Origin of the sequence: Streptomyces sp. NPDC005574 (assembly GCF_040605435.1) — a bacterium.
GTDB lineage: Bacteria > Actinomycetota > Actinomycetes > Streptomycetales > Streptomycetaceae > Streptomyces.
In genome coordinates this window covers 57672-112270 of sequence record NZ_JBEXCW010000001.1, presented here as the reverse complement: position 1 = coordinate 112270, position 54599 = coordinate 57672, and the positions used below count along the sequence as shown (strand labels likewise).

55 protein-coding genes, 4 tRNA genes and 1 pseudogene (1 of these 60 only partly in view) are annotated in these 54599 nt (G+C 72.9%); 28 read left to right on the top strand and 32 right to left on the bottom strand.

Annotation, left to right across the window (positions count from 1 at the left end):
* Window positions 1–187: 187 nt before the first annotated feature.
* Window positions 188–883 (top strand): bifunctional DNA primase/polymerase, encoded by a 696-nt coding sequence (locus ABZT03_RS00585; protein WP_356031510.1) that lies wholly within the window; start codon window positions 188–190, stop codon window positions 881–883.
* A 56-nt stretch (window positions 884–939) separates the two neighbouring features.
* Window positions 940–1509: a hypothetical protein gene (locus ABZT03_RS00580; RefSeq protein ID WP_356031507.1), complete on the top strand. Its 570-nt coding sequence runs from the start codon at window positions 940–942 to the stop codon at window positions 1507–1509.
* 256 nt (window positions 1510–1765) lie between these two features.
* On the opposite strand, the gene ABZT03_RS00575 is transcribed toward ABZT03_RS00580, so the two are convergent.
* The 3 genes from ABZT03_RS00575 to ABZT03_RS00565 all read right to left on the bottom strand — a co-directional run bounded on the left by ABZT03_RS00575 (window position 1766) and on the right by ABZT03_RS00565 (window position 4570).
* The gene (locus ABZT03_RS00575; RefSeq protein ID WP_356031505.1) at window positions 1766–2755 is read right to left on the bottom strand and encodes a DUF5926 family protein; all 990 of its coding nucleotides are present in this window, start codon (window positions 2753–2755) and stop codon (window positions 1766–1768) included.
* Window positions 2756–2972: 217 nt separating this feature from the next.
* The gene (locus ABZT03_RS00570; protein ID WP_356031502.1) at window positions 2973–3608 is read right to left on the bottom strand and encodes an ATP-binding protein; all 636 of its coding nucleotides are present in this window, start codon (window positions 3606–3608) and stop codon (window positions 2973–2975) included.
* Window positions 3609–3745: 137 nt separating this feature from the next.
* Complete coding sequence (locus ABZT03_RS00565; protein WP_356031499.1) at window positions 3746–4570, bottom strand: glycerophosphodiester phosphodiesterase; 825 nt, start codon at window positions 4568–4570, stop codon at window positions 3746–3748.
* Window positions 4571–4838: 268 nt separating this feature from the next.
* Here ABZT03_RS00565 and ABZT03_RS00560 point away from each other — a divergent pair, with 268 nt between their 5' ends.
* Together ABZT03_RS00560 and ABZT03_RS00555 are read left to right on the top strand one after the other, a co-directional pair.
* A complete protein-coding gene (locus ABZT03_RS00560) occupies window positions 4839–6308 on the top strand; it encodes a trypsin-like peptidase domain-containing protein (RefSeq protein ID WP_356031496.1) in 1470 nt (489 codons plus the stop codon).
* Between the two features lie 117 nt (window positions 6309–6425).
* Window positions 6426–6512 (top strand) — tRNA-Ser (locus ABZT03_RS00555).
* Between the two features lie 154 nt (window positions 6513–6666).
* Here the strand turns inward: ABZT03_RS00555 and ABZT03_RS00550 are convergent.
* From ABZT03_RS00550 to ABZT03_RS00540, 3 genes are all read right to left on the bottom strand, one after another.
* A complete protein-coding gene (locus ABZT03_RS00550) occupies window positions 6667–7515 on the bottom strand; it encodes a hypothetical protein (protein ID WP_356031494.1) in 849 nt (282 codons plus the stop codon).
* Between the two features lie 297 nt (window positions 7516–7812).
* Complete coding sequence (locus ABZT03_RS00545) at window positions 7813–8244, bottom strand: hypothetical protein (RefSeq protein WP_356031491.1); 432 nt, start codon at window positions 8242–8244, stop codon at window positions 7813–7815.
* Between the two features lie 43 nt (window positions 8245–8287).
* On the bottom strand, window positions 8288–9154 hold the full coding sequence (locus tag ABZT03_RS00540) for a bifunctional DNA primase/polymerase (protein ID WP_356031489.1): 867 nt from the start codon (window positions 9152–9154) through the stop codon (window positions 8288–8290).
* A 419-nt stretch (window positions 9155–9573) separates the two neighbouring features.
* Between ABZT03_RS00540 and ABZT03_RS00535 the strand changes: the two genes are divergently transcribed.
* The 5 genes from ABZT03_RS00535 to ABZT03_RS00515 all read left to right on the top strand — a co-directional run bounded on the left by ABZT03_RS00535 (window position 9574) and on the right by ABZT03_RS00515 (window position 14846).
* The gene (locus ABZT03_RS00535) at window positions 9574–10518 is read left to right on the top strand and encodes an OB-fold domain-containing protein (RefSeq protein WP_356031486.1); all 945 of its coding nucleotides are present in this window, start codon (window positions 9574–9576) and stop codon (window positions 10516–10518) included.
* Window positions 10515–10910, top strand: a complete 396-nt coding sequence (locus ABZT03_RS00530; RefSeq protein ID WP_356031484.1) for a MaoC/PaaZ C-terminal domain-containing protein — start codon at window positions 10515–10517, stop codon at window positions 10908–10910. The genes ABZT03_RS00535 and ABZT03_RS00530 overlap by 4 nt, the downstream gene beginning before the upstream one ends.
* Complete coding sequence (locus tag ABZT03_RS00525; RefSeq protein ID WP_356031481.1) at window positions 10907–12073, top strand: lipid-transfer protein; 1167 nt, start codon at window positions 10907–10909, stop codon at window positions 12071–12073. Before ABZT03_RS00530 ends, ABZT03_RS00525 begins: the two co-directional genes overlap by 4 nt.
* A gap of 233 nt (window positions 12074–12306) precedes the next feature.
* A complete protein-coding gene (locus ABZT03_RS00520; protein WP_356031479.1) occupies window positions 12307–12876 on the top strand; it encodes a SigE family RNA polymerase sigma factor in 570 nt (189 codons plus the stop codon).
* A gap of 326 nt (window positions 12877–13202) precedes the next feature.
* Window positions 13203–14846 carry a long-chain fatty acid--CoA ligase gene (locus ABZT03_RS00515; RefSeq protein WP_356031947.1) on the top strand — a complete coding sequence of 548 codons (1644 nt, stop codon included), beginning with the start codon at window positions 13203–13205 and terminating at the stop codon, window positions 14844–14846.
* 125 nt (window positions 14847–14971) lie between these two features.
* On the opposite strand, the gene ABZT03_RS00510 is transcribed toward ABZT03_RS00515, so the two are convergent.
* Window positions 14972–16171 carry an MFS transporter gene (locus ABZT03_RS00510; RefSeq protein ID WP_356031476.1) on the bottom strand — a complete coding sequence of 400 codons (1200 nt, stop codon included), beginning with the start codon at window positions 16169–16171 and terminating at the stop codon, window positions 14972–14974.
* A 147-nt stretch (window positions 16172–16318) separates the two neighbouring features.
* Here ABZT03_RS00510 and ABZT03_RS00505 point away from each other — a divergent pair, with 147 nt between their 5' ends.
* Window positions 16319–16900 carry a TetR family transcriptional regulator gene (locus tag ABZT03_RS00505; protein WP_356031474.1) on the top strand — a complete coding sequence of 194 codons (582 nt, stop codon included), beginning with the start codon at window positions 16319–16321 and terminating at the stop codon, window positions 16898–16900.
* A gap of 42 nt (window positions 16901–16942) precedes the next feature.
* Here ABZT03_RS00505 and ABZT03_RS00500 read toward each other — a convergent pair whose 3' ends face one another.
* Together ABZT03_RS00500 and ABZT03_RS00495 are read right to left on the bottom strand one after the other, a co-directional pair.
* The gene (locus tag ABZT03_RS00500; protein ID WP_356031470.1) at window positions 16943–21484 is read right to left on the bottom strand and encodes a PAS domain-containing protein; all 4542 of its coding nucleotides are present in this window, start codon (window positions 21482–21484) and stop codon (window positions 16943–16945) included.
* A gap of 347 nt (window positions 21485–21831) precedes the next feature.
* Complete coding sequence (locus tag ABZT03_RS00495) at window positions 21832–22254, bottom strand: SSI family serine proteinase inhibitor (protein ID WP_356031467.1); 423 nt, start codon at window positions 22252–22254, stop codon at window positions 21832–21834.
* Window positions 22255–22621: 367 nt separating this feature from the next.
* On the opposite strand from ABZT03_RS00495, the gene ABZT03_RS00490 reads away from it, so the two are divergent.
* The 5 genes from ABZT03_RS00490 (at window position 22622) to ABZT03_RS00470 (ending at window position 24878) form a co-directional block, all read left to right on the top strand.
* Window positions 22622–22712 (top strand) — tRNA-Ser (locus tag ABZT03_RS00490).
* A 189-nt stretch (window positions 22713–22901) separates the two neighbouring features.
* A tRNA-Arg gene (locus tag ABZT03_RS00485) sits at window positions 22902–22974 on the top strand.
* A 117-nt stretch (window positions 22975–23091) separates the two neighbouring features.
* The gene (locus ABZT03_RS00480) at window positions 23092–23463 is read left to right on the top strand and encodes a VOC family protein (RefSeq protein WP_356031465.1); all 372 of its coding nucleotides are present in this window, start codon (window positions 23092–23094) and stop codon (window positions 23461–23463) included.
* A 300-nt stretch (window positions 23464–23763) separates the two neighbouring features.
* Entirely contained in the window at window positions 23764–24450 is a 687-nt protein-coding gene (locus tag ABZT03_RS00475) for a TNT domain-containing protein (RefSeq protein WP_356031462.1), read from the top strand.
* Window positions 24451–24461: 11 nt separating this feature from the next.
* Entirely contained in the window at window positions 24462–24878 is a 417-nt protein-coding gene (locus ABZT03_RS00470; protein WP_356031460.1) for a hypothetical protein, read from the top strand.
* A gap of 90 nt (window positions 24879–24968) precedes the next feature.
* Here the strand turns inward: ABZT03_RS00470 and ABZT03_RS00465 are convergent, their stop codons facing one another.
* On the bottom strand, window positions 24969–26657 hold the full coding sequence (locus ABZT03_RS00465; protein ID WP_356031458.1) for a lysyl oxidase family protein: 1689 nt from the start codon (window positions 26655–26657) through the stop codon (window positions 24969–24971).
* 264 nt (window positions 26658–26921) lie between these two features.
* Between ABZT03_RS00465 and ABZT03_RS00460 the strand changes: the two genes are divergently transcribed.
* A complete protein-coding gene (locus ABZT03_RS00460) occupies window positions 26922–27455 on the top strand; it encodes a hypothetical protein (protein WP_356031455.1) in 534 nt (177 codons plus the stop codon).
* Window positions 27456–27471: 16 nt separating this feature from the next.
* On the opposite strand, the gene ABZT03_RS00455 is transcribed toward ABZT03_RS00460, so the two are convergent.
* Window positions 27472–28023 carry a hypothetical protein gene (locus ABZT03_RS00455; RefSeq protein ID WP_356031452.1) on the bottom strand — a complete coding sequence of 184 codons (552 nt, stop codon included), beginning with the start codon at window positions 28021–28023 and terminating at the stop codon, window positions 27472–27474.
* Between the two features lie 122 nt (window positions 28024–28145).
* A complete protein-coding gene (locus ABZT03_RS00450) occupies window positions 28146–28292 on the bottom strand; it encodes a hypothetical protein (RefSeq protein WP_356031450.1) in 147 nt (48 codons plus the stop codon).
* A gap of 135 nt (window positions 28293–28427) precedes the next feature.
* Here ABZT03_RS00450 and ABZT03_RS00445 point away from each other — a divergent pair, with 135 nt between their 5' ends.
* The 6 genes from ABZT03_RS00445 (at window position 28428) to ABZT03_RS00420 (ending at window position 36658) form a co-directional block, all read left to right on the top strand.
* Window positions 28428–29303: a DUF2797 domain-containing protein gene (locus tag ABZT03_RS00445; RefSeq protein ID WP_356031447.1), complete on the top strand. Its 876-nt coding sequence runs from the start codon at window positions 28428–28430 to the stop codon at window positions 29301–29303.
* A 174-nt stretch (window positions 29304–29477) separates the two neighbouring features.
* The gene (locus ABZT03_RS00440) at window positions 29478–30218 is read left to right on the top strand and encodes a response regulator transcription factor (protein ID WP_356031444.1); all 741 of its coding nucleotides are present in this window, start codon (window positions 29478–29480) and stop codon (window positions 30216–30218) included.
* On the top strand, window positions 30215–31867 hold the full coding sequence (locus ABZT03_RS00435) for a HAMP domain-containing sensor histidine kinase (protein WP_356031442.1): 1653 nt from the start codon (window positions 30215–30217) through the stop codon (window positions 31865–31867). Before ABZT03_RS00440 ends, ABZT03_RS00435 begins: the two co-directional genes overlap by 4 nt.
* A gap of 14 nt (window positions 31868–31881) precedes the next feature.
* Window positions 31882–33372: a bifunctional glycosyltransferase family 2/GtrA family protein gene (locus ABZT03_RS00430; RefSeq protein ID WP_356031439.1), complete on the top strand. Its 1491-nt coding sequence runs from the start codon at window positions 31882–31884 to the stop codon at window positions 33370–33372.
* Window positions 33369–35624 carry a glycosyltransferase family 39 protein gene (locus ABZT03_RS00425; protein ID WP_356031437.1) on the top strand — a complete coding sequence of 752 codons (2256 nt, stop codon included), beginning with the start codon at window positions 33369–33371 and terminating at the stop codon, window positions 35622–35624. Before ABZT03_RS00430 ends, ABZT03_RS00425 begins: the two co-directional genes overlap by 4 nt.
* A 266-nt stretch (window positions 35625–35890) precedes the next feature.
* A complete protein-coding gene (locus tag ABZT03_RS00420; protein WP_356031434.1) occupies window positions 35891–36658 on the top strand; it encodes a TetR/AcrR family transcriptional regulator in 768 nt (255 codons plus the stop codon).
* On the opposite strand, the gene ABZT03_RS00415 is transcribed toward ABZT03_RS00420, so the two are convergent.
* The 3 genes and pseudogenes from ABZT03_RS00415 to ABZT03_RS00405 all read right to left on the bottom strand — a co-directional run.
* A complete protein-coding gene (locus tag ABZT03_RS00415) occupies window positions 36639–37601 on the bottom strand; it encodes a LysR family transcriptional regulator (RefSeq protein ID WP_356031431.1) in 963 nt (320 codons plus the stop codon). The two genes, ABZT03_RS00420 and ABZT03_RS00415, sit on opposite strands and share 20 nt — an antisense overlap.
* A 64-nt stretch (window positions 37602–37665) precedes the next feature.
* Complete coding sequence (locus ABZT03_RS00410) at window positions 37666–38139, bottom strand: PPOX class F420-dependent oxidoreductase (protein WP_356031945.1); 474 nt, start codon at window positions 38137–38139, stop codon at window positions 37666–37668.
* An 84-nt stretch (window positions 38140–38223) separates the two neighbouring features.
* Window positions 38224–38607, bottom strand: a pseudogene (locus ABZT03_RS00405) (STAS domain-containing protein); the annotation flags it as partial.
* A 114-nt stretch (window positions 38608–38721) separates the two neighbouring features.
* Between ABZT03_RS00405 and ABZT03_RS00400 the strand changes: the two are divergent.
* The 3 genes from ABZT03_RS00400 to ABZT03_RS00390 all read left to right on the top strand — a co-directional run bounded on the left by ABZT03_RS00400 (window position 38722) and on the right by ABZT03_RS00390 (window position 40670).
* Window positions 38722–39438, top strand: coding sequence for an ANTAR domain-containing protein (locus ABZT03_RS00400; protein ID WP_356031429.1), 717 nt, complete (start codon window positions 38722–38724; stop codon window positions 39436–39438).
* A 41-nt stretch (window positions 39439–39479) separates the two neighbouring features.
* A complete protein-coding gene (locus ABZT03_RS00395; RefSeq protein ID WP_356031426.1) occupies window positions 39480–40193 on the top strand; it encodes a GAF and ANTAR domain-containing protein in 714 nt (237 codons plus the stop codon).
* 87 nt (window positions 40194–40280) lie between these two features.
* Window positions 40281–40670, top strand: coding sequence for a hypothetical protein (locus ABZT03_RS00390; RefSeq protein ID WP_356031424.1), 390 nt, complete (start codon window positions 40281–40283; stop codon window positions 40668–40670).
* A gap of 75 nt (window positions 40671–40745) precedes the next feature.
* On the opposite strand, the gene ABZT03_RS00385 is transcribed toward ABZT03_RS00390, so the two are convergent.
* The 3 genes from ABZT03_RS00385 to ABZT03_RS00375 all read right to left on the bottom strand — a co-directional run bounded on the left by ABZT03_RS00385 (window position 40746) and on the right by ABZT03_RS00375 (window position 44774).
* A complete protein-coding gene (locus ABZT03_RS00385) occupies window positions 40746–41567 on the bottom strand; it encodes a YceI family protein (protein ID WP_356031421.1) in 822 nt (273 codons plus the stop codon).
* A gap of 111 nt (window positions 41568–41678) precedes the next feature.
* Window positions 41679–44240: an MFS transporter gene (locus ABZT03_RS00380; protein WP_356031418.1), complete on the bottom strand. Its 2562-nt coding sequence runs from the start codon at window positions 44238–44240 to the stop codon at window positions 41679–41681.
* Window positions 44241–44261: 21 nt separating this feature from the next.
* Window positions 44262–44774: a MarR family transcriptional regulator gene (locus ABZT03_RS00375; RefSeq protein WP_356031415.1), complete on the bottom strand. Its 513-nt coding sequence runs from the start codon at window positions 44772–44774 to the stop codon at window positions 44262–44264.
* Window positions 44775–44990: 216 nt separating this feature from the next.
* Between ABZT03_RS00375 and ABZT03_RS00370 the strand changes: the two genes are divergently transcribed.
* The gene (locus ABZT03_RS00370) at window positions 44991–45188 is read left to right on the top strand and encodes a hypothetical protein (protein WP_356031412.1); all 198 of its coding nucleotides are present in this window, start codon (window positions 44991–44993) and stop codon (window positions 45186–45188) included.
* 28 nt (window positions 45189–45216) lie between these two features.
* Here the strand turns inward: ABZT03_RS00370 and ABZT03_RS00365 are convergent, their stop codons facing one another.
* The 9 genes from ABZT03_RS00365 to ABZT03_RS00325 all read right to left on the bottom strand — a co-directional run bounded on the left by ABZT03_RS00365 (window position 45217) and on the right by ABZT03_RS00325 (window position 50841).
* Window positions 45217–45957 carry a hypothetical protein gene (locus ABZT03_RS00365; RefSeq protein ID WP_356031409.1) on the bottom strand — a complete coding sequence of 247 codons (741 nt, stop codon included), beginning with the start codon at window positions 45955–45957 and terminating at the stop codon, window positions 45217–45219.
* Between the two features lie 134 nt (window positions 45958–46091).
* Window positions 46092–46994 (bottom strand): RNA polymerase sigma factor SigF, encoded by a 903-nt coding sequence (locus ABZT03_RS00360; RefSeq protein WP_356031406.1) that lies wholly within the window; start codon window positions 46992–46994, stop codon window positions 46092–46094.
* Between the two features lie 268 nt (window positions 46995–47262).
* The gene (locus ABZT03_RS00355) at window positions 47263–48246 is read right to left on the bottom strand and encodes an RNA polymerase sigma factor SigF (RefSeq protein WP_356031404.1); all 984 of its coding nucleotides are present in this window, start codon (window positions 48244–48246) and stop codon (window positions 47263–47265) included.
* Between the two features lie 167 nt (window positions 48247–48413).
* Complete coding sequence (locus ABZT03_RS00350) at window positions 48414–48707, bottom strand: Dabb family protein (RefSeq protein ID WP_356031402.1); 294 nt, start codon at window positions 48705–48707, stop codon at window positions 48414–48416.
* A 43-nt stretch (window positions 48708–48750) separates the two neighbouring features.
* Window positions 48751–48930 (bottom strand): hypothetical protein, encoded by a 180-nt coding sequence (locus tag ABZT03_RS00345; RefSeq protein WP_356031399.1) that lies wholly within the window; start codon window positions 48928–48930, stop codon window positions 48751–48753.
* Window positions 48931–49063: 133 nt separating this feature from the next.
* Window positions 49064–49148, bottom strand: a tRNA-Ser gene (locus ABZT03_RS00340).
* 86 nt (window positions 49149–49234) lie between these two features.
* Complete coding sequence (locus tag ABZT03_RS00335) at window positions 49235–49774, bottom strand: nucleoside deaminase (RefSeq protein WP_356031943.1); 540 nt, start codon at window positions 49772–49774, stop codon at window positions 49235–49237.
* Window positions 49775–49866: 92 nt separating this feature from the next.
* A complete protein-coding gene (locus ABZT03_RS00330; RefSeq protein ID WP_356031941.1) occupies window positions 49867–50415 on the bottom strand; it encodes a hypothetical protein in 549 nt (182 codons plus the stop codon).
* A gap of 240 nt (window positions 50416–50655) precedes the next feature.
* A complete protein-coding gene (locus ABZT03_RS00325) occupies window positions 50656–50841 on the bottom strand; it encodes a hypothetical protein (RefSeq protein ID WP_356031397.1) in 186 nt (61 codons plus the stop codon).
* A gap of 141 nt (window positions 50842–50982) precedes the next feature.
* On the opposite strand from ABZT03_RS00325, the gene upp reads away from it, so the two are divergent.
* A complete protein-coding gene (gene upp, locus ABZT03_RS00320) occupies window positions 50983–51618 on the top strand; it encodes a uracil phosphoribosyltransferase (protein ID WP_356031395.1) in 636 nt (211 codons plus the stop codon).
* A gap of 72 nt (window positions 51619–51690) precedes the next feature.
* On the opposite strand, the gene ABZT03_RS00315 is transcribed toward upp, so the two are convergent.
* From ABZT03_RS00315 to ABZT03_RS00295, 5 genes are all read right to left on the bottom strand, one after another.
* On the bottom strand, window positions 51691–52332 hold the full coding sequence (locus ABZT03_RS00315) for a LytR C-terminal domain-containing protein (protein WP_356031392.1): 642 nt from the start codon (window positions 52330–52332) through the stop codon (window positions 51691–51693).
* A gap of 178 nt (window positions 52333–52510) precedes the next feature.
* Window positions 52511–52807, bottom strand: coding sequence for a type II toxin-antitoxin system VapB family antitoxin (locus ABZT03_RS00310; RefSeq protein WP_003999914.1), 297 nt, complete (start codon window positions 52805–52807; stop codon window positions 52511–52513).
* Between the two features lie 243 nt (window positions 52808–53050).
* Window positions 53051–53173, bottom strand: a complete 123-nt coding sequence (locus tag ABZT03_RS00305; RefSeq protein ID WP_356031390.1) for a hypothetical protein — start codon at window positions 53171–53173, stop codon at window positions 53051–53053.
* A gap of 65 nt (window positions 53174–53238) precedes the next feature.
* Window positions 53239–53580, bottom strand: a complete 342-nt coding sequence (locus ABZT03_RS00300) for a hypothetical protein (protein WP_356031387.1) — start codon at window positions 53578–53580, stop codon at window positions 53239–53241.
* A 112-nt stretch (window positions 53581–53692) separates the two neighbouring features.
* Window positions 53693–54277, bottom strand: coding sequence for an HhH-GPD-type base excision DNA repair protein (locus tag ABZT03_RS00295; protein ID WP_356031384.1), 585 nt, complete (start codon window positions 54275–54277; stop codon window positions 53693–53695).
* Between the two features lie 158 nt (window positions 54278–54435).
* Between ABZT03_RS00295 and ABZT03_RS00290 the strand changes: the two genes are divergently transcribed.
* Window positions 54436–54599 carry the 5' end (the start) of a penicillin acylase family protein gene (locus ABZT03_RS00290; protein ID WP_356031382.1) on the top strand. The gene runs 1939 nt beyond the window's last position, so only the first 164 of its 2103 coding nucleotides appear in the window; it begins with the start codon at window positions 54436–54438; its stop codon lies off the right edge, out of view.

The window sequence follows — 54599 nt, the reverse complement described above, 5'->3', positions numbered from 1 at the left end:
CCGCGCCACGTCCATGCTTTTGATGGACGCAGTATGGAAGCGGACACAGCCAGACGTTCGGCCCATAGGGACCCCCTTGTCTCGGACCGGGGTGTGATGCGCCAACAGGTACGCACAGTGAAGTGATCGACACATGGTGTGATGGACCACAGTGTTGCCGGCGTGCAACGGAAAGGAACGAGCGCTCATGCGCGAGATCCTCGGAAGGCGACGCAGGCTCCTGTCCCAGCGCAGCGACGGGCGGCCTGAGTTGATCGGCGCGGCCCTGACCTTCGCGACGCAATGGCAGTGGCCCGTACTTCCCGGCGTGGCGGCGGATCCGCGGGGAAGGGTCGGCTGCGCCTGCCCCGACCCGGACTGCACGGTGCCCGGCGCCCACCCCTTCGACCCCGGCCTCCTAGCGGCCACCACCGACGAACGCATGGTGCGCTGGTGGTGGACCAACCGGCCCACCGCGCCGATCGTCATGGCCACCGGAGCGACCTCCCGGCCGGGTGCCGCCGAGGGCGGGGGAGCGCCCTGCGCGGTCAGCCTGCCCGCCGCCGCGGCCGCCCGGGCCCTCGCCGCGCTCGACCTCAGGGGCATGCGCCTCGGCCCGGTCGTCGCCGCGCCCACCCGCTGGGCGCTGCTGGTGAAGCCGTACTCGATGGAACAGCTGGGCGAACTGCTCTACGCCCAGGACTTCGTGCCGGGCTCCCTGCGCTTCCACGGCGAGGGCGGCTACCTCGCGCTGCCGCCCTCCGAGTCCGGCCAGGGCCCGATCACCTGGGAGCGCGCCCCGCTGCCCGGCTCGGCCGCCCCCTGGGTGCCCGACGTGGAGGCCGTGGTGGACGCGGTCGTCGAGGCCCTCACTCGTACGGGTGTGAGCGCGCCCGAGTTGTAGGGGTGTCGGGCGTGCGCGGAACGCCCTGACCGTCCCCGGTCGTTATGTTCCCCACCATGAACCTCCGTCTGCTCGCCCTCGCGGGCGTCGTGGCGTGCGCGGTCGCGCTGCCGCTGGCCGTGGCGTCCGCGGGACCGGTGGGCCGGGAGGGTCGCTCGGCCGTACGGTCCGTACGCACCGCGCTGCCCGCCCCGCCCTCTCCGGCCCCGCTGCGCGCCGACGACAAGGCGCCCGGCGTCGCCCCCGCCCACTCCCCCCTGCTGCTCGGCGTGGGCCTGGCCACCGCGGCCCGCTGCGGACCCGAACTGGCCTCCCCCGAAGGGATCGAGGCACAGACCTGCGTCCTGACGCAGGGCGGGGACACCTGGGCGCGCACCTACTACCGCAACGCGACCGGCGGCACCCTCGACTCCGTGCTGAGCCTGATGGGTCCGGCCGGCCGCACCGTGCAGATGCGTTGCGCGGTGGGCGCCGAGGACGAGCCGGGAACCTGCGAGACGCCCCGGGAGCGACTGCGGGGGAGCCCCGACGGGTACGCGGCGGTCACGGAGTTCGCCGCACGGGCCGGAGCGGGACCCCTGCTGCTGCGCTCGGGCAGCAACTCCGGTGCGCCTGAAGGAAGTTGACACGCGCCGTCATTCCGTACAGGGAAGAGGCGCATGAAAAGACCCGGTTGCTGGCGACGGGGGATGCACCAGCAACCGGGCTACTCGAACGGTAACAAGAGATCGGCTGTTCGCAAATTCGAACCGAGGGATTCCTCGGCTATTCGGACACCGACTGGCTTGACTTCTACGGGAGTTGCCGCAGCGGCTCACCGGCGCCCCGCCTCCCCGTGCGGCTGACCGACCGTTCAGCCGCACGGGACGCGACACCTGTGGGTCAGCTGAGGGTGACCTGCCGGTTGGTCAGGCCGCCGCGCGCCCGGCGCTCGTCCGCGGTCAGCGGCGCGTCCGAGGCCAGAGCGCCGGCGAGACGCTCGGCGAACTCGGCGGCCGGCTTCTCGACGTCCTCCGCCGTCACCGAGCTCGGCAGGTCCCAGACCGGCACGGTCAGTCCGTGAGCACGGAAGGAACCCACCAGCCGGGTGCCCTCGCCGAGGGACGAGCGGCCCGCCGCGTGCAGCCGCGCGAGAGCGTCCAGAAGCTGCTCCTCCGGGTACGGCATGACCCAGCGCAAGTGGTTCTTGTCCGGGGTCTCGCACCAGTAGGCGGCGTCCACCCCGGTCAGCTTCGCGGTCGGGATGGCCGCGGCGTTGGCCCGCTCCAGGGAGGCGGCCACCTCAGGCGTGGAGTTCTCCGGGTCCGGGACCCAGAACTCGAAGCCCGGGTGCACAACTGGCTCGAAGGCGCCTTCGGGGTCGAGCAGGTCCTGCAGACGCGGGCCGTCGGCCGGGGCGCGGCGGCCCTGGACCGGCGTGCCCGGCTCCGCGGTGAGCGCGCGCCGCAGGGTGTCCGCGAGGTCGCGGCTGATGTCGCCGGACGCGGTGTCGTTCTGCAGGCCGAGCAGCACCGAGCCGTCGTCGCGGCGCAGGGCCGGCCAGGCCATGGGCAGGACCGTGGCGAGGGTGACCGACGGCACGCCCTCCGGCAGACCGCCCTTCAGCGGCAGCGCGACCGTGGCGGCCGGGACCAGCTCGCGCAGGGCCACCCAGTCGCACTCGCCCGGCAGCCCGTCGAACGGGCGGTGCACCAGCTCGGTCGCGGCCTGGGCGGCGGCCCGGCCGTGACACGCCTTGTAGCGGCGGCCGCTGCCGCAGGGGCAGGGCTCGCGCGCGCCGACGACCGGAACCTCTCCACCGGCGCCGACGGCGCGGGCCGCGTCGCTGGGCTGCGGCCGCTTGGCCTTCGTCTGGGGTCGCTTCTTGGCCATCGTGGGTGTCTCCCGGTTACGGCTCGTCTCGTACGGGCGGGAGCCTAGCCGTTCGCGCCGTCACGGACGGGACCCTGTGGACAACGCCGACGCGACGCCGACGTCTTCCTCCACGGCGACGCCCGGTGCGAAAGCGCTCCGCCCGGTCCTGGCCGGGCCGTCCCGCCCCGGTCGACCTCGGCCGGCCTCGGCGGAACGCGGTCGGACCCGGCCGGCCTCAGTCGAGGTCGTCGAAGGCGTCCGCGAAGTCCCGGCCGGGCCGTGTCACGGCGGGGGCGGTGACGCGCGTAGCGAAGTCGTCACGCCGGTGCACTGCCTGCTGATCATGAACGTCCTCGTGGACGATCACCCACACGGTGACCTCGCCGCGGGTGTCGTCCCGGACACCCCAGTCGTTGGCCAGCGCGGTGATGATGTTCAGCCCCCGGCCGCCGCGCGCGGTCACCGAGGGCGTGGACGGAGCCGGGCGCGTGGGCCCACCGCCGTCCGTCACCTCGACCGTGAGCCTGCCGCCGTTCTCCACCCGCCACGCCGCGCGCACGTCGCCGTCGCCGGCCATGGCGTCACCCAGGGGCCGCCCGTGCTTGCACGCGTTGCTCAGGAGCTCGGAAAGGATGAGTACGGCGTCGTCGATGACCGTCTCCGACACGCCGCCCCTGCGCAGCTGATCGCGCATACGGTGTCGCGCCTTGCCCACGCCCGCAGGGCCATGGGGAACGGCCATGCTCGACGACGTGGGCACCTCCTGTGCCACCACCAACGCCACCCCCGAGACCTCCTTTGCCCCACGCCACGGTGTGGATGCCCCATCGACCTGTGCCGGAAACCGGCCAATCGACCCCCGGCGACGCATTCGGCACCCTCGAACACGGACCGAACGCGCCGGAGCACTCCCTGTGAGCGCATGGCTGGAATTCGACGGTGTGGCCGAGATCGGAGGATGCTGCACCGGACGGGCCGGGTCAAGGCTCCGTCACAGGTCTTTACCAGTCAGCGACCGAGTTGACGCAGCACGGCGCGCGGCCGGTTGGTGATGAGGGCGTCGACGCCCAGGCCGACGCACAGCTCCACGTCCGCGGGCTCGTTCACGGTCCACACGTGCACCTGGTGGCCGGCCCGCTTCAGACGCTCGATGTACGCCGGGTGGTTGCGCACGATCCGCATCGAGGGGCCCGCGATCCGGACACCCGCGGGCAGCCGCCCGTCGCGCAGCCGGGGCGAGACGAACTGCATCAGATAGACCGTCGGCAGGGTCGGCGAGGCCGCCCGCACGCGGTGCAGCGAACGCGCCGAGAAGCTCATCACCCGGATCCTGGAGGCGTCCGGCGCCGGGGCGTCCAGCGCGAACCGCTTCAGCAGCGTCAGCAGCCGCTCCTCGACCTGCCCCGCCCAGCGCGTCGGGTGCTTGGTCTCGATCGCCAGCTCCACCGGGCGCCCCGCGTCCGCGACCAGCTCCAGCAGCCGCTCCAGGGTGAGGACGGAGGTGTCCTCCGCGTCCTCCGGGCGGTGCTCCCAGTCGGGTTCCTCGTCGCGGCCGCGCCAGGACTCCCGGGTCTTCCACGAGCCGAAGTCGAGGGTGGCGAGATCGGCGAGCTCCAGGGCCGACACCGCGCCCCGGCCGTTCGACGTGCGGTTCACCCGCCGGTCGTGGACGCACACGAGGTGTCCGTCCGCGGTCAGGCGGACATCGCACTCGAGGGCGTCGGCGCCGTCCTCGATGGCCTTCCGGTACGCCGCCAGCGTGTGTTCGGGCGCTTCCTCGGAGGCTCCGCGGTGAGCGACGACTTGGGTTCGGTGCGGTCGTGCGTGGGTCACCGCGTCATGGTGCCACCGTGCCGGGGTACGTGTGGCACACGAGGGCCGCATGAACGCCACGGATTGCGGCTTTTTAGTCCTACAGGTCCTATATAAAGGATGGCCTCGGACGCACAGTATCCGCTTATGGTGCCCTGACGTCCTGTGGGAAAAGCTGGCGGCATACAAAAGCACATGCACAGCTGCATCGCACCGGACCGTCGACGAGCGTGAACGGGCGTGGCCCAGTGCGAACCGGAACAACAGCCGTGGATCTAGGAGAAAAGCTGTGAACACCGAGAACGAGGGCACTGCGGTACCCCCGGCCCCGTCCGCACCTCCCGTGCCGGTGGACTCCCCCGCAGCCTCCCCGCAGGCCGCCGCGCACGGCAGCGGAGCGCCGACGGCGCCGCTGCCCCCGGTGCCGCCGGGCGCGCCCACCGCACCGCAGCCGGAGCTGGTGCACGCCGGCCAGGCTCCCGCCTACGCCTCGGCGGGCTCCCAGGGCCCCGCACCGCACGGCGGCCCCGGCCCGGAGGGCAGCTGGCCGCCCCCGCCGCCCGCCACGCCCTCGTACGCCGACGGCGGCGGCTCCGGTTCCGGTTGGGGCTCCTCCTACCAGCAGCAGCAGCCGAAGCCCCGCCGTGGGCGCGGCGGGCTCGCCGCCGCCGTCCTGGTGGCCGCGCTGGTCGCCGGAGGCCTCGGCGGCGGTCTCGGTTACACCCTGGCCAAGAACAACGACAACACCTCCTCCACCACGGTCTCCGCCTCGAACAGCGGCGGTTCCGTGAAGCGCGACCCGGGCACCGTCGCGGGTGTGGCCGCCAAGGCCCTGCCGAGCACCGTGACCATCACCGCCGAGAGCAACAGCGGCGAGGGCGGCACCGGCACCGGGTTCGTCTTCGACACCGAGGGCCACATCGTCACCAACAACCACGTGGTGGCGGACGCGGTCGACGGCGGCAAGCTCTCCGCCACCTTCCCCGACGGCAAGAAGTACGACGCCGAGGTCGTCGGCCACGCCCAGGGCTACGACGTCGCCGTCATCAAGCTCAAGAACGCCCCCTCCGACCTGAAGCCCCTCACCCTGGGCAACTCCGACAAGGTGGCCGTAGGCGACTCGACCATCGCGATCGGCGCCCCCTTCGGCCTGTCCAACACCGTCACGACCGGCATCATCAGCGCCAAGGACCGCCCGGTCGCCTCCAGCGACGGCAGCGGCAGCAACGCCTCCTACATGAGCGCCCTGCAGACCGACGCCTCGATCAACCCGGGCAACTCCGGCGGCCCGCTGCTGGACGCGCAGGGCAACGTCATCGGCATCAACTCCGCGATCCAGTCCACCGGCAGCGGCGGCCTCGGCGGCACCAGCCAGTCCGGCTCGATCGGCCTCGGCTTCGCCATCCCGATCAACCAGGCCAGCTACGTCGCCCAGCAGCTGATCAAGACGGGCAAGCCGGTCTACGCGAAGATCGGCGCCTCGGTCTCCCTCGACGAGTCGACGAACGGCGCGAAGATCACCGAGCAGGGCGCCGGCGGCTCCTCGGCCGTCGAGTCGGGCGGCCCCGCGGCCAAGGCCGGCCTCAAGCCCGGCGACGTCATCACCAAGCTCGACGACCACGTCATCGACTCCGGCCCCACCCTGATCGGCGAGATCTGGACCCACCAGCCCGGCGACAAGGTCACGATCACCTACGAACGCGACGGCAAGACCCACACGGTCGACCTCACCCTCAGCTCCCGCCAGGGCGACAGCTGACACCACCCTCCGCCTCCGCACCGGAGGCGGAGGCGCCCCTCCCGCGGCCCACGCTCCCCGCGACCCGCCCACGGCCGGTACGCTGTACCCGCTCCGCCCCTGGTGGGCGGGGCGAGAGGTGGGTTGCCCGAGCGGCCTAAGGGAACGGTCTTGAAAACCGTCGTCGCAGCGATGTGACCGTGGGTTCAAATCCCACACCCACCGCGGCAGGTCAGAAGGTTGCAGGTCAGAAGGGGTGCCACTCTCCGGAGCGGCACCCCTTCCGCATGACCTCGTCCCGCCGGGACGATCCGGGGCCCGCTTTTCGGACTGGCCGCACGGCACGGCACAGGCTTCGGACGCGCGTCCCGCAGCGGGATCACGGGTGTTCGCCGAGTTGCAGGAGACCGGCGACGGAGAAGCACAGGGCGCCGGTCAGGGTGCCCCAGTTGGCGATTCCGGAGTTGATCAGGCTGCCGTCGGTCGGGCGGGTGTAGGCGGCCAGCGCCGAGACCATGAACAGAAACGAGCCGAACTGGTTGACGGCGACGATCCACCAGCCGAGGTCGCGCGGGTGGACGCAGGGCCAGTGCTTTCCGTGGCAGATCTCCACGAAGGCGAGGTGGCCGGAGATCAGGAAGAGGACGCAGCCGATCACGTCGGGCGCCCAGACGAGCCGGTTGACCTGCTGGGCGGTCAGGCCGTGCAGGAAGGAGTCCAGCAGGTTGACGGCGAAGACGAGCGTGCCCGCGAAGAGGACGAAGGTGCTCAGCCAGTCCACCCGCGTCGGCTCATAGCTCCACCACCGCCAGTGCGGGGTGACCAGCCGCCCCTCGCCTCCGGGAACGTGGCGCGGTGCGTTGATCACCTGAAGCAGCGAGACGTACCCGCCGGTGTTGAAGAACAGGCCGCCCGCGAAGTAGATCGAGGCGCACACGGTGGCGTCGCCGGAGGCGAACTGGGCGACGGACGCGCCGACGGCGAAGAGGGCCCCGCCGAGGACGAAGGCGAGCGCGGCGATGGCGTTGAGTCTGCGCAGCCGGGTGAGGGAGAGGTCGTCCGCACGGGTGCGCCGGCCGGCCGCTCCGCCGGGGGCCCGGACGGCGAGGACACCGCGGCGCCGCGCCAGCCGGGACTCCCACACAGCGGTGCCGCCACCGGGGACGTGCCAGGTGAGGCGGGTGGTGAACGGTCCTGCGCCCTCGGCGCGCTGCTCGGGCTGACCCACGGGGCGAGCCTAGACCTCGGACCGGATCGGAGGACGGTCGAAACGCCGTCGCCCGGAGCCGTCGCCCCGAACCGTCGCCGCAGGTCGCAGGGGTGTGACGCAAGCAGGCAGGCCCGACAGACCCCGCCGGCCCGAGAGGCCAGGCAGGCCTCGCAAGCCGGGGAGGTCGGACGGGCCGGATGGACCAGGTGGGCCCGGTGACGCCCCGCGTCCGGCTCCCTGAGCGGACCGCGGCCGAACCGCGGCCGGACCGCGGCTGGACGGCGGCCGGACCGCCGCCCGCGGACCCCGTGCGTGCTACAGCGCGTAGTCCTCGGCCAGTTCCTCCCAGGGGATCCCTCGCAGGGCCACGTCGGCGTCGCAGGCCGTGGGGACGTGGGGCGTGGGCTGGAACCAGACGACGGTGAGGGACGAGCGGTACAGGTCGGGGTCGTGGGCCGGGTCCACCGGTGCGGAGCGGAACGCGCCCACGCAGGCCACGGGCGGCAGCAGTTCGACCGGGCCGAGGGCGCCCGCGTACTGGTCCGGGCGTTCGCGGGCGGGCGGGACGAGGTGGACCGGGGACAGCGGGAACGCGCGTCGGGCGGTCGCCAGGAGGTCCGTGACGCGCAGGTCGTTGACGGGCCGGCAGGGATAGCCGTCCGGGAGGCCGCCGTAGGTCGAGGAGAGGCGCAGTTCGCGGAGTTCGACCGGGCGGCCGGAGGAGAGGACGACGCCGGTCAGGGACATGGTCCGCGCTCTGGGGCGTCGCTCCATAACGGTCCCCCGGGCGTCACGGCCTGCGCCCGGTCATCCGTGCCGCCGAGGCGATCGTCGCGCGGGCCTCGCGTTCGGTGAGGCCGGTGCCCCGGGCCGCGTCGACGAGGGGTTCGACCAGGTCGGGGCCGATGCCGTTCTCGTAGGCACGGCAAGCCGCCCAGAACAGGCGGGTGTTGCGCTGGCCCTCGTGGGCGGCGAGGACGAACTGGACGAGCCCCTGGCCGTGTCCGCCGGGGGCCATCGCGCCCGCGTGGTGGGTGCGGGGCGGGGGCAGCAGCAGCCGTAGCAGGGCCGGCGGGCAGGGCGCGGGGGCCAGGTGGGCGCTGCCGGGGGCGGTCGTGTAGCTGCCGTGGTCGGTGCGGGAGCCGGGGCCGACCAGGTAGCCGCCGGCGCCCCGGATGTCGATGCCGGGGGCCAGCCGGCCGGCCGAGTTGGGGACGGCGGTGTCCGGCGGGCCGCTCAGCCAGAGGTGGCGGCCGCCGCTGGGGGTCAGGACGATCACCGTCGCGGGGATCGTGAACAGGTGGCGCAGGGCGAGTTCACGCAGGGCGGCGGAGGAGTCCGTGCCCGACTTGGTGTCCAGGTCCACGCCGATCAGGTGGTACGGGGGCAGGCCGCAGGCGATGCCGTAGCCGGTCGCCCAGGGCGCCGCGGCGAACAGTGAGCGGATGCGTGCGGGGTCGGTGGAGGCGTCGTAGACCCCGTGCCCCATGCGGCCGCACTCGCCGTGGCAGGGGGCGGGGTCCGGGGTGTCGCGGTGCGGGGAGCGCAGGGCCGGGAGTTTCGTCCGGGACAGGGGGATGACGGCCAGGCCGCGTTCGGCGGCGGACAGGGCGTGGGCGAGGGCCAGCGTCGTGGCCTGCCGGTCGGTGGTGGCCATACCTCTATGTTCGTACGCGTGTTCGAAAAAGGGAAGGGTGTATCGGCTCGACGCGCTGACGCGATCGAATGGGCCGGACATCCGCCGTGACGCTGCCCCTGGCGGGGCCCGGGTCGGGGCTCCGCGGGTGAGGCCGTCCTGCCGCGACCTGTGGCTCTGGTGGCGGAACGGGGTTCAACGGAACGGGGTTTGTCGGCGAGGGGGCATTCCGCGAAGGGGCCGCTCCCCGGGGTGCTCCAGGAGGCGTTCCAGGGGGTGTGACGCGTCGTGCGGCGGTACTTCGGTGCCGCCGCACCGGCGTTTCGGGCGGCCCCCTCATCCCGCGCGGCCACGCCCACCGCCAGGCCGTATTGACACTCCACCTGATCTGACGGACAGTCAGAAACCTTGTGGCGTACCGGCATCCGGAGGGCTGGCCCGTGGAGCGCGACGATCGTGACGCCCTTTTGGCGCGGCTGAAGGTGTTCGAGGGGCAGCCGGCCGCCGTCGCCGGGCGGGGCCGGGACCCCGTCAACCTGCCGATGATCCGGCACTGGTGCGAGGCGATGGGTGACACGGATCCGGCCTACACCGGCCCGGACGCCGTCGCCCCGCCCACCATGCTCCAGGTGTGGACCATGGCCGGCCTCTCCGGGCACGCGGACCGGTCGGGGCCCTACGACGCCCTGCTCGGTCTGCTCGACGCGGCCGGCTGCACCTCGGTCGTCGCCACCGACAGCGAACAGGAGTACACGCGCCCGCTGCGGCCCGGGGACGAGGTCACCTTCGACACGGTGATCGAGTCGGTGTCGGAGCGGAAGGCGACCAAGCTGGGCACCGGGTACTTCGTCACCACCCGCACGGACGTCCGCGTCGGCCCCGACCTGGCGGGCACCCACCGCTTCCGCATCCTCAAGTACGCCCCGGCCGACCGGAGTCGCAGGGCGACGGCCCGCCGCCCGCGTCCCGTGGTCAACCGGGACAACGCCGGCTTCTGGGAGGGCGTGCGGCACCACCGGCTGCTCGTCCAGCGCTGCACCGGCTGCGCCACCCCGCGCCACCCCTGGTTGCCCGGCTGCAACGCCTGCGGCTGCCCGGACTGGGACACCGTCGAGGCGGGCGGCGAGGGGACCGTCTACTCGTACGTCGTCATGCACCACCCGCCCTTTCCCGCCTTCGCCCCGGCCGCCGACCGGGAATCCGGCGCGGCGGGGCCGTACGCGGTCGGACTGATCGAACTGCCGGAAGGGGTGCGGATGATCAGCAACGTGATCGGAGTGCCGTACGACAAAGTGCGGATCGGCCTGCCGGTGCGGCTCGAATTCCAGGCGTACGACGAGGAGTTGACGCTCCCCGTCTTCCGCGCCCGCGAGGACCTGGCGTGAGGCCCGGCGAGCGGCTTCCGCCGCTGGAGATCCCGGTCACCCGCACGCTGATCGTCGCCGGCGCCCTCGCCTCGCGCGACTATCAGGACGTCCACCACGACGCGGAGGCCGCCCGGCGCAAGGGCTCCCCGGACGTCTTCATGAACATCCTCACGACGAACGGACTCGTCGGCCGCTACGTCACCGACCACCTGGGACCGGGCGCCACCCTGCGCCGGGTGGCCATCAGGCTGGGCGCCCCCAACTACCCGGGAGACACCATGGTGTTGCGGGGGACGGTCGAGGAGACCGACGGCCGCACGGCGACGGTACGGGTCGTCGGCGCGAACGGCGTCGGCACCCATGTGACGGGCACCGTGACGGTCACCCTCCCGGCGGGGGACGGCCGGTGAGCGTGCGCGGCAGGGACAGCCTCGGCGGGCGCGCCGCCGTCGTCGGTGTCGGGGCCACCGAGTTCTCCAAGGACTCGGGGCGCAGCGAGCTGCGGCTGGCGGCGGAGGCGGTGCGGACCGCGCTGGACGACGCGGGGCTGACGCCGGCGGACGTCGACGGGCTGGTCACCTTCACCATGGACACCAGCCCGGAGATCACCGTGGCCCAGGCGTGCGGGATGGGCGAGCTGTCCTTCTTCTCCCGCGTGCACTACGGCGGCGGGGCGGCCTGCGCGACCGTCCAGCAGGCGGCACTCGCCGTCGCCACCGGCGTGGCCGAGGTGGTGGTCTGCTACCGCGCCTTCAACGAGCGGTCGGGCCGCCGGTTCGGCTCCGGGGTGCAGCACCGCGAACCGTCCGCCGAGGGCGCGGCGCTCGGCTGGTCCCTGCCCTTCGGGCTGCTCACACCGGCCTCCTGGGTGGCGATGGCCGCCCAGCGCTATCTGCACGCCCACGGACTGACCCCGGAGGCGTTCGGGCACGTGGCCGTCGTGGACCGCGGGTACGCGGCGACCAACCCGGCCGCGTACTTCCACGGCCGGCCCATCACCCTCGCCGACCACGCGGCCTCCCGGTGGATCGTCGAGCCGCTGCGCCTGCTGGACTGCTGCCAGGAGACGGACGGCAGCCAGGCCCTCGTGGTCACGTCACTGGAGCGGGCCCGCGACCTGCCGCGACCGCCCGCCGTCGTCGCGGCCGCCGCGCAGGGCGCCGGACGCGGACAGGAGCAGATGACCAGCTTCTACCGCGACGACCTCACCGGCCTGCCCGAGATGGGTGTCGTCGCCCGCCAGCTGTGGCGCACCTCCGGGCTCGGCCCGGCCGACATCGACGTGGGCATCCTCTACGACCACTTCACCCCGTTCGTGCTCATGCAGCTGGAGGAGTTCGGCTTCTGCGCCCCGGGGGAGGCGGCGGACTTCGTGGCCGGACGGCAGCTGCCCCTGAACACGCACGGGGGGCAGCTCGGGGAGGCGTACCTGCACGGCATGAACGGCATCGCCGAAGCCGTACGGCAGATCCGGGGCACGGCGGTGAACCAGGTGGCGGACGCCGCTCGGGTCCTGGTGACGGCCGGCACCGGGGTGCCGACTTCGGGGCTGGTGCTGACGGCGGCGGGATGACGAGGCGAGTTGTTCGAGGGTGACTCCCGGACGGGGCGGGCTCCTTCGAGGGTGACTCCAGGACGGGGCGCGCTCCTTCGAGGGTGACCCCCACGGGTGAACCCGCAGTACGTGTCGCCCGCTCGTCCACCTTCAGGAGGTGGAGCGGACCCCACCCCTACAACCTGAGGCGGACGCGTCTTCGGCACCTGCGGCCGATCCGCCGCACGGCCCCCCGCTCATAACTTGGAGTCATGACCACACCCGTCTGCACCAGCGCTTCGAACGTCGCGACGCGGGCGACGCAGACCCGTCCGCACCCGGCGTACCCCACGTTCTCCTCCTACGTGAGGGCCCGCCGGCCCGTGTTGCTGCGTACCGCCCGGTCGCTCACCGCGAACCCGAGCGACGCCGAGGACCTGTTGCAGACCGCGCTCACCAAGACGTACGTCGCCTGGGAGCGCATCGAGGACCGCCGCGCCCTGGACGGCTACGTGCGCCGGGCGCTGCTCAACACCCGTACCTCGCAGTGGCGCAAGCGCAGGGTCGACGAGTTCGCGTGCGACGAGCTGCCCGAACCGGAGCCGATGCCGGCCGGGGACGACCCGGCGGAACAGCAGGCGCTGCGGGACGCGATGTGGCGGGCGATCATGAAGCTTCCCGACCGGCAGCGGGCGATGGTCGTCCTGCGCTACTACGAGGATCTGAGCGAGGTCCAGACGGCCGAGGTGCTCGGCGTCTCCGTGGGCACGGTGAAGTCGGCGGTGTCGCGGGCGCTCGGGAAACTCCGCGAGGACACCGAGCTCGGCCTGATCCGGCACTGACGGCCGGTCCGCCGACGACGGTCACCCCGCCGGTGGGGACCGATCCGCCGACGACAGTCGACCCGCCGATGACGGTCGACCCGTTGGTGCGGCCGATCCGCGAGTGACGGCCGATCCGTGAGTGACGGCCGGACCGTGAGTGACGGCCGGACCGTGAGCGGCGGCCGAACGCCCCGCGGGGATAGCCGCTCCCCGTGATGAACGCAACGTGACGTGATCGATCACCCGGGCCTAGTGACATACCACGCGGTATGTGAGCAGAATCAGCGCAACCCTTACTACCGCGTAGGCAATGTCGCCCCCGGGAGGACGCCGTGCTGAGCACGATGCAGGACGTACCGCTGCTGATCTCGAGGATCCTGACCCACGGGTCCACGGTCCACGGGACCTCGCAGGTGACCACCTGGACCGGTGAGGGCGAGCCGCACCGGCGTTCCTTCGCCGAGATCGGCGCGCGGGCGGCCCGGCTGGCACACGCCCTGCGCGAGGACCTCTCCGTCGCCGAGGACGAGCGGGTCGCGACCCTGGCCTGGAACAACGCCGAGCACGTCGAGGCGTACTTCGCGATCCCGTCGATGGGCTCGGTCCTGCACACCCTCAACCTGCGGCTGCCGGCCGAGCAGCTCGCGTGGATCGTCAACCACGCCGCCGACCGGGTGATCATCGTCAACGGTTCGCTGATCCCCCTGCTCGCGCCGCTCCTGCCCAAGCTGCCGACGGTCGAGCACCTCGTCGTGTACGGCCCCGGCGACCGCGCCCCCCTCGAAGGCTCGCACCCCCGCGTGCACGAGTACGAGGACCTCCTCGCCGGCAAGCCGGACACCTACGACTGGCCGGAGCTCGACGAACGCCGGGCCGCCGCCATGTGCTACACCTCCGGCACCACGGGCGACCCCAAGGGCGTGGTCTACAGCCACCGCTCGATCTACCTGCACTCCATGCAGGTCAACATGACCCAGTCCATGGGCCTCACCGACCAGGACACCTCGCTCGTCGTGGTCCCCCAGTTCCACGTCAACGCCTGGGGCCTGCCGCACGCCACCTTCATGACCGGCGTGAACATGCTGATGCCGGACCGGTTCCTGCAGCCCGCGCCGCTCGCCGAGATGATCGAGGGCGAGCGGCCGACGCACGCGGCCGCCGTCCCCACCATCTGGCAGGGCCTGCTCGCCGAGCTCACCGCGCGCCCCCGGAACGTCTCCTCCCTCACCCAGGTCACCATCGGCGGCTCCGCCTGCCCGCCCTCCCTCATGGAGGCGTTCGACGCGCTGGGCATGCGGGTCTGCCACGCCTGGGGCATGACGGAGACCTCCCCGCTCGGCACGGTCGCCCGCCCGCCGGCCCACGCGGTCGGCACCGAGGAGGAGTTCGCCTACCGCCTCACCCAGGGCCGCTTCCCGGCGGGCGTCGAGGCCCGCCTCACCGGCCCCGGCGGCGAACGCCTCCCCTGGGACGGCGAGTCGGCCGGTGAGCTGGAGGTGCGCGGCAACTGGATCGCCGGCGCCTACTACAACGGCCCCGACGCCGAACCCCTGCGCCCGGCCGACAAGTTCAGCGAGGACGGCTGGCTGAAGACCGGTGACGTGGGCACCATCAGCGCCGACGGCTTCCTCACCCTCACCGACCGGGCCAAGGACGTCATCAAGTCCGGCGGCGAGTGGATCTCGTCGGTCGACCTGGAGAACGCCCTGATGTCCCACCCGGACGTCGCCGAGGCCGCCGTCGTCGCCGTCCCCGACGAGAAGTGGGGCGAGCGCCCGCTGGCCACAGTCGTCCTCCGGGAGGGCGCCACGGCCGACTTCGAGTCCCTGCGCGCCTTCCTCGCCGACGAGGGCCACATCGCCAGGTGGCAGCTCCCGGAGCGCTGGACGATCATCGAGACCGTCCCGAAGACGAGCGTGGGCAAGTTCGACAAGAAGGTGCTCCGCAGGCAGTACGCTCAGGGAGAGCTGGACGTCACCCGGCTCTGACCGGAGGGCCGCGCACCAGGGCCTTCCGTCAGATCACGGCCTCCACGGACACCTACGCCGGGCAGGGCACCGAACCCACGGCGCCCTGCCCGGCGTTCGCGCGTCACGGAGTCACGGAGTCACCGTCACCGCCGTACGGCCGTCGCCCCCCACCCCAGGACGAGCCCCGCGGCGGCCACCGCGCACACTCCGCCCCAGCCCCAGTGGGTGAAGGCGAGCGCCGCGAGGGCCGAGGCCGTCGCGCCGCCCGCGAAGCCGGCGACCACGTAGGCGGTGTTGGCGGTGGCCGGGGTCGAGGTGGTGGTCAGGGCCAGTGTCTGGTTGGCGACGTGGGAGGCGACCAGGGCCGCGTGGATCAGGATCGCCGCCACGAACAGCGCCCCCATCACGTGCCCGCCCAGCCAGAACAGCGGCACGGAGACGGCCGCGACGAGATACGCGGACCGTACGACCCGGGCGGCGCCGAACCGGTCGACGAACCCGCCCGCGAGCGGCGCGACCACGGCGGCCGCCAGCCCGAAGAGGCCGAACAGTCCGGCGGTCGCGGTGGACAGGCCGTACGACTCCCCCGTGAGCAGCAGCGCGAGCGAGGTCCACAGCGCGCTCCAGGCGCCGTACATCCCGGCCTGCCGTACGCACGCGCGCCACAGGTCGGGCGAGTGGCGGACGACGGCGGGCAGGGCCGCGAGTCCGGAGAGCAGGGAGCCGGTACGGTCGGGGCGCCGGGCGGGCAGGACGTATGCCGTGGCCAGGCCCAGCACGGTCGTCAGCACGGCCGCGCCGACGAACACCGCGCGCCAGCCGAAGGCCTGTCCGGCCAGGCCGCCGAGGACCCGGGCGGCCACGACGCCGGTGAACAGGCCGGCGATGACGGCCGCGACATGGCGGGCCCGGCGGTCGGCGGGGGCGCGCTGGGCGACCAGCGGGACGAGCAGCTGGGGGACGACGGTCGCCGCGGAGGCGACCAGGACGGCGGCCGCGAGCGCGGTCGTCCCGGCGGCGGCCGAACCCGCGACCAGCGCGACGGCGGTGACCAGGGACAGGACGGCGACAAGGCGGCGCCGGTTCACGAGGTCGCCGAGCGGGGCGAACAGGAGCAGACCGGCCGCGTAGCCGAACTGGGCCACCGAGGCGATCCAGGCCACGGCCGAGGGGGCGGAGCCGAAGTCGTGGGCGATGAGGGGGAGCAGCGGGGCCGCGAGGTAGATGTTGGCGGCCGTCACGGCGGTGCAGAGGGCGATGAGGGGGAGGAGAAGGGCGGAGGCGGGTGGGGCGGTGACCGTCTCCCGGGCGGTGGTCCGTCCCTGGCTGGCGACTGACGGCATGGCGGCCGGGCTCCTTCGGCGTCGACGGGGTGTGCGGTGGTACGACTGACAACCAACCAGTTGGTTGGAACTCTTGGACAACACCCTGGACCCGCACCCCATTCCCTGTCAACCAAACGGTTGGTTACCTCGCGCTACCCTGGCCCCATGGCAGTGAGAGACCCCGAGGCCACCAAGGCGCGGATCTTCGAGGCGGCGGTCGCCGAGTTCGCCCGGTACGGCATCGCGGGCGCCCGCATCGACCGCATCGCCGCCGAGGCCAGAGCCAACAAGCAGCTGATCTACGCCTACTTCGGCAACAAGGCGGAACTCTTCACACAGGTCCTCGGCCGGTGCATGGTCGACCTCGCCGTCGCGATCCCCGTCGACGTCGACGACATCGAGGGCTGGATCGACCGGCTGATGGACTACCACGCCGATCATCCCGAACTGCTGCGCCTGCTGTTCTGGGAGGGCATCGAGTACGGCACCGCCGAGCTGCCCGACGAGGCCGAGCGCCAGGACCACTACGCCCGCAAGGTCGCCGCCGTCGAGGAAGGCCAGGCCCGGGGTGTGATCAGCGACGTGATCCCCGCCCGCGACCTGCTGTTCCTGTTGGTGGCCCTCGCCAACTGGTCGATCGTGGTCCCGCAGATGAAGCGCGTCCTGGTCGGCGGCGAGGACCCCGACGGCAAGCGGCTGCGCGCCTCGGTCAAGGAGGCGGCCCGCAGGCTGGTCGCCAGGCCGTAGCCCGGCTCACCGTCCGCACGGTGAGCCGGGGCGGGACGGTTCCTAGTTGGTGCCGATCCGGGCCAGCAGGTCGACGATCCGGCCCTGCACCTCGCTGCTGTTGGAGCGCTCCGCGAGGAACAGCACCGTCTCGCCGGAGGCCAGCCGCGGCAGGTCGGCCTGGTCGACGGCGGCCGTGTAGACGACCAGCGGGGTGCGGTTGAGCTGCCCGTTCGCCCGCAGCCAGTCGATGATCCCGGGCTGGCGCACCTGCACCTGGAGCAGGTCCATGACGACCAGGTTCGGCCGCAGCTGCCCCGCCAGGGTCACCGCGTCGGCGTCGCTCGCCGCCCGCGCCACCTGCATACCGCGCCGCTCCAGCGTCGCGGTCAGGGCCAGCGCGATCTCCGCGTGCTCCTCGATCAGCAGTACCCGCGGCGGGTGCTGCTCGGTGTCGCGGGGTGCGAGCGCCTTCAGCAGGACGGCGGGATCGGCGCCGTACGCCGCCTCGCGCGTCGCCTGCCCGAGCCCGGCCGTCACCAGCACCGGCACCTCGGCCGCCACCGCCGCCTGCCGCAGCGACTGCAGCGCGGTCCGGGTGATCGGTCCGGTCAGCGGGTCGACGAACAGCGCCGCGGGGAAGGCCGCGATCTGGGCGTCGACCTCCTCGCGCGAGTGCACGATGACGGGCCGGTAGCCGCGGTCGCTGAGCGCCTGCTGCGTGGTGACGTCCGGCACCGGCCACACCAGCAGCCGGCGCGGGTTGTCCAGCGGCTCCGGGGGCAGCTCGTCGTCCATCGGCTGCTGCCGCGGCGGGTCCGCGACCTCGACGGCCCCACCGGGACCGTCCAGCGGCTCGGGACCTTCGGCGGCGTTCTCGTCCGGCGCTCCTATCGCGTACGACCGTCCGGTGCCCTCCGTCGCCTGCGCCAGCCGGGACTGGCCGGCCATCGACGGCTGCGGCTGGGCCGGGACCTGCTCGCCCGGCGCGTGCGAACGGGCCGCGTGCTCCGGGTGGGCGGCGGCCGGATCGGGCCGCGTGCCCAGTTTGCGGCGACGGCCCGAGCCGCCGTTCGTGTGCGGGGCGGGCGTGGCCGACACCTGCGGCTGCTGCACCTGGGCCGCCTGCCGGGTGAACGGCACGCCCTGCCCCAGCGTCCGCACGCTGATCGCCCGGCCCTGCGTCGAGTTCGGATCGACCGGCACGGAGGCGGCGACCGCCGCTGCCGCCGCGGCTTCGGCGGGCAGGGGCTGCGCCGCGCGGGGCGGCCGCGCCGCGGGCACGCTCTCGGGCGGAAGGGCGGCGCCGGGGGCCTGAGGGGCCTGCGGATTCTGACCGGCGTGCGGTTGCGGGTGTGCGGCGGCGCCGTTCGCCGGTACGGGGGTGCCGGCGCCCGGGGTCCCGTCGGCGGGCCAGGGCTGCGGCTGGGGCCCGGGGGCCGGTCGGCCGGGGGCCGCTTCGGCGGGGAGGGGCAGGCCGGCGGCGGGCTGAGCGGGGGCGCCCTGCGGCATGCCCTGGGCGGGGGGCGTCTGCGCGGGCACGCCGGGCCGGCCGGGCGCGTGCTGCACGGGCATGCCCGGTACCTGCCCCGGCTGTACGGCCATCGGGTGGGGCTGCCCGGGGACCTGCCCGAGCTGAGCCGGGGCGAGCCCCTGCTGGGCCGGAGAGAGGCCGGACTGCGCCTGGGCCGGCCGGCCGGGGACCGCCTGACCGGGAGCTGTCTGACCTGGGATCGGCCGGCCGGGGACGGGCCCGCCCGGAACGCCCTGGCCGGGGACCGGCTGTCCGGGAGCCGCCTGCGCGGCCTGTACCGCCTGTGGTGCGTTCTGGGCGGCCGAGGGGGTCCCCGGCTGGGCCGAGCCCGGCTGGGCGAAGCCGGGTTGAGCCGCACCCGGCTGCTGAACCGCCCCTGCCGCCGGTGCTCCTGCCACCCCGGCCGGTGCCGCGCCGGATTCCGCCGGCTGGGCGCCTGCCCGGCGGCGGCGTCCGGTCGGCGAGGTCGTGGGGTGCGGTTGCGGCGGGGTGTGGTCCTCGGACTGGTCGTGCGACACGGCGTCGTGGCGGCCGGCGTCACCGGGAGCGCCCGGACCCCGCTGCGCCGGCTGCCCGGACACCTGCGCGAGTCCCGCCGGGGACCCCTGCGCCGGTACCTGGGCCTGAGCCACAGCCGGACCGGCCACCTGGGCCGGAGGCTGTCCGCCCGCGCCCTCGGACGGACGGTCCGCGTCGGCGGGCGGCAGGGCGAACACCGTACGGGGACCGGCCTCCTGCGCGGCGGCCCGCTCCGAGGCGGCCGCCAGCGCACGGCGGCGGCGCCCGGTGGGGTGTCCGTCCTCCCCGGCCGGGCCGGACCGATCAGGTCCGGCGGCGGGCAAAGCCGGTGGCAGGGCCTGCTGTTCGCCGCCGTCGTGCCGGGCACGCCGTCCGCCGGGTGCGGGGACGCCCTGCGGCGGTACCGTCCCGCCGAGTCCCGTCCCCGCGGCCGCGGTGCCCGAGGCGTGTTCGCCCGCCATGACGACGGCCCCCTCGCTCACTCCGCCGGCCGCACCCTCGGCCGCAGCCGCGGCGGCGTCCTCCGCGGGCCGCCCGCGACGCCGGCCGGTACCGCCCGGACCGTCCCCGGACTCGGCGGACGCCTGCGCGGGAACCGGCACGATCTCCTGACCGCCGGCGACCCGCCGACGGCGCCGCCCGGTCGGCACGCCGGCCTCCGGATCGGCGCCACCGTCGTCCTCCGGCGCCTCGCTGTCCAGGAACGCGTCCACCGAGGACCGACGGGCCCGCCGCCGCCCGCCGGCGGCCGGGGCCTGCTCGGGCACCGCGGCCGGGTCGGCCTGGGCACCCTGGCCGGTCACCGCGTCCTGCGCGCCGGACCCGAGCGCGGGAGCCTGGTTCTCGATCTGGAGCTGCCCCGGAACCGGGAGCTGGGCGGCGACGGCCCCCGCTCCACCGCCGATCGGCACCTCCAGCACGTAGGCGCTGCCGCTCATGCCCGGCACCTCGTGCGTCTGCAGCACACCGCCGTGGGCGCGCACGATCCCGCGCACGATCGGCTCGTGCACCGGGTCGCCGCCGGCGTACGGGCCGCGCACCTCGATGCGTACGACCTCGCCGCGCTGCGCCGCCGCCACCACGACGGTGTTGTCCATGTAACCGCCCGCCGACACCGGCGCGTTGCCGGTCGCGTCGACGCCGGCGACGTCGGCGACGAGGTGCGCGAGCGCCGTGGCCAGCAGCCGCTGGTCCACCTCCGCCTCGATGGGCGGGGCGTGCACGGCGAACTGCACGCGTCCCGGCCCGATGAGCTCCACGGCCCCGTCGACACCGGCCGCGACGACCGAGTCGAGCATCACCTTCGTACGGCTGATGCCGTCGGTCCCGACGTCGAGGCGCTGGTAGCCGAGGACGTTGTCGATGAGCGTGGTGATCCGGGAGTAGCCCGCCGACAGGTGGTGCAGCACCTGGTTGGCCTCGGGCCACAACTGCCCGGCGTCGTCGGCGGCCAGCGCCGCCAGTTCGCGGCGCAGTTCGTCCAGCGGCCCGCGCAGTGAGCCCGCCAGCAGGGTCAGCAGCTGGTCGTGCCGGGCGGCCAGGGCCTCGTAGCGGTCCTTCTCGCGCTCACCGAGCGCCGCGTACCGCTCCTCGCCCGCGGCGAGCTCCTCCTCGTGCTGCTCGCGCAGCTCCTCCAGTTCGCCGACGTGCTTCTGGCGCAGCGCGGTGAGTTCGGAGGCGTGGTCCTCCTCGAGCCGCTCCAGCTCCTCCTGGTGGCGCCGGTCCTCGGCCGTCTTCTCCTCGGCGAGCGAGTCGTAGGGCCGCCGGTCGGTGAAGGTCATCACGGCGCCGACGAGCTGGTCCCCGTCGCGGACGGGCGCGGTCGTCAGGTCGACGGACACCTTGTCGCCGCTCTTGGAGAACAGCACCTGCCCGCGCACCCGGTGCTTGCGCCCCGAGCGCAGGGTGTCGGCGAGCGGCGACTCGTCGTACGGGAAGGGCGAACCGTCGGCGCGCGAGTGCAGCACGAGGGTGTGCAGCTCGCGTCCGCCGAGGTCGCTGGCCCGGTAGCCGAGGATCTGCGCGGCGGCGGGGTTGACGAGCACGATCCGCCCGTCGGTGTCGGTGCCCACGACGCCCTCGGACGCGGCCCGCAGGATCATCTCGGTCTGCCGCTGCGAACGCGCCAGCTCGGCCTCGGTGTCGACGGTCCCGGACAGGTCGCGGACGACGAGCATCAGCAGCTCGTCGGAGGTGTAGCCCTGGCTGTCGTAGGCCTGCTGGCCGTTCTCCAGGTTGGCGCTGGTGACCTCGACCGGGAACTCGCTGCCGTCGGTCCGGCGGGCGATCATCCGGGTCGGCTTGGTGCGGCCGCGGGGGTCCATGTGGTCGGGCCGCCGCATGGACCCGGGGATGAGCTTGGAGTCGAACTGCGGCAGCAGGTCCAGCAGTCCCCGGCCGACGAGCGCGGTCCCGGGGGCCTCGAAGGCCTCCAGCGCGATCGTGTTCGCGTTGACGACGGTCCCGTTGGCGTTGACCAGCACCAGGGCATCGGGAAGCGCGTCGAGTATGGCTGCGAGGCGAGCAGCGCCTCGGGATGGCCTGCTGCTCACGAGACGCTTCCTCCCTGTTACCGCACCTTGCCGACCGCGGAGGCCATCTTGCCAACCGGTCCGCGACGTGTCACGCGAGGGAGTCTAAGCGCAGTGCTCGCGCTCGCGGCGCGAGATGAGAGGGAGGTCGCACGAGGAAGTGACGTAGAACGTGTGACCGTGTCCTCCGCTTCCACGCCCGCTCGCGCTCCGGCCTCCACTCCGACCTGCGCGCACTTGCGCGCGCCCGCGCGAGGCCGGGACTCCCGCCTCGCGCCGCCTGTGCATCCCGCACACCAGGCCGGGGCGCGCGAGCATCGTCCACGCGCCCCGCGCGACCACCGTCCGCGCGCCCCGGTGGGTGGCCGTCACCGCCCGAGGTCGGGCAGGAACGGGACGAGCGCGTTCCACCGGGCGATCCGGCAGCCGTCGGCGCGGTCGTACGTGGCGTCGACGGGGCGTCCGGCCCAGGTCCCGGTGACGTGTGCGGTGGCCGGCCCGCCGTAGATCTGGGTGCAGACCGCGCCGTCCGGCACCGGTGCGAAGGTGTCCCTTCCCCACCGCGTGTTCCGGTCCAGCGCGGCGCACGCGCCGCCGGCGTCGGGATGACTGCCCCCGCCCGGATGACAGTCCAGCTCGTACGTCCCGTCGGCGCCCCCGCCCGCGTGCCGCACGGTGAGGGTGAGGTGATCGCCGCCGGTGTCGTCGGAGAGCGGCGGGGGGACGACGGGTCCGGCGGCGGCGGGCACCGCGGACAGCGAGCCGGAGGCGACGAGGAACGCGGCGGCCACCACGAGCAGCCGGGCCGGCCGGGGCAGGAAGCGGGACGGCCGGCGGGCGGGAGGCGGACCGCAGGAAGGGGGAGGAGTGGCGGGCAGGGAAGCGGAAGAAGAAGGACCGGACGGAGAAGGAGCGGACGGAGAAGGAGCGGACGGAGAAGGACCGGAAGGGCTGGGGGCGCGACTGACCTGGGACATGCCTGACTAACGCCACGCACACCCCGACGTTGCGCGTCTCCCCGCCGACGCCCCGCCACCCCCGACAACGGCTTTGCCCTGCGGGCCGAGTGCCTAGTACCGTAGGAGGCGATTGGTGACACCCCGCTCGACTGTGTCATCATCTGCACGCACCGATCGCGCTCGCGCGAGCGGCTGTGCGGGAGGCGTCGCCTAGTCCGGTCTATGGCGCCGCACTGCTAATGCGGTTTGGGTCTTAAAGCCCATCGAGGGTTCAAATCCCTCCGCCTCCGCGCAAGATCACCGAAGCCCCGGTCCCGTGGACCGGGGCTTCGTCGTTCCCGGGGTGCCCGGACAGCCGTTTCCGCAGCTCACAACGGGTATGGCTAACGGATTTCACATGGCGGCGGCAGTCATGTAATGTTCTTCCTGTCGCCGCGAGCGGGCCGGAAGGGCCGGAAACGGCGACAAAAACAGAACAAGCACTCGTAGCTTAACGGATAGAGCATCTGACTACGGATCAGAAGGTTGCAGGTTCGAATCCTGCCGAGTGCACAGCAGACCAGAGGCCCTGTGGAGAGATCCACAGGGCCTCTGGTTTTTGCTTTGCCGGCAGTGAGTGACGGCAACCGTCGCCGTTCTTCCAGGAGACCGGACGGCACACTGTCCGCTATGCCTGTCACCCTGCATCACATCGTCATCGACGCCCATGATCTGCCTGCCCTGGCCCGGTTCTGGGCCGAGGTGCTGGGTTGGCGGATCCTGTCCGAGCGGGAACGGGAAGTGGTGATCGGGCCGGACGAGACCGCACCGATGGGGATCTGCTTCATGCCGGTGACGGACCGCAAGGTCGTCAAGAACCGCCTGCACCTCGATCTGACGTCAGCGGCGGAGGACCGCGAGGCCGAGATCGAGCGCATCCTCGCGCTCGGCGCTCGCAGAGCGGACGTTGGGCAGATCGGCGACGAATCGTGGACGGTGCTGGTCGATCCGGAGGGGAACGAGTTCTGCGTGGTCCGTCCGAAGGAGACCCTCGTCGGTTAGTCCCGGGAGCCGATGCGTGGACCGGCTCCGGGCGGTCCCGGACCGGAACCTGAAACGGCTCTGGACGGACGCGGGGAACCGCCGCCCCTACCCGGTCGTGCCGTCGCGACGCGCGTTGTGCTCGGCCGACCGGGTTGCCTGCTCAGCTGTCCGGGTGACCGACCGCGATGCCTGCCCCTCCGCGCATATGCCGTGGGTGAACGTATGCCTGTCACACGATGAGGCAGCCGGTCGGTCACGGTGACCGGCTGACCGCCCCCGGGCGGCGCCGGGCAGGCGTCGGAAGAGAAGGGACACCGGATGCGCGTACTGCGCGCCTTCGTGGGGAGCGCCATCGCGTCGCTCCTCCTGCTGATCGGCATCTCACCGACCGCGGCCTACGCGGACCACCCCCGTACGGGGCACGGAGCCCACTGCCCGACCGAGCACCGCAGCCGCGGGAACAACTCCGCGCCGGCGAAGGAACTCGACCCCTACTTCCTCGACGACTGGCGGCTGGGACCTCAGCCCCTCCCGCACACGGGAGCCCTCGGCGCGATGCTGAAGGGCTATCACCGTGCGGGCGGTACATCCGCCTACTGGTTCCTCGGGTGTTACTGGCAGACGGACCCCAAGACGGGGAAGTCGGGCTGGTGGTACCCCGACAACAACGGGTTCGTGCTGAAGAACGGCAAGCCGGTCGAGCACTCCCAGACGCTCCGCAAGGGGCAGTTGGTCGACCTCTTCGGCAGCGGCTTCGGCAACTTCCTCGCCCCCGCGGGCACGCCCTACGCCAAGCGCGCGATCCCGCCGAGCAATCTCGACACCTACGTCGCGGCCTACCCGCTGAGCTACCACCTCTACCGGGTCCTCGAGCCCTTCACCGTCCACGCCGGGCCGATCAGGCCGTGGTTCGGGCAGCCCGGTCTCGGCCTCCAGTACGTGACGGACTCGCCGATCCCCACGCTCGTCGGCTCGCAGAAACTCCAGGAACTGAACGTGACCTGACGGAACTAACCTTGAGGTGGCCCCGGACCCGCCCGGTCCGGGTCACCTCCGAGGCGGGCGACGGGACGGACCCCATGGACAGCGCGGAACTCGTGGAGAGACTCCGCGAGGCGGACGTCCCGGACGCGTTCTACGACATCCCCGGCGTCCACGAGGTGTCGGCCGGGCCGGACGCCCAGTACTTTCTGCGCCGTGAGGCCGACGCCTGGACCGTGGGGGTGCGCCAGCGCTCCCAGGACAGCGTCGTCCGGCGTTTCAGCACCGAGGCAGGGGCCTGCGCCCACCTGTACGACACGCTCGTCCGCTCGCTCGCCCGCCCCCCGGGTGCGGCGCAGCCGCTGGACGAACTCCTCGCGGACACCGAGCAGATCCAGCGGCAGGCATGGGCCGACTTCCGTCGTCACGAGGGGCCGGCTGACGACGGCTGATCACGATCACCGCGCCCGGCGGTCACGTGCACCGCAGGCCGGAGGCCCCGTGGAGTGATCCGCGGGGCCTCCGGTTCGGGTGGTGCTACGTCACGGGGCGTTGACCAGGTCGTACGGCGGGACCGTCACCTTGCGGGCGCCCGGGGTGCCCGACAGGACGACCTTGCGCAGGGCGACGTTGTTCTTGAGGGTGGTCTCCTTCAGGCGCTTGGCCGGGTTGGCGATCACCTGGATGTAGTAGGTGCCGTTGGGCAGGTCGGTGATGTCGAAGGACTGGCCGGGACGGTACTGGGTGTACGTGTCACCGGAGCCGACGTCGAGGACCTCCCGGACGGAGATCGAGTTCTGTTCGCCGCAGGCGGTCGACAGATCCGTGTTGTACGGGTGCCAGTTGGCGTTCTTCACCGTGTAGTCGATGGCGTCGGTGTTGGCCAGGCAGAACGCCTCCTTGCCGCTGCGCACCTCCTCGGTCTTGTCGGCGCTCAGCAGCCGGTAGCTCGCGAAGTCCGTGAAGTGCCAGTGCTCGTGGCCGACGCGCGGGTCCCACTCCATGGTGCCGGTGGGGGTGTACCCGACCTGCTTGCCGTGCGCGTCGTAGAAGTACTGGTACGCGTCCATCAGGTCCTTGCCCGGGCTGCGGAAGCCGTCCACGACCAGGGGTGCGGGGCCCGCGTTCCAGACGTTCGCGCTGAAGGCGAGGTAGTCCTTGCCCGGCGCGTCGCCGTCCTCGCCGTCGGTCACGGCGATGTCCCAGGCCGGCAGGGCGCGCAGGTCCGGCTTGGGCGCGTTCGCCGGGACGCCCGCCCGGCCGGCGGGCCGGTGGGCGTTGGCCCGGAGCGCGGGCGCGATCCGCGAACCGTCGGTGTGGCCGAGGCCGTCACCGAGGTGGTGGGCCGTGCCGAGGCCCTCCAGGGCGTGGGAGAGCGCGGGCGGGGTGGGCGCGTCGGCGCCGCGGGGGCCGTAGGCGTGGGCCGCGCCGGCCGGGTGCGCGCCGGCGTGTCCGCCGCCGTGCTGCGCCGCGTGGCCGGAGGACCGCGGAGCCGCCACGCCCTCGCCGCCGCCCCCGTCGGAGGATTCGCGGACCGTCACCTTGACGGTCGGCCGGTCGTCGGGGATGTCGAACAGGTCGCGGTACTTCTTCGCCACCGAGATCGTGGCCGTGTACTCACCCACCGGCAGGTCGACGGGCTTGTCGTAGTCGACGGTGCTGGAGTTGGCCGCCCAGCCCTTCTCGACACCCCACACCGAGCCCAGCGTGAACGGGTTGGTGGAGCAGCTCTCCGGATAGTGCGAGGTCGCCGGGGCGTCCGGCCGCAGGCGCCCGGAGGCGTTGTCCGGGCAGAACGTCCCCTTCGTCTTCGACACCTCCACGCCGGCCGCGTTCCTGACCGACACCTGGAGGAAGCCGGGCAGGCCGGAGAAGTCCTTCACCAGGCCCGCGGGCAGGGTCCTGGTCGTCGTGCGGTTGCCGGCGCGCAGGATCTGCCGGGCGACGACAGGGTCCTTGTACGACTTCCGGGTCACCTTGATCTCGAGCGGCGCCTTGTCGACGGTGACGTACGTGCCCAGGTCCAGAAAGACCCCGGCCTCCCCCTGCCACCGTTCGAGGGTCACGGCCTTCGACGCGGCGACCAGTGCGAGCTTCGGTTTCCCGGCGGTGCCCGCCGGGGTGGCGCCCGCCCCGGGGGCGGCCCCGGCGGCGGTGACGACGACGGCGAGCACGGCTCCGGTGGCGAGCGTCGAGTGCTTCAGGCGGCTGCGGCGTAACTGACTGGTCATGGGTTCCTCGTCTGCGAGTGCCTCGGTCGAAGGCATCGGACTGGACAGCTCACGGCCGGCCACCTCTGCCGGCGCACCCCACGCGCCTCGGGAACCGGCCCTGTGAGCACCCTGTGAGAGCGGTGAATGGGGTGTGTGGGTTGCCTGTTGGGAAGGAAACGCACGATGATCGTGATCCTTCCCGGTTCGCGGGGACGCTTTCGCCGGTCACCGGCGGTGCCTCCGACGCCCTGCCAGGACCCCCGCCCGACCGAGGAGATCCACATGTTCCGCAGGGCCCCGGCCGGCCTCGGTGTCGTCTGCGCCGCGCTGCTCCTTCCCGCGGCCGTCGGCTGCACCTCGACCTCGTCCCCCGCCGCGAGCGCGGCCAGCGGTGCCGCCGGCAGCACCGCTTCCACAACCGCCGCGACCCACTCGGCCGCACCCGCCGCCTCCGGTTCCTCCACTCCCGCGCCCACCCTGCGTGAGGCGCCCGCAATCGACGCGGACGAGACGCTCGCCGGTCGCCAGGACCCGACGAACGGCAACGCGAACTTCTCTTTCCGCAGGGGCAAGAAGGGGGACGCAGTCACCTTTGACGTCCGCTGCCTCGGCACGGGGCGGATGAAGGTCCGCTCCTTCATCGGCATCTCCTTCGCTCTGGACTGCGTCGCCGGTGAAGTCAGCAGCGTCTTCGACCAGTTCGACGTGACCGGAGTGGACCGCAGTGGGAGGGTGTCCGTCGTGGCGCCGCCCACCGTCCGCTGGGCCATGACCGTCGGCCGGGGTGCGCCGGCCCCGCACCCGGACGACGAGTAGCGCCGGCGGACGGCTTCTAGCAGGTGGCGCCGGTCAGGGCGGGCCGGCCGGTCGGCTTCCAGGTGGCGTGGTCACGATTGATGCCACCGGTGGCGTGGTCGCGACCGGTGCCACCGGCGGTGGCGGCGGGCCGGGTGGAGAAGACGTACAGGCGCAGGAGCAGGAAGCGGCCGATGCCGGCCAGGCCGGCCGCGCCGAGGTAGACGGTCTGTTCCCAGGCCAGGCCGGGGGACGGCCGCAGCGCGTGCAGCAGGAACATCGCCGCGCAGGTCGCGAGGTAGGCGGCCGTCGCGGAACCGGCGGACTGGAGGTGGCGGCGCAGGCCCGCGCGCCGTCCGGTGCCGAAGGTGACGAGTGCGTGCAGCTCCGTGCACAGGAGGGTGGACGCGACCGTGACGACGGCGTTCGCCAGGGCCCAGGTCAGCCGGTCGGCCAGCAGGGGGACGGCGGCGCTGGAGAGGACGCCCACCCCGCCACCGCACCCCACGAACCGCACGAAGGAGGCGAGAGGGCCGGGCGCGGACGGCGTCCGGCGTGCCGTGTCCGAGCCGGTGACCGTCGTCTTCATGGCGTTTCCCTCCGGGCGGGAGCTCGCGCCCCCGAGACCTCCGACCGCGCCGACCGCGCGACCGTGCTGGATCAACTGCCCTCAACGATCCCGTCGTTCGGCCGCCGGGGCGATGGAGCCTCCTACCGGACCGGGGGTGGGGCCAGCTCTACCAACGGGCCCCGCACCAGCGCGACGTCACGGCCGGGGCGTTCGGTGTCCTGCCCCCGGAGCTCCTCGATGTACGCGTGCGCCAGGCCGGTCGTGCGGGTGAACCAGTCGGTGAGCACGGCGATCTCGGCGGGGGAGTAGTCGGCGCCTGGCGGCCGGCGGCGCGAAGGCGGGCGGATCGCGGCCGAGGCACCGGCACCGGTGAGGGCCCCGGTGGGCCGCCGGTGTCAGTGCCGGCGCCTACCCTCGGGGGGATGGCACAGGCATGGAGATGCGCGGGGCTGCGGTGGGCGGCGGAGGGTCCCGTGCTGACCTGGGACGGCGGGCGGCGCAGCGCGCTGACCTGGGGCAAGCGGGTGGCCTTCGGGGTCGCGGAGGGGGGCGTGCGGTCCTGCAGGGGGGCGCGGGGGTACGCCTGTCCGGTGCGGGCGGTGGTGCCGGCGCGCGGTACCGGGGCCCGGTGCGAGGAGTGCGCGCGGCTGGACCGGGCGCACTCGGTGGCCGCGGACACCCTCGCCGACGACCCCCGGCCGTACCACGTGTATCTCGCCTGGTTCGGCCCCGGCCTGACCAAGGTGGGGATCACCGCGGTCGAACGGGGGCCGGCGCGGCTGCTGGAGCAGGGTGCGGTCTGCTTCAGCCGGCTGGGCGCCGGACCGCTGATGGCCGCGCGCCGCACCGAGGAACTGCTGCGCGCCGCGCTCCGCGTGCCGGACCGCATCCCGTACGCCGTCAAGCGCGCGGTGCGTTCGCGGTTGCCGCCCACCGAGTCCGAACGGGCCGCTGAAGTCACGGAGTTGCACGCGCGGGCCGTGGCGCTGACCGGCTGGCCCGAGTCGCTGCGACGCCTGCCCTGCCAACCCGTCGACCACGTCGGGGTGTTCGGCCTGGCGACCGCACCCGCGGCGGCCGGCAGTGTGACCGAACTAGTCCCGGGCGGCGCGGTCGGCGGTCGCCTGGTGGCAGCCGCGGGCCCGGACCTGCACCTCGTGAGCGGGGACAGGGCGATCGTCCTCGACACCCGGCTCATGGCCGGCTGGGACCTGCTCCCCGTGGAGCACGACGAACTCACCGTCCCGGTGAAGGAGTTCGGGGAAGCGCTTGCCGTCGTACAGGACGGGCTGTTCTGAGCGGAGCGGCCTGACGGCCGGACGGGCCGGCCGCCCGGCGCGTGAGGGGCGGGCGGCGAGGGGGCGGAGGCAAGGAATCCCCCAGGTGTTCCCTGAGAGCCGCCTGTGCGTTTCTCAGGAAAATCACAGATTAGTGAAAGCGTGTTCTCAGAGGACCCCGACATGGTGTCCACCATGACCACGACCTCGCCCCAGGGGCGCACCGAACTGCTGAGGCCGGACGGGAGCCCCGTCCGCGTGCTTGTGGTGGACGACGAGCTGTCGATCACCGAGCTGCTGTCCATGGCCCTGCGCTATGAGGGATGGCAGATCCGGAGCGCGGGTGACGGGACGGGCGCGCTCCAGACCGCGCGCGACTTCCGGCCCGACGCCGTCGTCCTGGACATGATGCTGCCCGACATGGACGGGCTCACCGTCCTGGGCCGGCTGCGCCGCGAGCTGCCCGACGTGCCCGTCCTCTTCCTCACCGCGAAGGACGCCGTCGAGGACCGCATCGCGGGCCTGACCGCCGGTGGCGACGACTACGTCACCAAGCCGTTCAGCCTGGAGGAGGTCGTCGCCCGGCTGCGCGGGCTCATCCGCCGCTCCGGCGCGGCCGACCGGCGCTCCGACTCCGTGCTCGTCGTCGGTGACCTCACGCTCGACGAGGACAGCCACGAGGTGTCCCGCAGCGGCGACAACATCCACCTCACCGCGACCGAGTTCGAGCTGCTGCGCTTCCTCATGCGCAACCCGCGCCGGGTGCTCAGCAAGGCCCAGATCCTCGACCGGGTGTGGTCCTACGACTTCGGCGGCCAGGCCAACGTGGTCGAGCTGTACATCTCCTACCTGCGCCGCAAGATCGACGCCGGGCGCGAGCCGATGATCCACACCCGCCGGGGCGCCGGCTACCTGATCAAGCCCGCCGTCGCATGAGCGGGCGACGACGGCCGCGACCGCAGAGGCGAGCAGGCAAGCCGCGCACCCTGCGGACCCGGCTCGTCGTCGCCTCGGTGGTGCTGATCGCCGTGGTCTGCGCGGTGATCGGCACGGTGACCACGCTCGCGCTGCGGGACCACCTGTACCAGCAGCTGGACGGCAAGGTGAAGGACACCGCCCTGCGGGCGACCGGTGGGCCCATGGGTGAGCCGGGCAACGGCAAGGGGCAGCTGCCCGGGGACGCCCGGACGGGCACGGTCCCCCTGGACACCGCCACCACGCCGGCCGAGAAGGTCGCGAGAGTCCTCACCGGGGGGCCGACGCAGCCCAAGACGGTCGCCGCCTACGTGAACGTGAAGACCGGCTCCATCACCGATTCGGGCTACGCCAAGCAGCGCAACCGCTACGACAACGAGATGAGCGCCGGCAGCCTGACCGCCGCACAGAAGACCGCCCTCGCCTCCGTCTCCAAGGACGGCGGGGCGCACACCGTGGAACTCCCCGGCCTCGGGGACTACCGCGTCCGGTACCAGGAGAGCCGGGACCACACCGACGCCTACTACGTGGCCCTGCCGACCGCGGACGTGGACGGCAACATCGACACCCTGATCCTGGTCGAGCTCAGCGTCACCGCGGCAGGCCTGGTCGCCGCGGGCATCGCCGGTTACGTCCTGGTCGGCGTGGCCACCCGCCCGCTGCGCAGGGTCGCCTCCACCGCCACCCGCGTCTCCGAACTGCCCCTGCACACGGGCGAGGTTCACCTCAGCGAACGCGTCCCCGAGTCCGAGACCGACCCGCACACCGAGGTCGGCCAGGTCGGCGCCGCGCTCAACCGCATGCTCGACCACGTCCACGGCGCGCTGCACGCCCGCCAGCAGAGCGAGATGCGGGTACGGCAGTTCGTCGCGGACGCCAGCCACGAACTGCGGACGCCGCTGGCCTCCATCCGCGGGTACGCCGAACTCACCCGGCGCGGCAGAGAACAGGTCGGCCCGGACACCCGGCACGCCCTGGGACGGATCGAGTCCGAGGCGGGCCGGATGACGTTTCTGGTGGAGGACCTGCTGCTGCTGGCCCGCCTGGACGCCGGACGGCCCCTGCAGTTCGAGCAGACCGACCTCGTACCGCTCGTCGTGGACACCATCAGCGACGCGCGCGCCGCCGGCCGGGACCACAACTGGCGTCTCGACCTGCCCGACGAACCCGCGCTGGTCTCGGCGGACGCCGCCCGCCTGCAACAGGTGTTCGTCAACCTGCTGGCGAACGCGAGAACGCACACGCCCCCCGGTACGACCGTCACCGCCCGCGTGCAGCGGCGCGGGCCGTGGCTGTGCGTGGACGTCGAGGACGACGGCCAGGGCATCCCGCCCGACCTGCTCCCGCGCGTCTTCGAACGCTTCGCGCGCGGCGACTCCGCGCGCTCCCGCGCCACCGGCTCCACCGGTCTGGGGCTGGCGATCGTGCAGGCCGTCGCGTCCGCGCACCAGGGCGCGGTGACCGTCGACAGCGTCCCCGGGCGCACCGTGTTCACCGTGCACCTGCCCGCGTCGGCCCCGCAGTCGCCCCGTCCGGCGCCGGAGACCAACTGGCAGTCGCACTCACAGGCACAGCACAGCGCCGCCATATGGGTACAACAGCGGGCCTGACGAGAGTCGTCGGTATGCGAACCGACTCTTCTCCCGGCACGCTGCCGGCGCGGGAGCACCTCCCGGCCACAGACGCCGGTACGCCTGTCCTGGACGTAGTGATCCCCGTCTACAACGAGGAGAAGGACCTCCAGCCGTGTGTGCTGAGACTGCACGAGCATCTCAAGCGCACGTTCCCGTACGCGTTCCGCATCACGATCGCGGACAACGCGTCGACCGACACCACCCCGCGGGTGTCGGCACGGCTGGCGGCGGACATCCCGGAGGTCAGGGCCTTCCGGCTGGAGCAGAAGGGCCGCGGCCGGGCGCTGCGGACGGTCTGGTCCGCCTCGGACGCCCCGATCCTCGCGTACATGGACGTGGACCTCTCCACCGACCTCAACGCGCTGCTGCCGCTGGTCGCGCCGCTCATCTCGGGCCACTCCGACCTGGCGATCGGCTCCCGGCTGGCCCGCTCCTCCCGCGTCGTACGCGGTGCGAAGCGTGAGTTCATCAGCCGCTCCTACAACCTGATCCTGCGCGGCTCGCTCCAGGCCCGCTTCTCCGACGCGCAGTGCGGCTTCAAGGCGATCCGCCGTGACGTGGCGCAGGCGCTGCTGCCGCTGGTGGAGGACACCGGCTGGTTCTTCGACACGGAGATGCTGGTGCTCGCCGAGCGCGCCGGGCTGCGCATCCACGAGGTGCCCGTCGACTGGGTCGACGACCCGGACTCGACCGTGCACATCGTGCGGACGGCGACCGACGACCTCAAGGGGGTGCTGCGCGTGGGCAGGGCCCTGGCCACCGGTTCGCTGCCGCTGGACCGGCTCACCCGCCCGTTCGGCGACGACCCCCGCGACCGCGAGATCGAGGACGTGCCGAAGGGGCTGGCCCGCCAGCTCGTCGGGTTCTGCGTGGTCGGCGGCCTCTCCACCCTCTTCTACCTGCTGCTCTACGGCGTCTTCCGGCAGTTCGGCGGCTCGCAGCTCGCCAACGCGCTCGCCCTGCTGGTCTCGGCGGTCGCCAACACGGCCGCCAACCGCCGGCTGACCTTCGGGGTGCGCGGTGGCGGCGGCGCCGTCCGGCACCAGGCGCAGGGCCTGGTCGTCTTCGGCATCGGTCTCGCCCTCACCAGCGGTTCGCTCGCCGCGCTCAACGCGGCCTCCAGTGATCCCGCGCACTCCACCGAGCTGGCGGTCCTGATCGCCGCCAACCTCGCCGCGACGGTGCTGCGCTTCCTGCTGTTCAGGGCGTGGGTGTTCCCCGACCGCGACGCGTCGACGGTGGTGGCCTCCCACCACCCGGCCGCGCCCGCCGACCCGACGACGCCGGACCCGCCGTACCGCCCGCTGCCGAGGCACCCGAAGGCACACCCGTACTCCGCGAGCCGCCCCACGGGCCCGCGGGGGCCGTACGACACCGCCACGGTCCGCGCCGGTGAAGCCGCGGACCGCACCTGGAGGGACGCCACCATGCGGCTTCAGCCGGTGCGCCCCGCCGACACCGATCCGAGGGAATCCCGATGACCACCCACTACGACCGGACGAGCCAGCAGGGGGGACCCGGTCCCTCCGCGTGGGGGCCGCCGACAGGCGACACGGCGGTAACGGACGGCGGTACGGCCGTCCGGGAACCGTCGGCCCCGCCGGCGCCGGCCCTGCCGCCCGCCCCGGACTCCGGTGAACCAAAGCAGCCCCTCGTCCGCAGAGCGTGGCGGGGCAGGCCCGAGGACCCCCGCTGGGTGCGCCCCGCGTTCCTCGGTCTGCTGCTGGCCACCGCGGTGCTCTACCTGTACGACCTGAGCGCCTCCGGCTGGGCCAACTCCTTCTACTCCGCGGCCGTCCAGGCGGGCAGCCAGAGCTGGAAGGCCTTCTTCTTCGGCTCGCTGGACTCGGCCAACGCCATCACCGTCGACAAGCCCCCGGCCTCGCTGTGGCCGATGGAGCTGGCGGTCAGGGTCTTCGGACTCAGCTCGTGGGCGATCCTCGTGCCCGAGGTGCTGATGGGTGTCGGCACGGTCGCCGTGGTGTACGCCTCCGTGCGCCGCCGCTTCAGCCCCGGGGCCGGTCTGATCGCGGGTGCCGTGCTCGCGCTCACCCCCGTCGCGGCGCTGATGTTCCGGTTCAACAACCCGGACGCGATGCTGGCGCTGCTGATGTCGGTCGCCTGCTACCTGGTGGTCCGGGCGCTGGAGGACGGCCGTACGAAATGGCTGGTGTGGGCCGGAGCCGCGATCGGCTTCGCGTTCCTCGCCAAGACGCTCCAGGCGTTCCTGATCCTGCCGTCGCTGGCCCTGGTCTACGGCGTCTGCGCGCCGGTGAGACTGCGGAAGCGGCTCGGGCAGCTGGCCCTGGCGACGCTGGCGATCGTGGTCTCCGGCGGCTGGTGGGTCGCGATCGTCGAGCTGTGGCCCGCCTCCTCCCGCCCGTACATCGGCGGCTCGCAGAACAACTCCTTCCTGGAGCTGACCTTCGGCTACAACGGCCTCGGCCGCCTCAGCGGCGACGAGACCGGCAGCGTCGGCGGCGGTGGCGGGGGCGGCGGCACCGGGCAGTGGGGCGAGACCGGCTGGAACCGGATGTTCAACTCCGAGATCGGCAGCCAGATCTCGTGGCTGCTGCCCGCCGCGCTGATCCTGCTCGTCGCGGGCCTGGTGGCGACCCGCCGGCTCAAGCGGACGTCGGTGACCCGCGGTTCGTTCCTCGTCTGGGGCGGCTCGCTGCTGATGACCGCGGTCGTCTTCAGCTACATGGCCGGCATCTTCCACCAGTACTACACGGTGGCCCTCGCCCCCTACATCGCCGCCGTGGTCGGTATGGGCGCGGCGCTCCTGTGGGAGAAGCGCGGCGAGATCCGGGCGTCGATCACCCTCGCGGCCTCGGTCGTGGCGGCCTCCGCCTGGGGATACGTCCTGCTCAACCGCACCCCGGACTACCTGCCCTGGCTGAAGTGGCTGGTGCTGACCGGCGGCCTGGCCGGCGCCCTCGGCCTGGTCTTCGCCGCCAGGGTGAGCCGTCAACTGGCCGTCGCGGCGGTGGGCTTGAGCATCGTGGCGGCGCTGGCCGGTCCGACGGCGTACACGCTGAGCACGGTGAACTCCGCGCACACCGGTTCCATCGTGACGGCCGGCCCGGCCGGCGCGAGCATGATGGGCGGCCGGGGCGGCGGCCCCGGCGGCGGTGGCTTCGGCGGGGGCATGCCCGGCCAGGGCCGGCAGGGCAACGGCACCACCCAGGGCCAGGGCCAGGGCCGGCAGGGCAACGGTTTCCCCGGCGGGGGCATGCCCGGCCAGAACCAGCAGAACGGCAACGGCACCACCCAGGGCCAGGGCCAAAACCAGCAGGGCGGGATGCCCGGCGGCCAGACCGGGGACGGCGGCGGCATGGGCGGGGGCGGGGGTGCCGGCGGCCTGCTCAACGGCGCCACCGTCAGCTCCGCGGCCAGGAAGCTGCTGACGACCGACGCCGGCGACTACACCTGGGCCGCCGCCGCCATCGGCGCCCAGAACGCGGCGAGTTACCAGCTGTCCACCGGTGAGCCGGTGATGGCGATCGGCGGCTTCAACGGCACCGACCCGTCGCCGACGCTGGCGCAGTTCAAGAAGTACGTGGCGGACAAGAAGATCCACTACTACATCTCCAGCGGCTCGGGCGGCGGCATGGGCGGCAGCAGCAGCGGCACGTCCTCGCAGATCACCTCCTGGGTCGAGAGCACCTTCAAGAAGGTCACGGTCGGCACGGCCACCTTCTACGACCTCACCCAGCGGGCGAGCGGCTGACGGTCGGACGACGGGAAGGGCGGTGGCCTCGCGCCACCGCCCTTCTCCGCGTCCCCACCCCTCCTTCCCGTCGCCACCGCCCTTCTCCGCGTCCCCGCCCGGCGGGCCGGGGACCGCGGCGTTGCCGCACGGGGCTGAGCGGGCAGACTCCGAGGTGGTGGTCGCCCGACCGGTGGGCGGCCGGGGCCTGTCGTGACCGGCCGTGTGCCGGGACGCCGGGCAGCCGCCCGCGCCGGCCGGCGTCGGAGTGTCGAGGAAGGTGCGCCATGGCGAAGGCAGCCCAGCGGGCGGCGCGGACCAGTGTCTGGCTGGAGGGCAGGGCCCGCCGGGGCGGGCGGAGCGGCGGGCAGCCGTCGGGCCTGGACCGGGACCGGATCACGGACGCCACGGTCCGGCTGCTGGACGCGGAGGGCCTGGACAGGTTCTCCATGCGCCGGCTCGCCGCCGAGCTGAACGTCACGGCGATGTCCGTCTACTGGTACGTCGACACCAAGGACGACCTCCTCGAACTCGCCCTGGACGCCGCCTTCGGCGAGCTGCGCCTGCCCGGCCCGGACTCCGTCGCCGAGGACTGGCGCGAACAGGTGCGGGCGCTGGCCACCGGGTACCGCGCGCTGCTGGTGCGTCACCCCTGGCTGTCGCCGCTCGCCGGGCGCCACCTCAACATCGGTCCCAACGCGCTGGAGTTCTCCCGTCGCGTCCAGCGGGTCATCCGCCGCACCGGCCTGCCCGCGCACGGCGTCACGGGCGCGATCTCCGCCGTCTTCCAGTTCGTGTACGGCTACGGCACGATCGAGGGCCACTTCTTCGCCCGGGTCGCGGACGCCGGGGTGAGCGCGGACGACTACTACCGGCAGGCCATGACCGCGGTGACCGACTCCCCGGACACCGCGGACGCGGTCCGGGAGTCCCGGGACATCATGGCGGCCCGTGGCGGCGACACGGTGGCGGAGATGCTGGACCGCGACTTCACCTTCGCGCTGGACCTGCTGGTGGCCGGAATCGAGGCGATGGTCAGGCGGTCCGGGAGCTGAGGGGCAGCGGGTCGGGTGCCGTCGCCCAGGACGGGAGCCAGACCGGCCCGGGCAGCGGGGGCAGGCCCGCGAGGTGTCCGACGACCGCGCGGAGCCCCGGATGCGGGTTCGTCCCGCGGAACATGAGGGAGAGCGGGTAGGCGAGCGCCGGGTTCACGATCGGGATGCGGCGCAGGTCGTGGCCGGCGGGCCAGAGGTACCGGTCGCGCGCGCCGACGAGGGTGGCCAGGTCGGCGGAGTCCGCGAGGGCGTCGAGGAGCACCTCGTCACCGAAGTTCGGGCCCGCCGTGTCGACGCGGAGGTCGAACGCGGTGGTGAGCTGGTCGTAGAAGTCCGCCCATTCGCTGCCCGGTGTGATCCCGGGCACCCGGATGCGGAGCCCGCGCAGCTGGTGCGGGGTCAGCGCGCGGGCGGGGGCGAGGGGGTGCCGGGGGCCGACGAGGAGTTCCAGCGGGGAGTGGAAGGCGTGGATCATGCGCACGCCGGGCGGCAGCGCGGCGGGATCGGTGACGCTGCGGAACGAGGCGTCGACGTCGCCCGCCCGGACGGCGGCGGCCACCACGCGGGGGTCGTCGACCCTGAGGGTGACCACGTCGAGGCCGGTCCCGGGATGCGCGCGCCAGTAGTCGTGCAGCATGACGGCCTGCGCGCTGCGCAGACCGAGCACGTCGATCCGCAGGGCCCGCGCACCCGGCCCGACCGCGGTGACGGCGCGGTCGACCCCCGCGACGATGCTCCGCGCGTGCGGGAGGAACGACCGGCCGTCCGGGGTGAGTTCGACCCCTCGGGCGGTGCGGGTGAACAGGCGGGCGTCCAGCTCGCGTTCCAGGGCGGCGATCCGCTTGGAGACCGCCTGCTGTGTCACGCCCAGCTCGTCGGCCGCGTGCCGCAGCTGTCCGAGTTCGGCCGCCCGGACGAACGACCGCACCGCCTCCGTGTCCATCGCCCCAGCTTAGGCACGCGCCCGGGCGCGTCGTGGCCCGCCCGAGGGTGGCAGGCCGGGGCTCCTACGGCTGGTCCTCCACGAGCCGCGCCGGGAAACCGCCGGTCGCGACCGGTCCCCACCGCTCCGGGGTGATCCGGATGATCGACTTGCCCTGCTTGGCCATGGCCGCGCGGTACTCGTCCCAGTCCGGGTGCTCGCCGGCGATGTTGCGGTAGTACTCGACGAGGGGTTCCACCGACTCCGGGGTGTCGACGACCTCGGCGGTGCCGTCGATCTGGACCCACGGTCCGTTCCAGTCGTCGCTCAGCACGAGGACGCTGACCCGGGGGTCCCGCTTGGCGTTGCGCGTCTTGGCCCGCTCGGGGTACGTCGATACGACGATCCGCCCCGAGTCGTCGACCCCGCAGGTGAGCGGAGAGCTCTGCGGGCTTCCGTCGGCCCGCCGGGTCAGCAGGACGGCGTGGTGCCGGGGCCGTACGAAGTCCAGCAACTCGTCCAGCGATACGGAGGTGTTCGTCGCGATGTTCGGTGCCATGGCGACCAGCCTAGTGCCGTGACCCGGAGGGCCACCGGCTCGCACCGCCCGGTACGGGTCCCACTGACCGAGTGCCTCGGCGAGGTTGTCGTGCACGGGGACGTCGCGGCGCAGGCCGGTCAGTTCGAGGACGCGGCCGGCCACGCTGCCGGGGGCCGCCACCACCCGCACCGCCACCCGGGGCCGTAACCGGCGTCGTACGTCGTCGACGAGACGGACGCCCTGGGAGTCCATGAACGCGTTCTGGGACAGGTCCAGGACCAGGATCCGCAGCCGCCCGGCGCGGGCCCGCGCGGCGGAGATGACGTGCGCGAACAGTGCGTCGGCGTTGCCGAGGTCGATCTCCGCGGGCAGACGGAGCACGGTGCGGTCGGGCAGATCCAGCGGTTTCGGGATCAAGGTCACGGCTCTCACCTGGCAGACGTACGTCCGGATTCCGGTAGGCCGCTTCCTGACCTGTTGGGTCATTCCACCATGAGGGCGCGGGACTGCGGAAGCGAGCGGCTAAAGTGCTGTCTGTCCTGTGCTCGCAGTCGGGAATGTGCTGCGGAGCTCTCCTGCGCATGGCCGTTTTGGCCGTGCATGCCGAAGAGGTTCGTGGTGGTTTCGCCTGAGTTTCCCGATTTGCCCCGTTTTCCTGTCGGCTTCGAGCTGGCCGAAGCTCTGACGGTCGCGGCCCGCCAACTGCACGAGACAGCCACCCCGGACAGCACCCTGCGCACCGCGGTCCGGCTGGCCGTGCACATCCTGCCCGGGGCCGAACACGCCGGCATCTCGGAGATCGAGCGCCCCCACGGACGCCGCACCATCGCCTGGACCGACGAGGTCGTGCGCTCGGCGGAGGCCAAGCCGATGAGCGGGGACCACCGGTTGTGGACCGCGCCCGTGCTGCGGGTGGAGGACAGCGAGGCCGAGGACGCCGACGACGCCGACACCGCCCTGGCCGACGCCGGCCTGCGCTCCGCCCTGGCGCTGCGGCTGCGCGCCGACCGACGGCGCCTCACCGTGCTCACCGCCTACGCCCGCAAGCCGAACGTCTTCGACGACGCCGCCACCCGGATCGGCCGGCTCTTCACCGCGCACGTCAGCCTCGCCCTGGAGTCGGCGACCACCCGCGAGCAACTGACCGAGGCCATGCGCACCCGCGACCTCATCGGCCAGGCCACCGGCATGCTGATGGAGCGCCTCGACATCGACGCGGCCGAGGCCTTCGACAGCCTGGTGCGGGCCTCGCAGCGGGAGAACGTCAAACTGCGCGACATCGCCCGCCGCATCATCGACACGAACAACGCCCCCTGAGCGGCGGGCGTGTCCGCGCCGGTCCGGGACATCCGTACGTCATGAGTTCTGAGACGCGCGAGACCCTGGACGAGGCCATGGTGCGCAGCAGCGGACTGGACACGCTGCTGCGCGACCTGACCGACCGGGCCGTGCAGGACGTGCCGGGGGCCGTCGCGTGCAGTGTCACCGTGCGCAGGGCCGACCGGCTGCTGACGCTGGCGGGCAGCCGCGGGCTGCCGAGCGGCCTCGACCAGCGGCAGTACGAGAACGGTTCGGGGCCCTGCGTGGACGCGGCCGGGACCCGGACCGAGCAGTACTCCCCCGACCTGACGGAGGAGACCCGCTGGGCGCCCTACCCGGCGTTCGCGGTGGCCACCGGGGTCCGCTGCGTGCTGGCGGTGCCGCTCGACGTGGAGGGCGAGACGGGCGCCGCCGCCAACTTCTACGGCGTCCTGGCCGGAGCGCTGGGACCGGGCCGGGACGCGGCCCGTACGTTCGCCGCCCGGGCCACCGACACGATCAACGCGGCGCTGCGGATCGAGCGCCGCCGGGAGTCCGCCGCCGACGTGCGCACCGCGCTGCTCTCGCGCAGCGTCATCGACCAGGCGATCGGCATCCTCATGGCGCAGGAGCGGATCGACGCGACCCTCGCCCTGGAGCGCCTGCGCCGCGTCTCGATGGACCGGAACGTCAAACTCCGCGATCTCTGCAACGACCTGGTGACCCGGGTGGCCCGGGCGAACCGCGACGGACTGCCCCCGGCGCGCTCCTGAGACGCGTGTGCGGGGCCGCGCGGAGTGCGGCGGCGGATGAGCCGGGAGCCCGGCGGGCCGGTTCCCCTGCCCCTACTGTTGACGGGTATGAGCGCCGAGCGCATCGACCCCGAGGACCAGTGGCCGCTGCCGCCCGCCTGGCTGTGGGACTGCGCCGAGTGCGTCCGCCGCTACGAGGCGATGAAGCACGTGCAGGCCGTCATGGCCGGCCTGGCAGCGGAGGATCCCGGCGTCGACTGGGACGTCACGGACAGCGTCGTGGGCACCCAGATCAGCCTGGCCCGTCATCTGGCCGACGAGCACCGGCCGGCGCTGCCCGGCTGGGAGCCCGGCTGCGGGACCTGCGCCCACCACCGGGCCGGCGTGGACGACGGGCAGGAGCGGGTGCCGGGGCAGCGGACCGGCGCCGTCATGGCGGCCGAGGAGCACCGGGCCCGCCACCTCTTCGCGCCGCCGCGCATCGTGGGCCTGCTGTAGGTCCTGTCCGGCACGTCCCGCCGGGCGGCCGGCTTCCGGACGACCCGGGCCGGGCCCGCCGGACTCCCCCGGCCGCTACGCCTGCGGCAGGAACTCGCCCTGCACCGCCTGGACGTCCAGCTCGACCCGCAGCGTCGTACCGATGGCCGCGATGCCCGCCTGGAGCACCTGGTTGTAGTTCATCGCGAAGTCCTCGCGGCGCAGTTCGGCGCTCGCGCGGAACGCCGCTCGGGTCCCGCCCCACGGGTCGGATCCGGTGCCGAGGTAGGCGAGGTCCAGGTCGACCGGCCGGACCACCCCGCGCATGCCCAGTTCGCCGTGGACCGTCCAGCGGTCGGTGCCGGCCGCCGTGACGCCGGTCGAGCGGTAGGTGATCTCGGGGTGGGCTTCGACGTCCAGGAAGTCCGCCGACCGCAGATGGGTGTCGCGCGTCGCGTTGCCGGTGTCGACGGACGCGGCCCGGATCACCGCCTCGACCCGGGACTTGGTCACGTCGTCGGGGGCGATCTCGATCGACGCGGTGAAGTCGGTGAAGCGTCCGTGCACGCTGGAGATGCCCAGGTGCTGGGCCACCGCGCCCACGCTGGAGTGCGCCGGGTCGACGGTCCACGGTCCCGGCGGCGGTAGTTCGGCGCCGCCCTGCCGGGCCAGCGTCACCGTGCCGACCTCGGCCCGTCCGCTCGCGGTGACGATCGCGCTGGAGGCGGCCGGCGCGTATCCGACGGCCGTGACGATGACGGTGTACGCCCCCGGCGCGAGCGCGGTCGCGTCCCGTACGGCGCCGTCCCCGTCGGCCTCGGCGCGCACGACCTGCGAGCCGGTCGCGTCGGTCACCGTGACGACCGCGTGCGACACGGCCCATCCGTCCCGCGTGCGGATCTTCGCGGTCAGTCCCATCCCGTTCTCTCCCTGCGAGGCAATACGAAGCGGTCGTGAAAAGGCACGGCCCGCGGCGGCGGACGCGCTCCGCGCAGGAGCCGCGCCCGCCGCCACGGGCCGGAGCCGGGGCTATTCGCCCGGGTGGGCGAGGTGCACGTCGTGGCCGTCGGTCCCGCGGCCTTCGACGGTCAGCGCCGTGGCGACCGGCGGGTAGCCCGTCGCGATGACGGTGTACTCACCGCTGTCCAGGTCGGTGAAGGCGTACGCCCCGTCCGTGCCGGTGGTGGCCGTGCCGACCACGTTGCCCGCCGCGTCCACCAGCGTCACGCGGGCGTCGGCGAGGGGGCCGTGCGGCGCCCGTACGACACCCTGGAGCTGGGCTCCGGCGTCGAGGTCGACCTCGATCCGGGTGACCCCGGTGCCGCCCACCTCGACGGGCAGCGCGCGCGGCCGGTAGCCGGCGGCGTTCACCGCGACGGTCACGGCGCCCGGCACCAGCTCGGTGAAGGCGAAGTCGCCCTGCTCTCCGGTGGTCCCGGTGGCCAGCAGGTCGCCGCGCACGTCGGTCACGATGACCATGGCGTCCTTGACGGGCGCCCCGGACTCCGCGGCGCGCACCAGACCGTTCAGTCCGCTGGTGCCGCTGAGCAGGATGTCGTACGCCACCGGCTCGCCGTTCACCACGACCGTGGACGCCTGCGGCTGGAACCCGTCGGCGGAGGCGATCAGGACGTAGGAACCGGTGCCCGGCGCGTCCACCGCGTAGGAGCCGTCGGCCTGCGCGACCGACCGGCCGAGCTGCCGTCCCGCGAGCGAGATCAGCGTGACGGCGGCCTGCGGGAGGGGCGCGCTCTCGGCGCCGCGGACGAAGCCGCGGACCGGGATGCCGGCGCTGCCGCTCAGGCCCCCGTCACCGGCGGACGCCTGGGGGACGGTGAGCGTGGCGACGGAGGTGAGCTGCCGCGTGTCCTCGGCACCGGTGCCGGTCTCGTCGGCGGCGGCCCGTGCGGGGGTCCTCGCCGCGACCGGCGCCGGGGTCTCGGCGGTGGCCGCGGCCTCGGCCGCCGGAGCCTGGCCGGCGTCGCCGGAGGCGTCCGCGTCGGCGGCCGCCTGGGCCAGCGCGCCGCTGGTCCGCAGCGGGACCTCCTTGATGAACAGGGTGATGAGGAAGGCGAGCAGGGCCAGACCGGCGGCGATCAGGAAGACGTCCGCGATGCCGTGGCCGTAGGCGCTCTCCATGACCGTGCGCAGCGGCGCGGGCAGCTTGTCCATGTCCGGGATGGAGTCGGAGCTGGAACCCGAGGCCAGGGACGCGTACTTCGGGCCGAGACCGGCGATGCCGTCCTGGGCGTAGTCGGTGATGCGGTGGGCCATGACGGCACCCAGCGCGGAGACGCCGACGGCGCCGCCGAGGGACCGGAAGAACGTGACGGTGGAGCTGGCCGAGCCGAGGTCGGCGGGGGCCACCTGGTTCTGCGTGGACAGCACCAGGTTCTGCATCATCATGCCGATGCCCAGGCCCAGCAGGGCCATGAAGATCGCCATCTTCCAGTAGTCCGTGTCGTAGCGGACGGTGCCCAGCAGGCCCAGGCCCGCCGTCACCAGCACGCCGCCGCTGACCAGCCAGACCTTCCACTTGCCCGTGCGGGTGATGAACTGCCCGGAGACGGTGGAGGAGATGAACAGGCCACCGATCATCGGGATCGTCATGACACCCGACATCGTCGGCGACTTGTCCCGGGCCAGCTGGAAGAACTGGCTGAAGAACACGGTGCCGGTGAACATCGCGACGCCCACGAAGAGCGAGGCGAGCGAGGACAGCGTGATGGTGCGGTTGCGGAACAGCCGCAGCGGGATGATCGGCTCGCGCGCCTTGGACTCGACGAGCACGAACAGCAGGCCCAGCACGATCGCGCCGGCGACCATCGTGTACGTCTGCCACGACACCCAGTCGTACTTGTCACCCGCGAAGGTGACCCACAGCAGCAGCAGGGAGACCGCGGCGGAGATGAAGAACGCGCCGCCCCAGTCGACCTTCACGTCCCGCTTCACGACGGGCAGGTGCAGGGTCTTCTGCAGCACGATCAGCGCGATGACCGCGAACGGCACACCGACGTAGAAGCACCAGCGCCAGCCGAGCCACGAGGTGTCGGTGATGACACCGCCGAGCAGCGGGCCGCCGACGGTGGCGATGGCGAAGGTGGCGCCGAGGTAGCCGGAGTAACGCCCGCGCTCACGCGGGGAGATCATCGCGGCCATCACGATCTGCGCGAGGGCGGAGAGACCGCCGACGCCGACGCCCTGCACCACACGGCAGGCGATCAGCATGCCGGGGTTCTGCGACAGACCCGCGGCGGCCGATCCCAGCACGTAGACGACGAGGGCTATCTGGACGAGTGCCTTCTTGCTGTACAGGTCGGAGAGCTTGCCCCACAGGGGCGTGGTCGCCGTCATGGCGAGCAGCGAGGCGGTGACGACCCAGGTGTAGGCGGACTGGCCGCCGCCGAGGTCGCCGATGATCTCGGGGAGCGCGTTGGTGACGATCGTGGACGACAGGATCGCCACGAACATGCCGAGCAGCAGCCCGGAGAGCGCCTCCATGATCTGCCGGTGCGTCATCTGGACGCCGTCGGGGGAGCCTCCCCCGTGCTTGGCGTGAGCCCGCACACCGGCTGGTGTGGTCGTTGCCATGGGCTTCCTTCTCTTCCGTGCTTATGCGGGTGTACGGGTGGTCTGTTCGAGTACGGGAAGGTCCGCGGGCCGGTTCCCGGTCGTCCCGGGTGCCACGGACGCGGTACGGCAGTCGTCGAAGCTCGCCCGCAGCCGGGCCATGAGCCGGGTGAGCTGACCCACTTCGTCGTCGCTCCAGTCGCTCAGGCGCTCGGCGAGTATCCGCGTGGTCCGCAGGGACAGTTCGTCCACCTGCGTCAGGCCCGCGGGCGTCAGGCGCAGGATGCGCGAGCGCTTGTCCGCCGGGTCGGGGGAGCGTTCGATCCAGCCGCGCTCGGCGACGTGCGCGACGTGACGGCTGGTCACCGACATGTCCACGGCGAGCAGCTCCGCGAGCCTGCTCATGCGCATGTCCCCGTGGCGGGCGAGCAGGGTCAGCACGGCGGCGGACCCGCTCGGGCAGTCGCCCGGCAGTATCCGTCCCATCTCCCGTTTCACGGCGCCGAAGGCGCTGAACTGACGGATCAGCTCCTCGTATCGCGTCTGCTCGCCCATCGCACCTCCCGTATTCGTTGCTTAGGGCAACCATAGAGGCGGTTGGTTGCTACAGGCAAATAAAACGGAGGGCTACCGCATAAAAAGTTGGCAAAGGCACGTATTGCGAACGTAAACGCACAGGTGGGGGGCGGTGATGCGGGGGTGGTGCGGCGGAGAGGCCGGGGCGGGGCCCCCACTTGGGCGGTGCCCGACGATTCGCTAGTGTCTCGGGGCATGGCTAACACCCAGGGCCCGCAGGGCAACCACGACCCCGCCGGCAACACCCAGATGTTCCGCGCGTTCGTCGACGAGGCCCCTCAGGGCCGGCAGCAGCAGGCGGCGGCCCCCTCCGGCCCCCGCTTCGGCGTGATCCTCGCAGTCGTCGTCGCGGTGATCGTCGTCGCGGCGGTGGCCTGGCTCGCGCTCAAGTAGGAAGGGCGCGCTCCGGCAGTACGTGCGGCTACCGCCACCGGACGGCGACGTCCCGGGTCTCCACGTGCATGCCGAGGGGAACCCGCCACTCCTCCACGCAGACCGTCCAGGCCCCCTCCTTCCGTGCGCCGGCCACGATCGGCGCCGGAAGGTCCACGGTGGACTCGACGGTCGCCCAGTCGATCCCGAGCGCGCCGACGACATGCGTCCCGAGGGTCACCGTGCCCGAACGCACGGCGGCCTGACCGCTGTTGGTGAACTCCACGGTCACCTTCTCGCACCACCGCTCGTCCGCCGGCTCGCGCACCGGGTCCCGCCAGGTCAGTACGGCGGGACCGCCGGGCGCGGGTTCAGACGTTTCCGTCGCCGAGGTCGAGGGCGCTGGTGCCGACGGCCTCCCGGGTGAACTCGGGGATGAGGACGAGGGCGAGGACGCGGACCCGGCCCCGGACGGGGAACCCGCCGTCGTACGACCGGAGTCGGAGCTCACACCGGAGCGGCCCGCACCGGAACCCGTAGCGCCACCGGCGGGCGCCTCGGCCGCGTCCCCGCCCCGACCGCCGTTCCCGGCGGCGGAGTCGGCGGGCCCGCTCGTGCCGGCGCCGTCGAGCGGCACCAGCGTCACCCGCCCCGTCGGCGTCACGGCCGTGGCGGCGCCCCTGGGCGGTCCGCCCGCCGACCCGGTGGCCACGTATCCGCCGCCGTCCCCGCCACCGCAGGCCGCCAGGACCCCGCCCAGACAGACGACGGCCGCCGACGCGCCGATCACGACGCCTCGACGGCCATGTGTCCATGTCGCCCGTGTCACGCGTGCCGCACAGGATGCCCTGGTCGCTCGAAGCATCGCGCCATGGTGGCTGACGCTCCGTCAAATAGGAAGGCCCGGGCGGCTGTCGCGTGACCTCAGTCCGAGATGAGCCCCTCCCGCAGCTGCGCCAGCGTCCGGGTCAGCAGCCGGGAGACGTGCATCTGCGAGATGCCGACCTCCTCGCCGATCTGCGACTGGGTCATGTTGGCGAAGAAGCGCAGCATGATGATCTGCCGCTCTCTGGGCGGGAGTTTGGCGAGCAGCGGCTTCAGCGACTCGCGGTACTCGACGCCCTCCAGCGCGGTGTCCTCGTAGCCGAGGCGGTCGGCCAGGGACCCTTCGCCGCCGTCGTCCTCGGGGGCCGGTGAGTCCAGCGAGGAGGCGGTGTAGGCGTTGCCGACCGCGAGGCCGTCGACGACGTCCTCCTCGGAGACGCCGAGGACCACGGCGAGTTCCGCCACGGTCGGCGAGCGGTCGAGCTTCTGGGCGAGTTCGTCGCTGGCCTTCGTCAGCGCCAGCCGCAGCTCCTGGAGCCGGCGCGGGACGCGCACCGACCACGAGGTGTCCCGGAAGAACCGTTTGATCTCACCGACGACCGTCGGCATCGCGAACGTCGGGAACTCCACGCCCCGTTCGCAGTCGAAGCGGTCGATCGCCTTGATCAGGCCGATGGTGCCGACCTGGACGATGTCCTCCATCGGCTCGTTGCGGGAGCGGAAGCGGGCGGCCGCGTAGCGCACCAGCGGGAGGTTGAGCTCGATCAGCGTGTCCCGGACGTACGCGCGTTCGGGGCTGTTCTCGTCCAGTGCGGCGAGCCGCAGGAAAAGGGAGCGGGACAGGGTGCGGGTGTCGATGGCTCCCGAGGTCGGAAGCGACGGAGCAGGAGCCGGAGCGGGGGCCGGCGGAGCCTGGAGGACCACAACATCGTCGACGAGCGTGGGCGCAACCTCGCTCTTCGTGAGCGTGAGCACCTTCGAGCTGCCCTGGACTGCGGACATGCCACCCCCTTTGGGTCGCGGGACGGTCGCGGCGGACGCTCCCGTCTGAGGAACGCAGCCTTCACCTGAATACCGGAGCCGGAGCCACGGCAAACGCGCTGCACGGAGAATGTCACATGTCGGCAACACGCTGTAGTGACATGTCGACATGTGAGATGCGAATACGCCCTGGATAAAGGGGGTCTGACGGTTTTTCACAAGGAAGACGCCGGGATCCGCGCTGGTGAGCGATTCGCTCTCGCCGGTGACGTTTCGCTCGCGCTTGCGGTTATGCCTCGATACGGTTCGCGGAGCGCAACCGCTGGAAGCTACGCGCGAGTAGGCGCGAGACGTGCATCTGGGACACGCCGAGTTCCGCACTGATCTGCGACTGGGTGAGATTGCTGTAGTAGCGCAGAAGGAGAATTCGCTGCTCGCGTTCGGGGAGCTGGACCAGGAGATGGCGGACCAGGTCCCGGTGCTCCACGCCGTCCAGCGCGGGGTCCTCGTAGCCGAGCCGGTCCAGCAGCCCCGGCAGACCGTCGCCCTCCTGCGCCGCCTCCAGGGAGGTCGCGTGGTACGACCGCCCGGCCTCGATGCAGGACAGCACCTCCTCCTCCGTGATGCGCAGCCGCTCGGCGATCTCGGCCGTCGTCGGAGTGCGTCCGAAGGCCGTCGTCAGGTCCTCCGTCGCGCCGTTGACCTGCACCCACAGCTCGTGCAGCCGGCGCGGCACGTGGACCGTGCGGACGTTGTCGCGGAAGTACCGCTTGATCTCACCGACGACCGTCGGCATCGCGAACGTCGGGAACTGCACGCCCCGGTCCGGGTCGAAGCGGTCGATGGCGTTGATGAGCCCGATGGTGCCGACCTGGACGACGTCCTCCATCGGCTCGTTGCGGGAGCGGAAGCGGGCGGCGGCGTAGCGCACCAGCGGGAGGTTCGCCTCGATCAGCGCCCCGCGCACCCGGTCGTGCTCCGGCGTGCCCGGCTGAAGCCCCTTCAGCTGCCCGAAGAGCACCTGGGTCAGGGCCCGGGTGTCGGCACCCCGACTGCGCTGCGGAGCGGGGGCGGCGTCCTGGGCCTCTTGGGCCTCCTGTGCGGCCGGGGCGGCCGGGGCGGCCGGAGTGGTGGGGGCGGTGGCCTGCGGTGCCTGCGGGGCCGGCGCGGCCTGGACCGTGGGGGCGGCCGTCGCGGCGGGAATGGCCGGTGAGGCTTGCTGGGGCGGCGCGGTACTGGCCGACACGGTCAACGCCACCTCTTCATCGGTCATCCATCGGTCAACTCATCCGTCAAAAGCGGTCATAGCATCACAAGAGATGTGCACTGTGTGCAAGCACCCCATAACACCGTGTTGAGGGGGCGTGGGGCCGGAGGACGCGCGAAAGCCCCCCGCCGTTGTGGCGGAGGGCTTCTGGAGGGCTCCCGGGAGAGGGGGGCTCAGAACTCGTAGTCGGCGATCACCCACGTGGCGAACTCCCGCCACAGCGCGACACCGGCCTGGTGCGCCGGGTGCTCCAGATAGCGCTGGAGGGCCGCCGTGTCCTCGACCGCCGAGTTGATCGCGAAGTCGTAGGCGATGGGCCGGTCGGTGATGTTCCAGGCGCACTCCCAGAAGCGCAGCTCCTCGATCAGGCCGCCGAGGGCCCGGAAGGCCTCGACGCCCTTCACCACGCGGGGGTCGTCGCGCCGGACGCCCTCGTCGAGCTTGAAGAGGACCAGGTGGCGGATCATGGGGACTCTCCCGGGCGAGTGCGAAGGGGCCGTGTGGGCCGCGTCAGTTCTTGGCGCCGTCGGCGACCCAGGACATGAAGTCACCGACCGCCTTGGCGGCGTCCGATATGCCCTCGAACCCTATCTGGACGTAGTCGGCGGCCTTCGCCGGATCCGTGATGATCACGTAGAGCACGAAGACCACGAGCACATAGACGGCGATCTTCTTCGAATTCACCGCCACCGCGGCCTCCCCTGTGACTGTTGTGCCCCGTGGGCCCCCTGTTGACCGGCGGTGAGTGTAACCTTCCCGCCCTTTGCCGGGATCGGTCAGGACTGCACGAAGGGCCCCGTCTGTCGACGGGGCCCTTCTCAAGCGGTAGCGGAGGGATTTGAACCCTCGGTGAGTTTCCCCACACTCGCTTTCGAGGCGAGCTCCTTCGGCCGCTCGGACACGCTACCGAGGGAGACCTTACAGCAAGGGGGTGCGTGGTCCGAAATCCGTTTCCCCCCGGACGGCCGGGGCCCGGGGCGGTGGACGGCGGACCTCAGCGGGCGCGGAAGAAGTCCGTGAGCAGGCGCGCGCACTCCCCGGCGAGCACGCCCTCGATCACCTCGGGCCGGTGGTTGAGCCGCCGGTCGCGCACGACGTCCCACAGGGAGCCGGCCGCGCCGGCCTTCTCGTCCCGGGCGCCGTAGACGACCCGGTCCACGCGGGACTGGACCAGGGCGCCCGCGCACATCGTGCAGGGCTCCAGGGTCACCACGAGCGTGCAGCCCGACAACCGCCACTCGCCCGCCCGCCGCCCGGCCCCGGAGACACCCGCAGCGCCCGAGGCAGCGGACGCACCGAGCTCGCCGGACGCACCGGACACACCGGAGGTCCCGCCTCCCGGTCCGCCGCCCAGTGCCGCGGCGCCCCGCCGCAGGGCGAGGACCTCGGCGTGGGCCGTCGGATCACCGGTCGCCTCGCGCTCGTTGTGCCCGGCGGCCAGCACGGTCGTGCCGTCCGGGGCAAGCAGGACGGCGCCGACGGGGACGTCCCCGCCGCGGCCGGCCTGCTCCGCCTCGGCCAGCGCGAGCCGCATCGCGGCCCGCCAGGGGTCGCGCACCGGGTCCGGACGCGGGTCCGGACCCGGCGGGCCCTCCGGGTCGTCCGGGCCCTCCGGGTCCGTCCCGGTCAGCGGACGGTCTCCAGGACCTCCGCGGCGCCCAGGGCCTCCGCGATCGCGGACAGCGCGTCGTCGGCGTCCAGAGCGCGCAGCTCCTTCACACCGACGCCCAGGTCGTCGAGGATCTCGCTGTCGCCGACAGGGCTGTGCGGCACGGCCTCGGCCGAGGTGCCGTCCTGGTCCTCGTCGTCGTCCGTGTCGTCGTCGTCGGATTCACCGTCCTCCGTACCGTCGAGGTCGAGGGAGTCCAGGTCGACGACCACGTCGTCGCCGGGATCCCTACCGAGCAGTTCGTCCGTGAGCAGGATCTCGCCGTACGAGCTGCGGGCAGCTGCGGCGGCGTCCGAGACGTAGATACGCGGGTCGTCCTCGCCGTCGATCCGGACGACGCCGAACCAGGCGTCCTCCTGCTCGATGAGCACCAGCACCGTGTCGTCCTCCGGGGAGGCTGCACGGGCCAGTTCGGCCAGATCCGACAGGGTTTCCACATCGTCGAGCTCTGTGTCGCTCGCTTCCCACCCGTCTTCGGTGCGCGCGAGCAGTGCGGCGAAGTACACCGTGACTCTCCCACTGGTCATAGGCGTGCCGGTTGGGGGTCCCCCCGGCGGAGGTCGCGGGCGGGAGAGCTGCGCTCCGAGCCCCACCCACTCGAAATCGTGGCAGATACAAGGCGATCAGGGGACGTCTTCCGCTCCCTGTGTCCGCTCGTTTTGATCGTCCACGAGCGGGATCGTACGCGGCCCGCCGGGCGCCACACGCACTCGGCCGCCCTCAGGAGGGCGGGAAGAGCGCCGCGGTCACCAGCGGAACGTGCGCATACGCATGGCGTGGCGCAGTCGCGCCGTCTTGGCGCGGCGGGGCTGCACACGGTCCCGCAACTCGCGCGCCTCGGTCAGCTCCCGCAGGAACTGGGCCCGGCGCCGCCTGCGCTCGGTTTCGGTCTCCTCCCGCGAGGCGTCCTCGCGAGACTCTCGGTCAGCCATCGGCACACCACCCCACTACGTCCTTCCCACGTTCCCTCCGACGAGCGGTTTGATGCCGGCGCGCGAGTGACGAAGGGGGCGGTCGGGCCGCTGTTCCGCTCGGGGGCGCCGCCCCCACCGGGCACGGCTACTGTGGGGGCCATGCGTCTCCACGTCGTCGACCACCCTCTGGTCGCCCACAAGCTCACCACGCTGCGCGACCGGCGCACCGACTCCGCGACCTTCCGGCGCCTCGCCGACGAACTGGTCACCCTGCTCGCCTACGAGGCCACGCGGGACGTGCGCACCGAACAGGTCGACATCGTGACCCCGGTCTCCCCGACCACCGGCGTCAAGCTGTCCTACCCGCGCCCGCTGGTGGTGCCGATCCTGCGGGCCGGTCTCGGCATGCTCGACGGCATGGTGCGGCTGCTGCCGACCGCCGAGGTGGGCTTCCTGGGCATGGTCCGCAACGAGGAGACGCTGGAGGCCTCCACGTACGCGACGCGCATGCCGGAGGACCTCTCGGGGCGTCAGGTGTACGTCCTCGACCCGATGCTCGCCACCGGCGGCACCCTGGTCGCGGCGATCCGGGAGCTGATCAAGCGCGGCGCCGACGACGTGACCGCCGTGGTGCTGCTCGCCGCCCCCGAGGGCGTGGAGATCATGGAACGCGAGCTGGCGGGCACCCCGGTGACGGTCGTGACGGCCTCGGTCGACGAGCGGCTCAACGAGCACGGCTACATCGTGCCGGGCCTGGGCGACGCGGGCGACCGGATGTACGGCGCGGCGGAGTAGCCCCGGCGGAGCGGACCCCGGGTGTCGGGCGGCCGGCGACCCCGGCCGCCGAACCGTTTCTCCTACGGCTGCTCAGCAGCTCTTCTTCGCGGTGGCGGGCGTCGGCCCGGGCGCGGTCAGTGCGGCCAGCGCCCGGTCGGCGGCCGCCTTCTTCGTAAGCGCCTTGAAGCCGGTGCCGAGCACGAGGTCGATCGTCCGGCCCTTGCGGGCGGCGTCGGTGCGGCGCTCGGCGGCGCCCAGCTGGGTGGCGAGCACGGGCAGCGAGGTGTTGAGGGAGGACGCGGGGCCGAGGAGCACGCCGGTGCCCTTGACCTTCTTGTCGAACTCCTTGGCCGCGTTGCCCACTTCGCCGATCTTGAAGCCGCGTTTCCTCAGCTCGTCCGCCGTCTGCTTGGCCAGCCCGCTGCGGGGTGTGGCGTTGAAGACGTTCACCGTGATCTGGGCCGGTTTCGGCAGCGCCGCCGCGACTGGGGGCGAGGCGCTCGCCCGGGTGGTGCAGGCCGTCTTGGAAGCGGCCGCCGCGGCCCGCTTGCCGCCGCCCGTGAAGACGTCGATGAGCTGCAGGGTGCCCCAGCCGACCAGGCCGAGGGCTGCGATGGAGGCGATCAGCCCGACCGCGAGCCTGCCGCGCCGCCGGCGCCGTCGCATCCGCGGGTACTTGTCCCCCGTGATCCGGTACTCGCCGCCCATGCCAGGGGGAGTCAGCATGCTCATGGGCGCAGCGTAGTGCGAGTCGGCGGTGATTCCTACTAGATGATCATTCGACGTCACGCAGGAGAACCCGAAAGGGTCAACACCCGGCTCACCTGGGCGAGCGGAGGCGGGCACGGGGGAGCGCGGCGCCCCGGAGGAGGACCGGGCCGTCGTGGGCGGGGGACGCGGAGAGGGGCCGTCAGTCCAGCTCGAGGACGCGGGCGTGCAGGACCTGGCGCTGCTGGAGTGCGGCGCGGACGGCCCGGTGCAGGCCGTCCTCCAGATACAGGTCGCCCTGCCACTTCACGACGTGCGCGAACAGGTCGCCGTAGAACGTGGAGTCCTCGGCGAGCAGGGTTTCCAGGTCGAGCTGGCCCTTGGTCGTCACGAGCTGATCGAGGCGGACCGGGCGCGGTGCGACGTCCGCCCACTGCCGGGTGCTTTCCCGGCCGTGGTCGGGGTACGGCCGGCCGTTTCCGATGCGCTTGAAGATCACACGGAAAGCCTACCGGCCCGGAGCTTCACGGCGCAGCCATGGCGGTGGAGTGCGCCGCCGGAAAAGCCGCCGTGAATCGGTTCAAAGGGGGACGGGAGTCCGGGACGGGTGACCGCGCGGCCGCGCGGCCGGCCGTGTCGCCGCCTCGCCGGGGAGCGCTCCCGCACTCCCCGGCGGGGCCGGGCGGAGACGGCGGATCCGCCTCCGCCGGCGGTTCAGCGCTCCCGGTTCAGTGCTCCCGGTTCAGTGCTCCCGTTCCCGCGACGGCTGCCGCGGGTGGCTCTCCTTCGGCTGGGGTTTCGGCGTGCTGCGGGCGGCCTCCGCGCGCAGCAGGGCGCGCAGGACCGCGTAGGGGTCTGTGGGCATGACGGAACTTCCTCGCGTCGCGTGTGTCCCATGGGTGGGCTGACCGGTCCGGGGAGACGGGTCGGTCAGCAGCGCAGGACCACGGAGCGCAGGGGGTTCGGCGCGTACGGGGGCGCGGGCAGTGCCCGGTGCGCGCCGGCGCCGGGCGCGGAAGGGGCCGCCGGCGCGTGTCCCGGGGGCGCGACCGGCCGGTGGACGGCGCGGGCCGCCGGCCGTGCGGCGGTGTCCAGGACGTCGTGCTCGCCCGGGTCGCCCGGGGCGACGGCGGCGGCCGTCTGGCCCACCGGCAGCCCGGCGTGCGTGCCCGGCACGAGCAGGACGAGCAGCAGCACGAGCACCCGCAGCCGGACCCGGCTGCGGGTGCGCAGCCGGACCCGGCTGCGCGCGAAACCCGGTGCGGCGCTCATGGGGCTCATGTCCCCGCCCGACCCCCGGTGTTCATCGCCTCCCGGCGAGATCCGCCCGCACGGCGTACCGGGGGGCCGGCGGTTGACGGGCCTCGGCGACGCCCGCCCGGTACTACTTCCCGGCCGCCTTCGCCGCCGCCTTCATCTCCTGCTTGTGCGCCCGCACCTTGGTCAGCGACTCGGGGCCGGTGATGTCGGCGACGGACCGGAAGGACCGGGCCTCGCCGTAGGCGCCCGCGGCCTCCCGCCAGCCCTTCGGCCGCACGCCGAGCTGCTTGCCCAGCAGGGCCAGGAAGATCTGCGCCTTCTGCTTGCCGAACCCGGGCAGCTCCTGCAGCCGGCGCAGCTGCTCGCGCCCGTCGTCGACGCCCTTCCAGACGAGCTCGGCGTTCCCGTCGTAGTGCTCGACGAGGTACTGGCACAGCTGCTGGATGCGCTTGGCCATCGACCCGGGGTAGCGGTGCACGGCGGGCTTCTCGGACAGGAGGGAGGCGAAGGCGTCCGGGTCGTACGCGGCGATCTCGTGCGCGTCCAGGTCGTCGGCGCCCAGCCGTCCGGCGATGGTCGCGGGCCCCTTGAACGCCCACTCCATCGGAACCTGCTGGTCCAGCAGCATGCCGACCAGCGCGGCGAGCGGGGAGCGGCCGAGGAGCGCGTCGGCCTCGGGGTCCTGGGCGAGGTGAAGGGTGACGTCCATGCGTCGATGATCCCGCGCGCGGGGCGTGGTCGCGCGCCGGTACGCCCCGGCGCGTGCACCGGCGCCGGGCCCGTCCCGTACGCTTCCGTCCAGGTTAGGTGAACCTAACCAGATCGCCGGCGGTGTGGCGGCGCAGGCGCAGAGAGAAGGGCCGCAGGGTGACAGCCGAGACCTACCGCGACGCGTGGGGAATCCCGCACCTGCGGGCGGGCGGTGTCCGCGAACTCGCCCGCGCCCAGGGCCGTGTCACCGCCCTCGACCGCGGCTGGCAGCTGGAGGTGGAGCGCCACCGCGCGCAGGGCACCGCGGCCGCCTTCCTCGG

Excerpts from the sequence above, each read along its gene's own strand:
- ABZT03_RS00585 (WP_356031510.1), top strand. The coding sequence starts at position 188 with ATGCGCGAGATCCTCGGAAGGCGACGCAGGCTCCTGTCCCAGCGCAGC.
- ABZT03_RS00580 (WP_356031507.1), top strand. The coding sequence starts at position 940 with ATGAACCTCCGTCTGCTCGCCCTCGCGGGCGTCGTGGCGTGCGCGGTC.
- ABZT03_RS00575 (WP_356031505.1), bottom strand. The coding sequence starts at position 2,755 with ATGGCCAAGAAGCGACCCCAGACGAAGGCCAAGCGGCCGCAGCCCAGC.
- ABZT03_RS00570 (WP_356031502.1), bottom strand. The coding sequence starts at position 3,608 with ATGCGTCGCCGGGGGTCGATTGGCCGGTTTCCGGCACAGGTCGATGGG.
- ABZT03_RS00545 (WP_356031491.1), bottom strand. The coding sequence starts at position 8,244 with ATGTCCCTGACCGGCGTCGTCCTCTCCTCCGGCCGCCCGGTCGAACTC.
- ABZT03_RS00540 (WP_356031489.1), bottom strand. The coding sequence starts at position 9,154 with ATGGCCACCACCGACCGGCAGGCCACGACGCTGGCCCTCGCCCACGCC.
- ABZT03_RS00520 (WP_356031479.1), top strand. The coding sequence starts at position 12,307 with ATGACCACACCCGTCTGCACCAGCGCTTCGAACGTCGCGACGCGGGCG.
- ABZT03_RS00515 (WP_356031947.1), top strand. The coding sequence starts at position 13,203 with ATGCAGGACGTACCGCTGCTGATCTCGAGGATCCTGACCCACGGGTCC.
- ABZT03_RS00510 (WP_356031476.1), bottom strand. The coding sequence starts at position 16,171 with ATGCCGTCAGTCGCCAGCCAGGGACGGACCACCGCCCGGGAGACGGTC.
- ABZT03_RS00505 (WP_356031474.1), top strand. The coding sequence starts at position 16,319 with ATGGCAGTGAGAGACCCCGAGGCCACCAAGGCGCGGATCTTCGAGGCG.
- ABZT03_RS00480 (WP_356031465.1), top strand. The coding sequence starts at position 23,092 with ATGCCTGTCACCCTGCATCACATCGTCATCGACGCCCATGATCTGCCT.
- ABZT03_RS00475 (WP_356031462.1), top strand. The coding sequence starts at position 23,764 with ATGCGCGTACTGCGCGCCTTCGTGGGGAGCGCCATCGCGTCGCTCCTC.
- ABZT03_RS00465 (WP_356031458.1), bottom strand. The coding sequence starts at position 26,657 with ATGACCAGTCAGTTACGCCGCAGCCGCCTGAAGCACTCGACGCTCGCC.
- ABZT03_RS00460 (WP_356031455.1), top strand. The coding sequence starts at position 26,922 with ATGTTCCGCAGGGCCCCGGCCGGCCTCGGTGTCGTCTGCGCCGCGCTG.
- ABZT03_RS00455 (WP_356031452.1), bottom strand. The coding sequence starts at position 28,023 with ATGAAGACGACGGTCACCGGCTCGGACACGGCACGCCGGACGCCGTCC.
- ABZT03_RS00445 (WP_356031447.1), top strand. The coding sequence starts at position 28,428 with ATGGCACAGGCATGGAGATGCGCGGGGCTGCGGTGGGCGGCGGAGGGT.
- ABZT03_RS00440 (WP_356031444.1), top strand. The coding sequence starts at position 29,478 with ATGACCACGACCTCGCCCCAGGGGCGCACCGAACTGCTGAGGCCGGAC.
- ABZT03_RS00435 (WP_356031442.1), top strand. The coding sequence starts at position 30,215 with ATGAGCGGGCGACGACGGCCGCGACCGCAGAGGCGAGCAGGCAAGCCG.
- ABZT03_RS00430 (WP_356031439.1), top strand. The coding sequence starts at position 31,882 with ATGCGAACCGACTCTTCTCCCGGCACGCTGCCGGCGCGGGAGCACCTC.
- ABZT03_RS00425 (WP_356031437.1), top strand. The coding sequence starts at position 33,369 with ATGACCACCCACTACGACCGGACGAGCCAGCAGGGGGGACCCGGTCCC.
- ABZT03_RS00420 (WP_356031434.1), top strand. The coding sequence starts at position 35,891 with ATGGCGAAGGCAGCCCAGCGGGCGGCGCGGACCAGTGTCTGGCTGGAG.
- ABZT03_RS00415 (WP_356031431.1), bottom strand. The coding sequence starts at position 37,601 with ATGGACACGGAGGCGGTGCGGTCGTTCGTCCGGGCGGCCGAACTCGGA.
- ABZT03_RS00410 (WP_356031945.1), bottom strand. The coding sequence starts at position 38,139 with ATGGCACCGAACATCGCGACGAACACCTCCGTATCGCTGGACGAGTTG.
- ABZT03_RS00400 (WP_356031429.1), top strand. The coding sequence starts at position 38,722 with ATGCCGAAGAGGTTCGTGGTGGTTTCGCCTGAGTTTCCCGATTTGCCC.
- ABZT03_RS00395 (WP_356031426.1), top strand. The coding sequence starts at position 39,480 with ATGAGTTCTGAGACGCGCGAGACCCTGGACGAGGCCATGGTGCGCAGC.
- ABZT03_RS00390 (WP_356031424.1), top strand. The coding sequence starts at position 40,281 with ATGAGCGCCGAGCGCATCGACCCCGAGGACCAGTGGCCGCTGCCGCCC.
- ABZT03_RS00385 (WP_356031421.1), bottom strand. The coding sequence starts at position 41,567 with ATGGGACTGACCGCGAAGATCCGCACGCGGGACGGATGGGCCGTGTCG.
- ABZT03_RS00380 (WP_356031418.1), bottom strand. The coding sequence starts at position 44,240 with ATGGCAACGACCACACCAGCCGGTGTGCGGGCTCACGCCAAGCACGGG.
- ABZT03_RS00375 (WP_356031415.1), bottom strand. The coding sequence starts at position 44,774 with ATGGGCGAGCAGACGCGATACGAGGAGCTGATCCGTCAGTTCAGCGCC.
- ABZT03_RS00370 (WP_356031412.1), top strand. The coding sequence starts at position 44,991 with ATGGCTAACACCCAGGGCCCGCAGGGCAACCACGACCCCGCCGGCAAC.
- ABZT03_RS00360 (WP_356031406.1), bottom strand. The coding sequence starts at position 46,994 with ATGTCCGCAGTCCAGGGCAGCTCGAAGGTGCTCACGCTCACGAAGAGC.
- ABZT03_RS00355 (WP_356031404.1), bottom strand. The coding sequence starts at position 48,246 with ATGACCGATGAAGAGGTGGCGTTGACCGTGTCGGCCAGTACCGCGCCG.
- ABZT03_RS00350 (WP_356031402.1), bottom strand. The coding sequence starts at position 48,707 with ATGATCCGCCACCTGGTCCTCTTCAAGCTCGACGAGGGCGTCCGGCGC.
- ABZT03_RS00335 (WP_356031943.1), bottom strand. The coding sequence starts at position 49,774 with ATGCGGCTCGCGCTGGCCGAGGCGGAGCAGGCCGGCCGCGGCGGGGAC.
- ABZT03_RS00325 (WP_356031397.1), bottom strand. The coding sequence starts at position 50,841 with ATGGCTGACCGAGAGTCTCGCGAGGACGCCTCGCGGGAGGAGACCGAA.
- upp (WP_356031395.1), top strand. The coding sequence starts at position 50,983 with ATGCGTCTCCACGTCGTCGACCACCCTCTGGTCGCCCACAAGCTCACC.
- ABZT03_RS00315 (WP_356031392.1), bottom strand. The coding sequence starts at position 52,332 with ATGAGCATGCTGACTCCCCCTGGCATGGGCGGCGAGTACCGGATCACG.
- ABZT03_RS00305 (WP_356031390.1), bottom strand. The coding sequence starts at position 53,173 with ATGCCCACAGACCCCTACGCGGTCCTGCGCGCCCTGCTGCGCGCGGAG.
- ABZT03_RS00300 (WP_356031387.1), bottom strand. The coding sequence starts at position 53,580 with ATGAGCGCCGCACCGGGTTTCGCGCGCAGCCGGGTCCGGCTGCGCACC.
- ABZT03_RS00295 (WP_356031384.1), bottom strand. The coding sequence starts at position 54,277 with ATGGACGTCACCCTTCACCTCGCCCAGGACCCCGAGGCCGACGCGCTC.